General features: G+C 41.0%; 51 protein-coding genes, 1 tRNA gene and 1 pseudogene (1 of these 53 only partly in view). 30 read left to right on the top strand and 23 right to left on the bottom strand.

What is annotated here, in order from left to right; translation table 11 throughout:
- The 6 genes and pseudogenes from ICL16_RS18875 to ICL16_RS18850 form a co-directional block, all read left to right on the top strand.
- A pseudogene (locus ICL16_RS18875) lies at positions 1–855 on the top strand (esterase-like activity of phytase family protein); its annotated part reaches 1,500 nt to the left of the window's first position; the annotation flags it as partial.
- 117 nt (positions 856–972) lie between these two features.
- The gene (locus ICL16_RS18870; RefSeq protein ID WP_190830647.1) at positions 973–1,713 is read left to right on the top strand and encodes a peptidylprolyl isomerase; all 741 of its coding nucleotides are present in this window, start codon (positions 973–975) and stop codon (positions 1,711–1,713) included.
- Positions 1,714–1,789: 76 nt separating this feature from the next.
- Positions 1,790–3,109, top strand: a complete 1,320-nt coding sequence (locus ICL16_RS18865) for an NYN domain-containing protein (RefSeq protein WP_190830645.1) — start codon at positions 1,790–1,792, stop codon at positions 3,107–3,109.
- 26 nt (positions 3,110–3,135) lie between these two features.
- On the top strand, positions 3,136–3,408 hold the full coding sequence (locus ICL16_RS18860; protein WP_190830643.1) for a DUF2442 domain-containing protein: 273 nt from the start codon (positions 3,136–3,138) through the stop codon (positions 3,406–3,408).
- A gap of 234 nt (positions 3,409–3,642) precedes the next feature.
- Positions 3,643–4,806 carry a 4-hydroxyphenylpyruvate dioxygenase gene (hppD, locus tag ICL16_RS18855; RefSeq protein WP_190830641.1) on the top strand — a complete coding sequence of 388 codons (1,164 nt, stop codon included), beginning with the start codon at positions 3,643–3,645 and terminating at the stop codon, positions 4,804–4,806.
- Between the two features lie 81 nt (positions 4,807–4,887).
- Positions 4,888–5,583, top strand: coding sequence for an HAD family hydrolase (locus tag ICL16_RS18850; protein WP_190830639.1), 696 nt, complete (start codon positions 4,888–4,890; stop codon positions 5,581–5,583).
- A gap of 51 nt (positions 5,584–5,634) precedes the next feature.
- Here ICL16_RS18850 and ICL16_RS18845 read toward each other — a convergent pair whose 3' ends face one another.
- Entirely contained in the window at positions 5,635–6,261 is a 627-nt protein-coding gene (locus ICL16_RS18845) for a CPP1-like family protein (RefSeq protein WP_190830637.1), read from the bottom strand.
- A gap of 808 nt (positions 6,262–7,069) precedes the next feature.
- On the opposite strand from ICL16_RS18845, the gene ICL16_RS18840 reads away from it, so the two are divergent.
- Positions 7,070–7,789: a response regulator transcription factor gene (locus tag ICL16_RS18840; RefSeq protein ID WP_190830635.1), complete on the top strand. Its 720-nt coding sequence runs from the start codon at positions 7,070–7,072 to the stop codon at positions 7,787–7,789.
- Positions 7,790–7,881: 92 nt separating this feature from the next.
- Here the strand turns inward: ICL16_RS18840 and ICL16_RS18835 are convergent, their stop codons facing one another.
- Positions 7,882–8,079: a DUF2811 domain-containing protein gene (locus tag ICL16_RS18835; protein ID WP_190830659.1), complete on the bottom strand. Its 198-nt coding sequence runs from the start codon at positions 8,077–8,079 to the stop codon at positions 7,882–7,884.
- Between the two features lie 532 nt (positions 8,080–8,611).
- On the opposite strand from ICL16_RS18835, the gene ICL16_RS18830 reads away from it, so the two are divergent.
- The 3 genes from ICL16_RS18830 (at position 8,612) to ICL16_RS18820 (ending at position 12,121) form a co-directional block, all read left to right on the top strand.
- Positions 8,612–9,871, top strand: a complete 1,260-nt coding sequence (locus tag ICL16_RS18830; RefSeq protein ID WP_190830633.1) for an MDR family MFS transporter — start codon at positions 8,612–8,614, stop codon at positions 9,869–9,871.
- A 166-nt stretch (positions 9,872–10,037) separates the two neighbouring features.
- Complete coding sequence (locus ICL16_RS18825; protein ID WP_190830631.1) at positions 10,038–11,837, top strand: iron uptake porin; 1,800 nt, start codon at positions 10,038–10,040, stop codon at positions 11,835–11,837.
- Between the two features lie 110 nt (positions 11,838–11,947).
- A complete protein-coding gene (locus ICL16_RS18820) occupies positions 11,948–12,121 on the top strand; it encodes a hypothetical protein (protein WP_190830628.1) in 174 nt (57 codons plus the stop codon).
- A gap of 190 nt (positions 12,122–12,311) precedes the next feature.
- On the opposite strand, the gene hisIE is transcribed toward ICL16_RS18820, so the two are convergent.
- Both hisIE and ICL16_RS18810 read right to left on the bottom strand, forming a co-directional pair.
- On the bottom strand, positions 12,312–12,962 hold the full coding sequence (hisIE, locus tag ICL16_RS18815) for a bifunctional phosphoribosyl-AMP cyclohydrolase/phosphoribosyl-ATP diphosphatase HisIE (RefSeq protein WP_190830626.1): 651 nt from the start codon (positions 12,960–12,962) through the stop codon (positions 12,312–12,314).
- A gap of 108 nt (positions 12,963–13,070) precedes the next feature.
- Positions 13,071–13,253, bottom strand: a complete 183-nt coding sequence (locus ICL16_RS18810) for a ChaB family protein (RefSeq protein WP_190830624.1) — start codon at positions 13,251–13,253, stop codon at positions 13,071–13,073.
- Positions 13,254–13,357: 104 nt separating this feature from the next.
- Here ICL16_RS18810 and hemL point away from each other — a divergent pair, with 104 nt between their 5' ends.
- On the top strand, positions 13,358–14,656 hold the full coding sequence (gene hemL / locus ICL16_RS18805; protein ID WP_190830622.1) for a glutamate-1-semialdehyde 2,1-aminomutase: 1,299 nt from the start codon (positions 13,358–13,360) through the stop codon (positions 14,654–14,656).
- Between the two features lie 78 nt (positions 14,657–14,734).
- Here the strand turns inward: hemL and ICL16_RS18800 are convergent, their stop codons facing one another.
- Positions 14,735–14,896: a metallothionein gene (locus ICL16_RS18800; RefSeq protein WP_190830616.1), complete on the bottom strand. Its 162-nt coding sequence runs from the start codon at positions 14,894–14,896 to the stop codon at positions 14,735–14,737.
- Between the two features lie 292 nt (positions 14,897–15,188).
- Here ICL16_RS18800 and ICL16_RS18795 point away from each other — a divergent pair, with 292 nt between their 5' ends.
- The 3 genes from ICL16_RS18795 to ICL16_RS18785 all read left to right on the top strand — a co-directional run bounded on the left by ICL16_RS18795 (position 15,189) and on the right by ICL16_RS18785 (position 18,800).
- A complete protein-coding gene (locus ICL16_RS18795) occupies positions 15,189–16,805 on the top strand; it encodes a serine/threonine-protein kinase (RefSeq protein ID WP_190830612.1) in 1,617 nt (538 codons plus the stop codon).
- Positions 16,806–17,052: 247 nt separating this feature from the next.
- On the top strand, positions 17,053–17,832 hold the full coding sequence (locus tag ICL16_RS18790; RefSeq protein WP_190830602.1) for an FHA domain-containing protein: 780 nt from the start codon (positions 17,053–17,055) through the stop codon (positions 17,830–17,832).
- An 8-nt stretch (positions 17,833–17,840) separates the two neighbouring features.
- Positions 17,841–18,800 (top strand): glycosyltransferase family 8 protein, encoded by a 960-nt coding sequence (locus ICL16_RS18785; protein WP_190830599.1) that lies wholly within the window; start codon positions 17,841–17,843, stop codon positions 18,798–18,800.
- Between the two features lie 109 nt (positions 18,801–18,909).
- Here the strand turns inward: ICL16_RS18785 and recA are convergent, their stop codons facing one another.
- The 8 genes from recA to ICL16_RS18745 form a co-directional block, all read right to left on the bottom strand.
- On the bottom strand, positions 18,910–19,989 hold the full coding sequence (gene recA / locus ICL16_RS18780) for a recombinase RecA (RefSeq protein ID WP_190830596.1): 1,080 nt from the start codon (positions 19,987–19,989) through the stop codon (positions 18,910–18,912).
- A 182-nt stretch (positions 19,990–20,171) separates the two neighbouring features.
- Positions 20,172–22,904, bottom strand: coding sequence for an NHLP bacteriocin export ABC transporter permease/ATPase subunit (locus ICL16_RS18775; protein WP_190830594.1), 2,733 nt, complete (start codon positions 22,902–22,904; stop codon positions 20,172–20,174).
- A 20-nt stretch (positions 22,905–22,924) separates the two neighbouring features.
- On the bottom strand, positions 22,925–25,129 hold the full coding sequence (locus tag ICL16_RS18770; RefSeq protein WP_202895612.1) for an NHLP family bacteriocin export ABC transporter peptidase/permease/ATPase subunit: 2,205 nt from the start codon (positions 25,127–25,129) through the stop codon (positions 22,925–22,927).
- 10 nt (positions 25,130–25,139) lie between these two features.
- Positions 25,140–26,579, bottom strand: a complete 1,440-nt coding sequence (locus ICL16_RS18765) for an NHLP bacteriocin system secretion protein (protein WP_190830657.1) — start codon at positions 26,577–26,579, stop codon at positions 25,140–25,142.
- Positions 26,580–27,183: 604 nt separating this feature from the next.
- A complete protein-coding gene (locus tag ICL16_RS18760) occupies positions 27,184–28,737 on the bottom strand; it encodes a S8 family peptidase (RefSeq protein ID WP_190830590.1) in 1,554 nt (517 codons plus the stop codon).
- A 228-nt stretch (positions 28,738–28,965) separates the two neighbouring features.
- Positions 28,966–29,211: a hypothetical protein gene (locus ICL16_RS18755; RefSeq protein WP_190830588.1), complete on the bottom strand. Its 246-nt coding sequence runs from the start codon at positions 29,209–29,211 to the stop codon at positions 28,966–28,968.
- Between the two features lie 620 nt (positions 29,212–29,831).
- Positions 29,832–30,650 carry a response regulator transcription factor gene (locus ICL16_RS18750; protein ID WP_190830586.1) on the bottom strand — a complete coding sequence of 273 codons (819 nt, stop codon included), beginning with the start codon at positions 30,648–30,650 and terminating at the stop codon, positions 29,832–29,834.
- A 350-nt stretch (positions 30,651–31,000) separates the two neighbouring features.
- Positions 31,001–32,263, bottom strand: coding sequence for a sensor histidine kinase (locus tag ICL16_RS18745; protein ID WP_190830584.1), 1,263 nt, complete (start codon positions 32,261–32,263; stop codon positions 31,001–31,003).
- Between the two features lie 563 nt (positions 32,264–32,826).
- Here ICL16_RS18745 and ICL16_RS18740 point away from each other — a divergent pair.
- From ICL16_RS18740 to ICL16_RS18705, 8 genes are all read left to right on the top strand, one after another.
- Positions 32,827–33,081: a YlcI/YnfO family protein gene (locus tag ICL16_RS18740; protein WP_190830582.1), complete on the top strand. Its 255-nt coding sequence runs from the start codon at positions 32,827–32,829 to the stop codon at positions 33,079–33,081.
- On the top strand, positions 33,074–33,496 hold the full coding sequence (locus tag ICL16_RS18735) for a type II toxin-antitoxin system VapC family toxin (RefSeq protein WP_190830580.1): 423 nt from the start codon (positions 33,074–33,076) through the stop codon (positions 33,494–33,496). The genes ICL16_RS18740 and ICL16_RS18735 overlap by 8 nt, the downstream gene beginning before the upstream one ends.
- Positions 33,497–33,509: 13 nt before the next feature.
- On the top strand, positions 33,510–33,725 hold the full coding sequence (locus tag ICL16_RS18730) for a hypothetical protein (RefSeq protein ID WP_190830578.1): 216 nt from the start codon (positions 33,510–33,512) through the stop codon (positions 33,723–33,725).
- Between the two features lie 6 nt (positions 33,726–33,731).
- Positions 33,732–35,966, top strand: a complete 2,235-nt coding sequence (locus ICL16_RS18725; protein WP_190830576.1) for a helicase-associated domain-containing protein — start codon at positions 33,732–33,734, stop codon at positions 35,964–35,966.
- 33 nt (positions 35,967–35,999) lie between these two features.
- Entirely contained in the window at positions 36,000–37,685 is a 1,686-nt protein-coding gene (locus ICL16_RS18720; protein ID WP_190830574.1) for a DNA repair helicase XPB, read from the top strand.
- 158 nt (positions 37,686–37,843) lie between these two features.
- Positions 37,844–39,016 (top strand): homospermidine biosynthesis protein, encoded by a 1,173-nt coding sequence (locus tag ICL16_RS18715; protein WP_190830572.1) that lies wholly within the window; start codon positions 37,844–37,846, stop codon positions 39,014–39,016.
- A 289-nt stretch (positions 39,017–39,305) separates the two neighbouring features.
- Positions 39,306–40,811, top strand: coding sequence for a multicopper oxidase family protein (locus ICL16_RS18710; protein WP_190830570.1), 1,506 nt, complete (start codon positions 39,306–39,308; stop codon positions 40,809–40,811).
- Positions 40,812–40,908: 97 nt separating this feature from the next.
- On the top strand, positions 40,909–42,135 hold the full coding sequence (locus ICL16_RS18705; protein WP_190830568.1) for an MFS transporter: 1,227 nt from the start codon (positions 40,909–40,911) through the stop codon (positions 42,133–42,135).
- 55 nt (positions 42,136–42,190) lie between these two features.
- Here the strand turns inward: ICL16_RS18705 and ICL16_RS18700 are convergent.
- Positions 42,191–42,264 (bottom strand) — tRNA-Arg (locus ICL16_RS18700).
- A 37-nt stretch (positions 42,265–42,301) separates the two neighbouring features.
- On the opposite strand from ICL16_RS18700, the gene moaC reads away from it, so the two are divergent.
- On the top strand, positions 42,302–42,802 hold the full coding sequence (moaC, locus tag ICL16_RS18695; RefSeq protein WP_190830566.1) for a cyclic pyranopterin monophosphate synthase MoaC: 501 nt from the start codon (positions 42,302–42,304) through the stop codon (positions 42,800–42,802).
- 53 nt (positions 42,803–42,855) lie between these two features.
- On the opposite strand, the gene ICL16_RS18690 is transcribed toward moaC, so the two are convergent.
- Positions 42,856–43,050, bottom strand: a complete 195-nt coding sequence (locus tag ICL16_RS18690; protein WP_190830563.1) for a DUF2795 domain-containing protein — start codon at positions 43,048–43,050, stop codon at positions 42,856–42,858.
- A gap of 256 nt (positions 43,051–43,306) precedes the next feature.
- Between ICL16_RS18690 and ICL16_RS18685 the strand changes: the two genes are divergently transcribed.
- The 3 genes from ICL16_RS18685 to ICL16_RS18675 all read left to right on the top strand — a co-directional run bounded on the left by ICL16_RS18685 (position 43,307) and on the right by ICL16_RS18675 (position 44,252).
- Positions 43,307–43,564, top strand: a complete 258-nt coding sequence (locus ICL16_RS18685) for a 2TM domain-containing protein (RefSeq protein WP_190830560.1) — start codon at positions 43,307–43,309, stop codon at positions 43,562–43,564.
- 115 nt (positions 43,565–43,679) lie between these two features.
- On the top strand, positions 43,680–43,991 hold the full coding sequence (locus tag ICL16_RS18680) for a DUF3181 family protein (protein ID WP_190830558.1): 312 nt from the start codon (positions 43,680–43,682) through the stop codon (positions 43,989–43,991).
- A 42-nt stretch (positions 43,992–44,033) separates the two neighbouring features.
- On the top strand, positions 44,034–44,252 hold the full coding sequence (locus tag ICL16_RS18675; RefSeq protein WP_190830556.1) for an acetyltransferase: 219 nt from the start codon (positions 44,034–44,036) through the stop codon (positions 44,250–44,252).
- 37 nt (positions 44,253–44,289) lie between these two features.
- On the opposite strand, the gene ICL16_RS18670 is transcribed toward ICL16_RS18675, so the two are convergent.
- A complete protein-coding gene (locus ICL16_RS18670; RefSeq protein WP_190830554.1) occupies positions 44,290–44,763 on the bottom strand; it encodes an ABA4-like family protein in 474 nt (157 codons plus the stop codon).
- Positions 44,764–44,897: 134 nt separating this feature from the next.
- Positions 44,898–45,614 carry a biliverdin-producing heme oxygenase gene (locus ICL16_RS18665; protein ID WP_190830552.1) on the bottom strand — a complete coding sequence of 239 codons (717 nt, stop codon included), beginning with the start codon at positions 45,612–45,614 and terminating at the stop codon, positions 44,898–44,900.
- Between the two features lie 383 nt (positions 45,615–45,997).
- On the opposite strand from ICL16_RS18665, the gene glmM reads away from it, so the two are divergent.
- The 4 genes from glmM to hpsO all read left to right on the top strand — a co-directional run bounded on the left by glmM (position 45,998) and on the right by hpsO (position 51,493).
- The gene (glmM, locus tag ICL16_RS18660; protein WP_190830550.1) at positions 45,998–47,473 is read left to right on the top strand and encodes a phosphoglucosamine mutase; all 1,476 of its coding nucleotides are present in this window, start codon (positions 45,998–46,000) and stop codon (positions 47,471–47,473) included.
- On the top strand, positions 47,473–49,134 hold the full coding sequence (hpsL, locus tag ICL16_RS18655; RefSeq protein WP_190830548.1) for a hormogonium polysaccharide biosynthesis protein HpsL: 1,662 nt from the start codon (positions 47,473–47,475) through the stop codon (positions 49,132–49,134). The genes glmM and hpsL overlap by 1 nt, the downstream gene beginning before the upstream one ends.
- 138 nt (positions 49,135–49,272) lie before the next feature.
- Positions 49,273–50,250 carry a hormogonium polysaccharide biosynthesis glycosyltransferase HpsN gene (gene hpsN / locus ICL16_RS18650; protein ID WP_190830546.1) on the top strand — a complete coding sequence of 326 codons (978 nt, stop codon included), beginning with the start codon at positions 49,273–49,275 and terminating at the stop codon, positions 50,248–50,250.
- 73 nt (positions 50,251–50,323) lie between these two features.
- Positions 50,324–51,493, top strand: a complete 1,170-nt coding sequence (hpsO, locus tag ICL16_RS18645; RefSeq protein WP_190830544.1) for a hormogonium polysaccharide biosynthesis glycosyltransferase HpsO — start codon at positions 50,324–50,326, stop codon at positions 51,491–51,493.
- Positions 51,494–51,563: 70 nt separating this feature from the next.
- On the opposite strand, the gene ICL16_RS18640 is transcribed toward hpsO, so the two are convergent.
- The 6 genes from ICL16_RS18640 to ICL16_RS18615 all read right to left on the bottom strand — a co-directional run bounded on the left by ICL16_RS18640 (position 51,564) and on the right by ICL16_RS18615 (position 57,564).
- Positions 51,564–51,899: a XisI protein gene (locus tag ICL16_RS18640; RefSeq protein ID WP_190830542.1), complete on the bottom strand. Its 336-nt coding sequence runs from the start codon at positions 51,897–51,899 to the stop codon at positions 51,564–51,566.
- Positions 51,887–52,306 carry a XisH family protein gene (locus ICL16_RS18635; RefSeq protein ID WP_190830539.1) on the bottom strand — a complete coding sequence of 140 codons (420 nt, stop codon included), beginning with the start codon at positions 52,304–52,306 and terminating at the stop codon, positions 51,887–51,889. The genes ICL16_RS18640 and ICL16_RS18635 overlap by 13 nt, the downstream gene beginning before the upstream one ends.
- A 151-nt stretch (positions 52,307–52,457) precedes the next feature.
- On the bottom strand, positions 52,458–52,616 hold the full coding sequence (locus tag ICL16_RS18630; protein ID WP_190830536.1) for a hypothetical protein: 159 nt from the start codon (positions 52,614–52,616) through the stop codon (positions 52,458–52,460).
- A gap of 79 nt (positions 52,617–52,695) precedes the next feature.
- Complete coding sequence (locus ICL16_RS18625) at positions 52,696–53,022, bottom strand: hypothetical protein (RefSeq protein WP_190830533.1); 327 nt, start codon at positions 53,020–53,022, stop codon at positions 52,696–52,698.
- A gap of 483 nt (positions 53,023–53,505) precedes the next feature.
- Entirely contained in the window at positions 53,506–55,962 is a 2,457-nt protein-coding gene (locus ICL16_RS18620; RefSeq protein WP_190830530.1) for an AAA-like domain-containing protein, read from the bottom strand.
- 3 nt (positions 55,963–55,965) lie between these two features.
- Entirely contained in the window at positions 55,966–57,564 is a 1,599-nt protein-coding gene (locus tag ICL16_RS18615) for an AAA-like domain-containing protein (protein WP_190830527.1), read from the bottom strand.
- Positions 57,565–57,671: the final 107 nt, after the last annotated feature.

Raw genomic sequence — 57,671 nt, 5'->3', positions numbered from 1 at the left:
GCGGCAGATTACAACGGAAATCCACAACTAGAGTACAGACAATTTATTGGTTTGGGAGTAGATGGTTACTTCAGCGACTTCCCTGGTACAGGATTCCAAGTGCGCGAACAAATAGCGGGAAGTTTTGTACGCTCTCCGCAAAACCCAGATGTTCTAGCAGGTAATGCTTTCTCTAACCTTGGTGGTTCTAGAGGTTTTGAAGGACTTGCAATTAGTCCCGACAAAAACACATTGTATCCCTTGTTAGAAGGATCTGTTCTTGGCGATCCCGCTAATGCCCTGCGCATTCATAAATTTGATATCCCAACCCAAGAGTATCAAGGCTTAGTTGGATACTACCGTTTGGAAAACTCCAGCTATGCGATTGGCGATTTTACCGTAGTCAATGACAATGAATACTTAGTAATTGAGCGTGATAACGAACAAGCAGACGCCGCCCAATTCAAGAAAATCTTCAAAGTAGACTTGTCCCAGAAAGATGCTGATGGGTTTGTGGTTAAAGAGGAAGTAGCAAACCTCTTAGATATCAAAGACCCACAAGACCTCAATCAAGATGGTAGCACAGTCTTCAACTTCCCCTTCCAAACCATTGAGAATGTCTTGGTACTTGATGACAGACACATCTTGGTAGCCAATGATAACAACTATCCCTTCTCTGTGGGACGTCCCCCAGAAATCGACAACAACGAAATCATCATCCTAGAACTGGAAAAATCACTTAACGTTGATCCCCGTGTAGGTCTTGCCGGACTCAACTACAATAGAGTTGATTTTGCTAGCGGTGGTCTAAATTTCAACGATAATTTTACATTCAACATCGGTAGTGATGTGCTAGCACAGAATACTCTGGTGTAATTTCGGTTTCATGTAGTATTGCCTAAAAGGCTATGATGGGGTAGCGGAGTGATACGATAAGGCTGTAATTATCTTTAACACTCCCTATGCCCATCTTTTTTTAGTAAATGTGAGGAGATGACTGAAGTTTTACAAGTTGGCGATCGCACAATTACTACTGATAAAATTGTTCCGCTACTGAAGCAGTACGGAATACTACCTCAGTTAGTCAGAGAAATTATCATCGAACAGGCTACGGCGAAAATTCCTTTAGAACAGGAAGAAACAATGAAAGCCTATAAGCAGTTCTACCAAGACAATCAGCTAACTACAGAAGATGACCTAAAAATATGGTTAGACACCCGTGGATTAGAACGAGAACAGCTTGATTATATAGTGACACGTAATGCTAAACTAGAGAACTTTAAGAAAATAACTTGGGGAGACAAACTCGAAAGCTACTTTATTCAACGTAAAGCAAAGTTGGATCGAGTAGTCTATTCTTTAATTAGAGTCGGCGATGTTGGCATAGCCCAAGAACTTTACTTCCGTATACAAGAAGGTGAACAATCCTTTAGCGACTTGGCACGGGAATATTCTCAAGGTCCGGAAGGTCAAACAGGCGGTATACTAGGTCCAATGGAGTTAGGCATTCCTCACCCAGCTTTGGCAAACATCCTTTCATCCAGTCAGCCAGGGCAACTCATACCACCAACTCGTCTAGGAGAATGGATGGTAATTGTGCGCTTAGAAAAGTTTCTTCCCGCTCAATTAGATGATGCCATGCGACAACGACTGTTAAATGAACTATTTGAAAATTGGCTACAAACTCAATTAAAAGAGACTCTACAACAATCTGAGCAAAAGCCGTCTAATTAAGCAGTTTCACGGTTATCAAGTAGTAGATGGCTCAAATATAACCTGAGCTAGTATGCCTTTTTGTGCAAATTGAGCTATGAATAATCTGCTAACTACCTATGATTCTGCCTTGTTAAATCAAATCAGTTCTCATGTTTGCCAAGCAATGATTGTTATACAACAGCAGCAGCGAGAATTATTGCTAGAAAAGTACAGAAATGTAGATTGGCGTAGCGAGCACTATCAATCGAGTTTGACAAATAAGTTAACAGAAGTACTTAGTTCAACTCAAGATTGGGAAGCATTAGTTCAGCAGTTGCAAAGGTTCCTGACAGTGCTAATTCCTGAATCATCTGAGTCTGAAATATTAATAGGACTACTGGAAAAAATTCGTCAACTTAATCCTAGAAAACCTGAAATAAATAGCTCTGTTATTGTAGATAACTTAAAATCGATAGCAATTTTACTATTAGATGCAGAAAACTTACAAATTAACACGGAAACGGAAAAGTTTTTAACAAAAGTTTGTACTTGTCCAATTCAAGTTAAAATTGCCTTTGCCAATTGGCGTAGTCTGGGTAAACTAGATGTAGATTTTCATCGGCGTGGTTATGAGTTAATTCATGTTCCTGCTGGCAAAGATAATGCAGATGGCAAAATGATTGCATTTGGCTCTTCAATTCATGAGTATTATCCAAAAGCCAAGGAGGTTTTAGTGTGTTCATCAGATACAGTAATGACTAACCTGTGTAATCATTTACAAAAAAATGGGTTAATAGTATATCGAGTTAGTAAGCAAGGACAGAATCTAAAGATATTGAATAGTCATAGTGAAATGCCAACTCATTTCCTATTTAATCCACCTTCCATCAAAAAATTTATCTCGGAAATTAAAAGTATAATGAAAGCAGAAGAAACCCGCACGGCAAATCAGTGGATTAAACTATCTCAAATATCAAATATCTATTACAAAAATACTAGTTTTTCCTTAGATGAAGTTGTATCTTTTCACCTGCCAGGTAAGACAATTAAAGATATTTTTATTAATGAACATGAAATTGCCGTACACCATTTACCAGAAGACACAGAAACTTATGTAGCCTTGTTCAAAATGCATCAGGTGAAAGAGACAGAGAATAATAGTTCTGTTCAGAAACAAGAAATCAACACTAAAGCAGACTTGGAACAGGTAATAGTTAAGATTATCAGTGAATTAGCAAGTAAAAATACAAATAGCTATATTCCATTAGAAAATATAAGTTCTAAATTTAACCAAAAATACGGAGAAGGAATTACTAAATTACTAAAAAAATTGGGTTTGAACCGGAACTTACAAACTTTTTTGGCTTCAGAATGTAGTTCTTTCCAACTTCAAAAAACAGGCGCTGGCACTACTGTTGCGCTAAAGACTGCGTAAATTTAAGCCTTCAAGAGTAAAAAAATATGAAATACCCTCGAATTTATCAGGCAAAAGCGATTGAAGATCATACTGTGATGATTGAATTTACTAATCAAGAAGTTAAGAAATATAATATTATTCATCTTTTCGAAGATCCCCGGTTTGCGCCTCTGAATCAACCTGCATTTTTTAAGAAATTCAAAGTGGAAAACGGGGGGTATGAAATTGTGTGGAATGAGGATATTGATCTCAGTGAGTATGAACTTTGGAAAAATGGGATAATGGTGGTAAAAGAAGATCGCAGCGTTGCCTTGTAGGGAGGATTTGATGGTGCGTTACTAATTGCCTGAGATGAATGGCAAAAAGTTTGTCTGTTGGCTCAAGCAGGGATTACAATCCTTATGTCGGTTTTTTGGGATCGACTATTGACTTTAGTCAATAGCCCATTATCTATTTCCTAAAGTAGATTCTTGCTGGGGAATGACCAGAAAATCCAGGAAAAAAGGCAAAATTTACAGATGTAGGGCTGTAATTTGGGATTTTCTAAGCTTATGCAAATTGATCACGTTCACTTCTATGTTGAAGATGCCCAACTGTGGCGCGATTGGTTTGTACGCCATCTAGGTTTTGAAGCGCTATCGTATGAGCGCATCTCCCTTACCTCTCAAAAATCACAAGAATGGGGAAGCCATGCCAGTACAGAGATATTGAAAAATGGTTCTGTATACTTTTTACTATCTTCACCTCTGTCACAGACAAGCCCAGTGGCAAAATTTCTGCGTCAGCACCCGCCTGGTGTAGCAGATGTCGCTTTTGCTGTGGAAGATGTGGAAGCTGCGATCGCACAAGCTTTAGCACATAATACCAGAGTTATTAAACCCATCGAACAACACCAATATGGTAATACGTACATTAAATGGGCAAAAATTGCTGCTTGGGGTTCTTTGACACATACGTTGGTAGAAAAAAGAACAGGAGAGCAGGGGAACAGAGGAGTTGGGGAGCAGGGGAGTTGGGAGGAGGAAGAAAGTGGAAACTCTAATTCTCCTTTGCCTTCCTCTTTTTTTAGTGGCATAGATCACATTGTACTTAATGTAGAAGCAGGTGAATTAGAGTCGGCTGTGGCTTGGTATGAGAAAGTTCTTGGTTTTAGCCGTCAACAAAAGTTTAAAATTAAAACAGATCGCTCAGGCTTGTATAGCCAAGTATTAGTTTCGCCCAATGGCAGCATACAATTGCCCATCAATGAACCAACTTCTGCCAATTCCCAGATTCAAGAGTTTTTAGATGTAAATAATGGATCTGGTATTCAGCATATAGCTTTGCGCACACCGAATCTTGTCAAGACGATCGCTCAACTTCGTCAAAATGGTTTATCATTACTAAGCGTGCCTAAAAGCTACTACACTGATTTGAAAAGGCGAAACAGATTTCCCATCACCTCACAACAACTTCAAGCGATCGCACAAGCCGAGATTTTAGTAGACTGGAACGAAGAAACCCCTGACGACAAAATAAATACCCCTCTACTACTACAAATTTTCACTCAACCAATTTTTGGTAAACCAACATTTTTCTTTGAATTCATTGAACGTATTTCCCAAGCCAAAGGTTTTGGCGAAGGAAACTTTCGCGCTTTATTTGAAGCAATTGAAAGAGAACAAATCAAAAGAGGTAGCCTGAAAGACACAGGAAACGAGATTCATACGTCGTAGAGACGCTCCGCCGGAGCGTCTCCCCAGAAACCAAGAGATTATATGATGTAAGTGAGAAGCATTATAAAGATTCAAAAATAAATGATAAGACTTATTACAGATTTTGACGGTCCGATTGTTGATGTCTCTGAAAGATACTATCGCGTCTATCAAATTTGCCTAGAAAAAACCAGAACCGTAAATCAACAGGTAAAACAACTACCTAAGGATGAATTTTGGCAGATGAAGCGTTTACGTGTTCCGGAAAAACAAATTGCGGTAAATTCTGGTTTAGATGAAGCTCAAGCAAATGAATTTGCCTCTTTACGAAAGAAGACCGTACATACTGATCCATATTTCCAGTATGATTGTCTTGCCCCAAGGGCTGTGGATGCGCTGTCTAAAATTCAACAAGCTGGTATTGACTTAGCAGTAATGACTATGAGGCGAGTGCGAGAGTTAGACTACGCCTTCAAGAAATTCGACTTAGCCAAATTCTTCCCAGAAAATCGCTGCTACTGTTTGAGTAATGACTACGTGAAAACACGTGATACTGATGATAAACCTTTATTAATGGCACGAGCTATGACAGAATTACCACCTGCGATAGATACTTGGATGGTAGGAGACACAGAAGCCGATATTATTTCAGCGCAAAAACAAGATATTAAGATGATTGCTGTGGAGTGTGGTATTCGCGATCGCTCACAATTGGAACTTTATCACCCCAACTTTATTGTTAAGGATTTAAGTACTGCTGTTGACTTAGTTTTAGAGCGCTCAAAGGCAGCCCAATAAATAACCAAGCTGATTGCTAATGGTTTCAACCAATAGCCATTAGCAACTAGCTTAACGCAAAAAGCTATTGATCAGCCATAACAATACAAAAGTTACTACTGTGGCAAACTGATTTGCACTGAGATAAGTAAGCTGTATCGATGGTATAAGCCAACTACCAATTAATCCTCCCGCAATTAACCCCAAGACTAAACCACTTAAAGTAAACAGAACGGCTCTGCCAAATTTACCTTCTTTGCGATTAATAAAGTATATGCTAATTCCCACTCCTACCACTAATACTAGTTGCAAAACTTGTTCGCTACCTGCCTGATAAAATAGACTTATAGCACTCAAGCCCAAATACCAAGCTCCTGCCAGAAGTACTTCTGCTGGCGTTGGCTGATCTAAAATTCGTTGCAGCCATGCTGGAGTTTGCTGGCTAGGAAGAGGATTTTCTTTTGGTGGTGGGTTGACTAAACGCTCTGGGAAGCGAATGCGTTCAGGAACTTTGATTTTTCCTTCTTGGCGCATTCTTAAGCGCTCCATTAGAATTGCATCGTATGCTGCTTCAATCACCTCTAGACGCCTGGGATCGCTGCTGTACTGTTCCATTAGACGATTACGGACATCTTGAATTTCCTCAAAGCTGGCATCTTCTGACACCCCAAGTTTTTCGTAGGGATTTTGATCGCTCATGGGAGTTGATAACTATAGCCTCAACAGGCGGCAATATGTATGTTTACGAAATAAATTTAATTTTTATTTTGCTCGAACCAATATTTCGGTCGATATTTAGATCATAACTGCATATTACCACAGCGAGGCTTAATTTACCGAGTAATTTTGACTATAGTCACTTTAACATATTGCCATAACTCAGTGTATCCCCTCATGTCGTTCATAATTTGGGGCTTTACTCTAGAATTTAAGAGAAAAATACCTAAAAGGCATTGTCTATGAAAAAATTATCTTGTTTGTTTCAGATTTGGCAATTTACAGTGCCTTAAGCTAGATGAGAAAAATTGCTTTGTTATATTCTGTGCCATAAAGCCGCAGATCGATTTAAAATTAAAAAGTTTTAAATTTACAGGCAACTGGGAAAATCAACTTTACTAAGCTGCGTGTGCATTTAACTTGCTTCTTAACAAGGGTTGGGCTATAAAGTCTTGACTATTCAAGGTCAACACTTTACGACCAAAATATACAGTTATGCAACTTAGACGCGCCGACGCTCAGTTTACCCAATTGTAACGGCTAAGGGTACAGCATCTACATTACTAGACATTACTAAGGTTGACAATTAAAGAACACAACTGAGTTTTTGGCACATATTACCAAAATATTGGCTCTCTAATTGACAATAATCCTGATTACACTATATTTGGATATATTCAGGGAAATAGTACCTTAGCCTTGTAGTTTCTTATTGTCTCCAAAGTGGAGATTGCGTAATTCACGCAACACCACCTGTTAATCTTATGAATTTTTGTGCAAAGTGATGGTCATGGCTCCTGCCAAGATTCTTGTAGTTGACGACGACCCTGCGGTCCGGAATTTAATTCAACGCTTTCTAATCAAGCAGAATTATCAAGTGGAGGCTGCCGAAGACGGTAAGACCGCCCTAGCTCTGTTTGAGCAATTCAATCCCGACTTGGTAATTTTAGACGTCAATTTACCAGACGTAATTGGGTTTAACCTCTGCCAAGAGATGCAAAGCCGTAATGGTGTGTTTGTGCTAATGCTGACTAGCCGTGCAGATGAAGCTGACAAGATTCGTGGTTTTTCTAAAGGTGCAGATGACTATCTCACCAAGCCTTTTGGGCTAGGAGAACTAGAAGTCAGAGTCGCAGCTATATTAAGGCGTCAGCGAGTCGTAACTACGGCAGAACAAAAACGCTTGATTTTTGAAAAGCTCATGATCGACCCGGTGCGGCGGGAGGTGACACTTAATAATCAACCGATACTTCTAACTGCCTTGGAATTTGACTTATTGCATTTTTTAGCTAGCCATCCGGGTCGAGTTTGGCGACGCGCTGAACTAATCCAAGAGGTATGGGACTATGAGTATGTTGGAGATCAACGGGTTGTAGACGTACATATTGGTCAAATTCGCAAGAAGATTGAAGCCGATGCTAGTCAGCCAGCTTTAATCCAAACTGTACGTGGCGTAGGGTATAAGTTTGAATGTCCTACTCAAGGTCAGCAGTCGGAAAAATCTCTTTAATTTACTAAATTACTTGCCCGTCACGATTCCTATTCTGTGCGCAGATACGGAAAAATGGCGGGTAAATTATTTAGTGTTATATCTAAATATCTTTAGCTATGCTGAAACAGTGTTTCCAAATAAACACGAGCAGCGCGGCGATCGCTTTCACCATTTTGCAGTAAAAATAGTGACAACGCTGCTGTAAGTACTCGATTTTCATCCCAATCAGGATGGTGATCTAAGTAGTTCTTCAACGATTCGTGAAGTGTTTCGGGAATTTCTGTAAATATACTTACCGTTGCTTTCATGAGGTTTTTCTCCTTTGAGAGCTGTATCAAATAGGAAATCTTACTGATAACGACAGTAAAACAGCAGTGATAGAGTTCTGGCTTTGCACGCCCAAAGGCGATCGCAATTGAAGTAACTTTACACATCTGCTTAGCCGACTATAAAAGCAAGCCGAACCATTGTGCAGCAAAAGGGGGTATGGTTGTCAATGCTGCGAAATGTTAAGCAGCACTTTCTCGAAACTCAACATCTACGTAATAATCAGGGTTTTACCTATATTATTGTAAAATAACTTAACATAAGTTCAGTTATTTTCGCTCTGTACTATCAGTACCCGAAAATCCCCAGTAAAACTGCAATAGCTGATCGCATCGTCAAAGACCTGTGGAAAACTAGGAGAGTACCTGTGGAAACACTGTGAAATCAATGAGGAAAATTTTCCACAATAATAAGAATTACAAAAAGATTAAAATTTGTGAATGTACTCTAACTACCGAATGATTATCAAGTGTGAACTATGGGGTATTGTATAAAGGCATAAACAGGTAAGTAATGAAATTTTCCCACATACCCCGGTTACCTGCGTGGTTATTCCAACTTAGTCCCCAGGTGTGGATTTTAGCTTTAGGCAGGTTTCTTTGTGAGTTTGGCACTGGCTTTACATTGTTTTACGCCCCAATTTTTTTCGTCAATCAAGTAGGGCTGTCTACAACTGCTGTTGGTTTTGCCTTAGGTAGTGCTTCCGTTTCCGGTATTGTGGGACGGATATTAGGCGGCTCTTTTTCCGATTCACCACATATTGGTCGTCGTAACACTTTGTTACTTTCTTTGACAATTGCGGCAATTGGTTCTTTTGTCTTGGCAGGCAGTAATAATTTTGCTACTCTAGTTGTGGGTAATTTAATAACTGGTTTAGGTACAGGTTTGTATTGGCCTGCAACAGAAGCTGTGGTAGCTGACCAAACCAAGAATGAAAATATTCGTGAAGCATTTGCCCTAACTAGATTAGCCGATAACTTTGGTATGGGGTTGGGGATTTTGTTGGCAGGCATTTTAGTGACGACAACAGGAAGTTATCGTACATTGTTTATTATTGATGGCATCTCCTTCCTAGTGTTTTTTGTTGTTGTTTATATAGGAATAAGAGAAAACTATCAATCACAAAAGGTTTCATCAGCTAAGAAACAGCAAAGAAGCGCTTGGATAGAAGCTTTACGAGATCAGCGCTTAATAGTTTTTGTATTAGTAAATATTATATTTACGACTTATAACGCTCAACTACATAGTACTTTACCGATATACTTCAAAAACTTTGTCGTAGTTGAAACAGTCCAAGGATTTGCCGCCAGTACAATCAGCGCATTGTTTGCATGGCATCTGGCGATCGCCATTGTGACACAATTACCAGTAGCAAGTCTGGGAAGACGCTTAAATCATCCCCAAGCACTCAGCGTTTCTGCGCTACTCTGGGCAATTGGTTTTAGCTTGATTTGGTTGACAGGCGTTACATCAATTCCTTTATTTTGGGCAACTACAGCCTTAGGAGTATTTAGCATCGCCGTTGTTTCCTACGCACCTTCTGCCTCCGCCCTCATCACAGAAATTGCGCCACAATCCCAACGTGGTGTATACTTCTCCATGAATTCCTTATGTTGGGCAGTAGGTTATTTTATCGGTCCAACATTAGGTGGTTGGGCATTAGATCAACCAACAATAGTAGTAGACAGCTTTTGGCTAGGTTTGTCCTTGAGCGTCATCGTCACCATTGCTATTTTGCAATATCTCAACGGGATGCTATCTCACAGGCATTAATATTTTATCTTAATTATAAAAATCTTTAATGAAAGTTTATGTTCATTTGTGACCATATTTAAGCTTATTATAATATTTAGACTTTAGAAAAAATTTAGTTTTTAGGTTGAGTATTGGGGTTCAAAATAAACCCACTTGACCGATAAAATTAGTGTGAGGATTTCAAGTGAAAAAACTTCTACTAGCTGCTGTTGGTGGAGTAAGTTTTCTATGCTTACTTGCCGAATTACCTGTACAAGCGCAAGTTTCCACAACTTCAACTCATAGTAATGTTGAAGATTTAATTAATTTAAAACAGCAGCAAAAAGATTCATATATAGCTAATTTAGATATATCTCAAACTAACTCAACCTCTACAAATCAAACAGCATCAGACACAATTGAACAAGTAACATCTGTATCCCAACTATCTGATGTTCAACCTACAGACTGGGCTTTTCAAGCATTGCAATCTCTAGTTGAGCGCTACGGTTGTATTGCTGGATATCCAAATGGTACTTATCGCGGCAATCGTGCTTTAACTCGCTACGAATTTGCCGCTGGTTTAAATGCTTGCCTTGATCGTGTTAACGAACTAATTGCTACAGCAACAGCCGATTTGGTGAGAAAAGAAGATTTAATCACCTTGCAAAATTTACAAGAACAATTTGCTGCTGAACTAGCAACTTTACGAGGAAGAGTAGACGTTGTAGAAGCAAAAGCAGCACAAATCGAAGCAAACCAATTTTCCACCACTACCAAACTCAACGGAGAAGTAATTTTTGCCGCCATTGGTGCAACAGGAGGAGCTCCTGGTAGAGAAGATCCCAATATTATCCTTACCAACAGAGTACGGTTAAATCTCAACACCAGCTTTACAGGCAAAGACTTATTAATTACTGGCTTGCAATCTCATAACTTCTTAGGTGGTGTAGATGGAAGTGGCAGCCTGCAACAGTCATTAGGATTAGCCTCACCACTACTAAGTGCTAGTAGCGCTCGTGTGGGTTTTGAACCTCAATTTCCCGGACTCGATGTGAAAACTTTATCGCCACGCAATGCCAATAGCGTAGAGCTTTACAAACTGCTTTACATTTTTCCTGTTGCCAAACAATTAACTTTGTTTGCTGGCACTGCGGCAGAAGTATCAGACGCTTTTCCCGTCATCACACCTTTTTACGGTGAAGGGCAAGAGGCAATTTCTCGCTTTGCTGGTTTGAACCCTGTAGTGCGCGTCTCTGGTGGTACTTCAGGTGCTGGTTTAGCATCAGCAGCAGGCTTTATTTTCAACATTTCTAAGCAACTAGATCTCAGAGCATTATACGGTAGTGTAAATGCTAACCTTCCTACAAAATCTTCTACAGAAGCAATTCCTGGAGTTTCTACCACACCATTAGGAGGAGGCTTATTTGGTGGTAGTAGCGTCATTGCCGCACAGGTAACCTTTAAACCAAGCAATTCCATTGATATTGGTTTAAACTACGCCAATAGTTATCATGAAATTAACATTCTGGGTACAGGTTTAACTAGTAGTGACATCGGCGCTTTAGCTGGCGTATCAGCAGGAACACCCGTCAGTCTTAACTCTGTCGGAGCTACAGCAACTTGGAGACTCTCCCCAAACGTTGCTTTATCTGGCTACGGTGCGGCAATGTTTGTTAATGCTTCTCCTCGTAGTGTAAACGCTTCCACCACTTTCACTAGTTGGATGGCAGGAATTCACTTCAGAGATTTATTCCAAAGAGGTAACAATGCCGGGATTCTTTTTGGACAGCCACTACATCGCACTGATGCCGATGGTGTAGCTCAGCTTGCGCCAACAGGTGTAGATAGAACTACTCCTTACCATTTAGAAGCATACTATCGCTTCAAAGTCAACGATAATATTAGTATTACTCCAGGAGCATTTGTCCTATTCAACCCCGAAGGCGACACCAGAAATGACACCACAACTGTAGGTGTACTTCGTACCACGTTCACCTTTTAAAAATTATCCAAAACCTTGTAGAGACGTTCCGCCGGAACGTCTCTACATTATCGTCTCATCAGATAAACAAACCCTTTGCCCATTCCTAATTATTTTCTGGAACTTACGCTGTGCAACATCAACTTGTGGGTTTAGGCGAAGCTGTGGATTTAGGTGTAGTTGTCGGTTTGGGACTAGCTCCAGATCTAGGCGTAGTGGTAGGCTTAGGCTTAGTAGTGGGTTTAGACGTAGCTCTAGTTGTGGGGGTAGTTGTAGGTTTAGGTGTAGGCGTAGTTTGTGCGTGAACTGATGAAGTAAAGCCTTCCGTTATACCTAGTATTAAACCAAAGGTTAGGGATAATGCTGCAAATTTAGCAAACTTACTCATCATTAACTCCTCACAGCAAAGATTGTAAGTAACTTTTCTCTAATTTTATCCCTAATGATGTAATAATGAAAATTTTCTTTACCTCAACCACATCAATAGTGTTAATTCTACTTCCTTCTCTCCTGCAACTTGCGAAAAACTGCTTTAACATCAACATTATGGTGAGCCAAAGCTACCAGTGTATGGTAAAATAAATCCGCTACCTCAGATGCGATCGCCTCACTATCATCATCCTTACAAGCCATCACCACCTCAGCAGTTTCCTCACCCAACTTCTTCAAAATCTTATTATCACCACCTGCAAACAACTTGCAAGTGTATGAATCTTCATTTGGGTTGCTTTGGCGATCGCGAATCACCGCATAAACCTGCGATAAAGTATCTCCAGGCGGCGCAACAATTTGCCCATCTACTTGATGAAAACAACTACGCTCACCAGTATGACAAGCTATATCTCCAATCTGCTCCACTCCTATTAGTAAAGCATCATTATCACAGTCATAACGAAGACTACGCACTTTTTGAATATGACCTGATGTTGCACCCTTATGCCAAAACTCTTTACGGGAACGACTCCAGAACCAAGTTTCTCCTGTTTCCAGAGTTTTTTGGAGTGATTCCCGATTCATCCATGCCAACATTAAAACCGCACCATCCAAATAATCTTGGATAATTGCTGGTACAAGACCCTGCTGATCGTAGCGAATCTGCTCAACTGGGATGGCGTCGTGTTGTGAATGCACTTTTGCAGAAAACATATCAACTTCACTGCTGTAACAACAATTGCTCCTTTATTCACAATATCATTGTTATTACAACGGTTGATATGTTTATTTGCCACTCATTTCTTCTACTCAACCCTTCTGTTAGAAAACTCCATGCCTTGCCGACTGCATTTTCAGAGCGCTCAGTGCGACTCGGTGAGCCTTTGGTGCTTCACCGTACCAATGGATTGCCGAGTTAAAAGCTGCTCGGTAAATATCTTGATATGCCTCAGAAAAGCGACTACGTATTTCTAGGGGCAAGTCTTGGTTTGACTTATATAACATATTGTTATTTTTCTGGTTCAGCTAATTTACTAATATAAAATTTCCGACTATATTTTTCCCCTATCCTAAGATAGAGCTTTTATATCACCATACAGGAGAGAACCTTGGTAAATACCACAATTAAAACGACCAAATCACAAGAAATCTTTGCTGCTGCCCAAAACCTAATGCCAGGTGGAGTTAGTTCACCTGTTCGCGCTTTCAAATCCGTAGGTGGACAACCGATTGTGTTTGACCGCGTTAAAGGTGCTTATATTTGGGATGTGGATAATAACCAATATATCGACTATGTTGGCACTTGGGGACCAGCTATCTGTGGTCATGCTCATCCCGAAGTAATTGCTTCTTTACATGAAGCTTTGGAAAAAGGCACCAGTTTCGGAGCGCCTAGCGTATTAGAAAATGTACTGGCAGCAATGGTGATTGATGCCGTTCCCAGCATTGAAATGGTAAGATTTGTTAACTCTGGCACAGAAGCTTGCATGGCAGTTCTGCGGCTCATGAGAGCTTTTACTGGACGGGACAAAATTATCAAATTTGAAGGATGTTATCATGGTCATGCTGACATGTTTCTTGTCAAAGCTGGTTCTGGTGTAGCAACACTCGGCTTACCCGACTCACCAGGTGTGCCTAAATCAGCAACTAATCACACCCTAACTGCTCCCTTCAATGACTTAGAAGCCGTCAAAGCCTTATTTGAAGAGAACCGCGATGAGATTGCTGGCTTAATTTTAGAACCAGTTGTTGGCAATGCGGGATTTATTCCACCTGATGCTGGTTTTTTAGAAGGATTACGCGAACTTACTCATGAACATGGCGCATTATTAGTGTTTGATGAAGTAATGACGGGTTTCCGCATCGCCTATGGTGGCGCTCAAGAGAAATTTGGAATTACTCCTGATTTAACTACCTTGGGCAAAATTATTGGTGGTGGTTTGCCTGTAGGAGCTTATGGCGGTCGTAGGGACATTATGTCAATGGTAGCCCCAGCAGGTCCAATGTATCAAGCAGGTACTCTTTCTGGTAATCCTTTAGCGATGACTGCAGGAATTAAGACACTGGAATTACTGCAAAAGCCTGGTAATTACGAGTACTTGGATAAAATAACCAAAAAGCTCACAGATGGTTTACTGCAAATTGCGCAAGAAACTGGTCATGCAGCTTGTGGAGGTCACATTAGTGGAATGTTTGGTCTATTCTTCACTAATGGTCCAGTTCATAATTACGAAGATGCCAAAAAGTCAGATACAGGTAAATTTGGTAGGTTTCATCGCGGTATGTTAGAACGCGGTGTTTACTTGGCACCATCTCAGTTCGAGGCTGGTTTTTCTTCTTTGGCTCACACTGAGGCAGATATAGACCAGACATTACAAGCTGCACGAGATGTAATGTCTAGTTTGTAATAACTGGATGAGGAGTAGGGGAGTAGGGGAGTAGGGGAGACAATTTCTCCCTCTCTCCCCCACTCCCTCTGTTCCTCTTTAGCAGCCACAACCTTTGTGACCACAACCTTTTTGAGTTTTGTGTCCTTCAGCACATGCTTCTGAGCAGTAATACTGACCGTCCTTGTTGATAGCTTCTTCAAGAGACACTATACATAGGCAGGGAGCGCAAGCACATTTCATTTGGTTTACTGTTGTCATTACTTTTCTCCTGATAATTTGTTACTAAGTACTAAGCAAGTATAACTTTGCTTACTTAGGTTTTTGGAATTGAGATTTTTAACATAACACATGAATGATTGTTCATGCTTTAAATTAGTAAAAATTTAAACTTAGGGTATTTCACTATTGCTTAATTTAAAGTAATTCTATCTTTAGCAACTCTTTAAGAGATTTCCCGCAAAAATTACCTGGTAAAACCGAATTTTAGTCTAAATAATGGGATTAGAGCGTAAAGCTCCTCGTCACTATTCGTGCAGCAAGTTGACATTGCATGAGCTACTGCTTAAATCCGACCTGTCCCAATCCAGAAAATTCGGCATTTAGTGAAAGGTGTCAGTCTTGTGGCTCGCGACTATTATTGCGCGATCGCTATCGGATACTTAAACCATTAGGACAAGGAGGCTTCGGAGCCACCTTTGTTGCCCAAGATGAAGCCTTACCTGGAGAACCTACCTGCGTAATTAAGCAACTACGACCATTAGGAACCGCACCACATATTTTACAGATGGCGCGGGAACTGTTTGAACGAGAAGCCGTAACACTAGGTAGGATCGGTAATCACCCACAAGTACCCCGACTACTGGACTATTTTGAAGAACGCCAGCAATTTTACTTAGTACAAGAATATATTAATGGTGCTACTTTACAACATGAAATTAAAACGAATGGAGTTTTGAGCGAAGCTGGAGTTAAACAATTTTTAAGTGAAATCCTGCCTTTACTGCAATATATCCATGAACGCCAAGTAATTCATCGTGATATCAAACCAGCAAACTTGATCCGTCGCGCACAAGACGCCAGATTAGTTCTGATCGATTTTGGTGCAGTGAAAAACCAAGTTAGCAACCTAGTTACTAGTCAATCTGAACATACCGCACTAACTGCTTACGCTATTGGTACTCCCGGTTTTGCACCTCCAGAACAAATGGCGATGCGACCGGTTTATGCTAGTGATATTTATGCTGTAGCAGTAACGTGTATATACTTACTCACAGGTAAATCTCCTAAAGATTTACAATATAACCCTAATACAGGTGAAATCCTGTGGGAACAGTTAGTGCAAATCAGCGATCACTTAACATTGGTGTTGCGAAAAATGCTAGAGGTATCAGTTCGCAATCGCTACCAATCAGCCCAAGAAGTACTCAAAGCTTTAGAAATGGAGCCATATCTGGAAAGTTTGGCGCAGGGCTTACTAGTACAATCAAATGGCAGTAAAGAGCGTACTCACAATCGTCTAGATGAATCTGCTAGCTTTTGTAGCAAAGACACAACTAACTTCTCAAATCAAGGAGTGGCTCAAGTAGCAGCAGCAATTCGCGCAAGGCGAGCTAAGGTAGCAGAAGCAGTCAATGTTAGCGCGGAGCCGACAAGACAAAGAGTTTTAACAGCAAAACCAACTACTGGGATTAGCAGTAATAATAGTTCTTCTGGTGGTCAAAAGTCTCAAGGAATCCGTAAATTGGATACCCAAAGCTTACTTTCAGCCTATTTGAAAGGAAGACGAGATTTTGCTTTACATAATTTGAGTCTACTTAACTTACAAAGTACTAACCTGTCGGGAACTAATTTTCATTGTTCGCAATTAAACAATACTAATCTTCAAGGAGCTAATCTTCATAATAGTGACTTTGGCAGAGCTAGTCTCAATAGAGCTAACCTGAGAGACGCCAATTTGAGTAAAGCATACCTGAATAATGCTGATTTAGAAGGAGCAGATTTACGTGGTGCAGACCTTAGCTATGCTTACCTCAATAATGCTAACCTTCGCGGAGCTAATTTATGTGGAGCTAACTTGACTGGAGCTAAAGTATCCGAGGAGCAACTAGCGCTAGCTAAGACTAATTGGATGACTGTACGCCCTAATGGTAAACGAGGCTTACTGTAATTTTGGATTTTGGATTGGGATGAGTAAGAACCATTGCTCATAGTATAAAATAATACTTTTCACAATTTAAGAACTTTTTTAGAAAATTTCACAATATTACGTGGTAATGCGGTTACTACAAATGAGAGTGAAACTTTAACCTGAGAGTTAGAAAGCTTAACACTTTGAGTGAAACAATATTCCCAGATTGTGTCACAAGGAGTGAGAAAGCGATTGTCCCTGATTATAGGCAACAGACTAAATATAAATGACCGAAATTAGTAAGCCAAACTTATTGGCAGTAAAAAGCTCACCTATCAAGACTGAGTTTGGAGAACAAGAACTAGAACGACGATTAAGTTTATATCAGGTGTTCCTGAAATTGTATGAACACCATAGCAATCTTCTAGATGAAATTCTTCAGTTGGAAAATGTCAGCCAGTCATCTTTGGTGGGGCTAAAGCCGCGTTATTTACAGGGTATCGTAGATGGTTCTGCTGTTTATGTAATTACTAACTTATGTGAAGGCAAAACACTGAGTTTACGACAACCACAACAAATTTGGACAATTGGGCGTAGCCGTGCCAGTGGAATATATGTATGTGACAAACATCTGTCTCGTCGGCATGCTGCTATTCAATATATAGATCCGCAAGGTTTTTACTTAATAGACTTTAATAGCACTAATGGTTCCTATCTAAATGGCGAACCGATTTATAAAGCGAGAAAACTCAAGGATGGCGATCGCATTCGCTTAGGTAGTGTAACTTTTTCTTTTTTCACTAATTATACAACTTGCGTATTACCGAATGTAGCAGTAGATTTATTGCTACAACTTGCACCAAGAATGGCTGATGAAGTAGAAAAAATTGATCAAGTTTTTGCTGTACAAAAATCTTTAACACAAGACGCAGAAATTTTTACAGAAATTGTGAGAGGGCAAGACACTGTTGAAGATTTAGCTGGAACATCAGCCTATGAGTATAAGCTATGTAACACCCAACAATCAGATATTTTAGATAGCTTTATGCACATTAAACCTAATTAATTATAGAAATGATGCGAAATAATTCCGAAGAGCCAATTGTGGTTGTTTCTGCGTGTGACGATAATTATGCAATGCCAATTACAGTAACTATGTGCTCTGTAATTGCAAATCTTAAAACAAGCCGCTCGGTACAAATATTTATAATCGATGGAGGAATTAAGGAGAATAACAAAAAGAACATATTAAAATCCTTACATTCAAAAAACATAAAGGTAGAATGGTTGCATCCCAAAAAAGCTCAAGTTGCCAATTTATTAGAAAGCGGTCATATCACAATAACTGCTTATTATCGGCTGTTAATTCCTGAACTTATACCACAATTTCATAAAGCAATTTATCTAGACAGTGATTTAATTGTGAAGGGAAATTTAGAAGAATTATGGAATATTAATATTGAAGATAATTATTTATTAGCAGTGCAGGATACGGAGATACGATATGTATCATCTGCTAAAGGAATAAAAAATTATCAGCAATTAGGGCTTTCACCAGATTGTAAGTATTTTAATTCAGGAGTTTTAGTACTCAATCTTGACAAATGGCGCACTAATAATATCAGCTACAAAATCATTGAATATATAGAAAATAACAAAGAGTTTATTCGTTGGCACGATCAAGATGGATTGAATGCAGTTTTGGCAGGTAAATGGGGAGAGCTTGATCTAAAATGGAACCAAATGCCCATCTTATACAGCTATAGTTCTTGGCAAGAAAGTCATTTAGAAGAAGAAGTCTATCATGATTTACTTCATAATCCATACATTGTTCACTTTGCCACCTGTGGTAAACCTTGGTTGCTAGGTTGTAAACATCCTCACAAAGATTTGTTTTTTCAGTATGTTGATATGACAGCTTGGCGTGGCTGGCGGCTAACGTTACCTCGTCGCTTACAGTTGAAACTAAAGGAAGAAATGACAATGATGAAAAAATCTTTATTGAAACCACAAAAAACTGCTGCCTTGAACTGAAGTTCAAGGCTAATAGCTTAAGTCAGAAGACAGCTGACTAAAAGAGTACAACCAATTTTTGTAGAGACGTTTCATGGAACGTCTCTACAATATGTTTCACTGCTATGTGTTACTCTTCTGGTTCAATCTCCAATTCTTCTTCTTCCTCGTCTTCGCTATTCTTACCTACAGAGTTAGCAGAAACAACAGCTCCCATGTCTAGCTTTTCACGTACTTGCTGCTTAATTTGTTCAATCAAATCAGGCTTTTCTTCCAGGTACTTAATTGCATTATCTCGCCCTTGAGAGATATTCTCACCGTTGTAGCTGTACCAAGCACCTTTACGCACAAGAACACTAGTTTCTTCTGCCAAATCCACTATACAACCCAAGGTAGAGATACCTTTACCGAAAATGATGTCAAATTCTGCAATTCTGAAGGGTGGTGCTACTTTATTTTTGGCAACTTTTACTTTGACGCGGTTCCCAAATTCTTCTGTGCCTTTCTTCAAAGTTTGAATCCGACGAATATCCAAACGCACAGAAGAATAATACTTCAATGCATTACCGCCAGTGGTAGTTTCTGGGTTACCGTAAGTAACACCGATTTTTTGCCGCAATTGGTTGAGGAAGATCACTGTACAACCAGATTTACCAATGTTACCCGTAATTTTACGTAAAGCTTGGCTCATCAAACGTGCTTGAAGTCCGACGTGGGCATCACCCATTTCCCCTTCAATTTCAGCGCGAGGAACTAGTGCAGCTACTGAGTCAATTACGACAATATCAACTGCAGCAGAACGAACTAACTGATCGACAATTTCTAAAGCAGCTTCGCCAGTATCTGGTTGAGAAACAAACAAATTGGCGATATCAACACCCAATGCTGCAGCATAGGTGGGATCTAGAGCATGTTCAGCATCAACATAGGCAGCAATACCGCCATTTTTTTGCACTTCAGCGACTGCGTGCAGTGCTAGAGTAGTTTTACCAGAACTTTCCGGACCATAAATCTCTACTACCCGCCCTTTGGGTATACCGCCGCCCAATGCTAAATCCAGAGTAAGCGCTCCACTAGAAATTGTTTCTACCCGCATCCGGGTAGCATCGCCTAAGCGCACGATCGATCCTTTGCCAAAGGTACGCTCAATTTGATTAAGTACCATGTTGAGCGCTTTTTGCTTGCCTGCATTGTCAGTGGTGATAGCCATTCCTAACCTCTATATATAGTTATTTATGCTGGAGTGTTGATTGGGGATTTTGAGTAGAACAGATATACTATTTTGGCATATTTTTGCCACTACCCGCCACAGGGTGAAGCACCATCCCTGCTACTTCCTTCATACGTAGGTCGATTATAGCCTGGAAAATATTGGCGATCGCAAACTTTAATCTATCCCATTTGTCGAGCCATCAACTGAGCAAACAGTCCGTCCTGAGAAGATAATTCCGTAAAACTTCCGAGTTGCACAACTCTACCTGCTTGGAGTACATAAATGCGGTGAGCATTGCGGATGGTACTAAGTCGATGGGCGATTACTATGCGGGTAACTTGCAAATGATCTAAACTTTCACTAACAATTGCTTGGGTTCTGTTATCTAAAGCACTAGTAGCCTCATCAAATAGCAAAATTCGGGGTTTCAATACTAAAGCTTTGGCAATCAGTAGCCGTTGCCGTTGTCCCCCTGAGAGATTGCCACCTCCTTGGCTTACCACTGTGTGCATTCCCATTGGCATGGCAGCAATATCATCAGCTAGCCCAGACATACGAGCTGCTTCCCAAGCTTCATTTAATGTAATCTGAGCACCGCCACCTAAGTTATCAAAAATGGAACCTGAAAAAATGTTTCCATTCTGCAAAACTACGCCTAATTGTCGGCGTACAGCACTAATATCCAATCCAGACAAGTCTTTTCCATCGTAATAGATACTACCGTCTTTGGGAGTTTCAAACCCCAGTAGTAATCGGAATATGGTCGATTTACCACTCCCAGATTCTCCCACCAGCGCAATAAATTCCCCACGTTCAGCATGAATACTCACATTCTCTAGGATCAGAGGTCCATCTTCTCGATAGCGAAACGATACACGATCTAAAGTGATTCTCCCTGTAAGTTTGCCTGGATCTGCTTTAGTCAAGTCCACTTCCGGTGTACTCTTGACAATCGGCTGCGCCCGTTTCCACAGAGGGATAACTTGCATAACATTAGGGACTGTGTTGCTCGCATTTGTAGCACTCTCAACAAAGGTTATGAACGCGGTGTTAAAAGCAAGGAAAGTACCAAGACTCAGTCCACTTTGCTCAGGAGTTTGAACCTCAGTGAGCATTTGAGTTGCAAACCAGAATAGCACTCCAGAAGTTATCGTTGGCATGACTGTATTGAAAAGTGTCACAGCATCTTCAATGAACTGAGTGCTAAGTTCGAGTTTAATTTGCCGACTGTAGTTTTTACTCCAGAAGGCGAAAGCACGCTCCTCTGCTCCCGCCACCCGCAGCTTAGAAATACCATTGAGAAGCTGCACAGTCTGCCCAAAGAGATTTCCCTGGATTTCCAGCAAAGGACGGATCTGACGAACGAGAATAATGCCAGAAATCATAGTGACTGCGATTTCTACTAAAACTACAGCAACAGCGACTAGGGCTAATTTAAAGTTGTAGTAGAACAAAAGTGCTAAATTCAGAAAGGCAAATAGACCGCTAATGATATTCATCAAAGTGTTGCCACTGAGGCGACGACGGATACTATTAACAGATGTCACCCGAGCATGAAGGTCTCCAGTAGTGTATTGGCGGAAAAAGGAGACTGGCAAATTTAGCAGTCGATCCCAGACAGCAGCTTGGGTATGGACGTCTGAAACAGTTTCTACTCGCAACACAGACAATCCCTGAGCTAAGCGAAAGAGCGCAGTTGCTGCCCCAGCAATCAGTAGCCCTAACCCAAATTGTAGCAATAATCCGCGATCGCTATCTGGAATCGCGTGGTCAACTAGAATGGCAGTGGCATGAGGAGTGAGCATCCCCAGTAACGTGACAGCAATGCCAGTTAAGAGAATCACAAGTAGGTCTTTTCCTCGACCAGAGAGAGCGAACCAAAGTAAATCGACAACATTGAGAGCTTTATTGGGCAAAGACCGATAAAAAGTATAAGCAACGGTAGTTAAGGAGGCGGCAATCCTGGCATCTACAAGGGTACGGGTTTGTGCGACTGGATCAAAAAGTTCATAGCGAGTGCCGGAAACGGGTAGTAGCGCCACTGGTCGCTCATCTTGCTGAGTGTAAGCTATCATCGGACCACAGTCTTGTTTCCACCAGTTGTCTTGCAGCAAAACCCGCCGCATTCGCAATCGCGAAGCCCAGGCAATCGCCTCCAAAGGGTCTTTGACACGTTTGGAATCTTCTGACTGAGTTGAGGGATTAATTTTCACACCCAGGGCTTTTCCTACTGCCCCAGCAGCCACGGTGAGAGGCGTACCTTCTAGAAAAAAGTGAGTTTCTTTAGGCATCAGCGGCGACGCTAGCTCTTCTAGAGCCTCCGCTGTTACCTGACGATCAAGATGTTTCCTTACCTGTAATCGCTTTAGTTCTTCTAAGCGCTCCTGCTCTTGCCAAAGCGTGATATAATAAAAAAATTGCTTATGAAGCTGACTTAGTCCTGCCAAGAGTTTATCTGAGTTTCTTGATGCATTCGTCGTCTTAGTAGTAAACTGAAGTGCAGCGTCTGCTTCCAGCCACAGGATGTCCCTAAGGGGCAAAGCATTACTAAGTTTTTGCAGCCAACTCTCTACCAGTGCCACAATTGTGATGTCGGCATCAGCGGTTAAAGCAATCAAGCATTCCCAATCTACCTGTAGCAATTCTGTCTTCTCAGTCGGTACTGCTAACATTTGGCAGTTATAATTATCAGGGTTGGGAGTTGTGCCAAATAGTACCTCTTTGGCATTACTCTGGAACAGATAACGCCGAGTCCCTTCAACAATACCATTCCTAACTGTGACTGCAAACAAGGCTACAGAACCGGATTTGACTACCCAAATTGTCTGCGGGTTATCTAGCAGTATCGGTTCATTGCCTTTAACTTGATATAATTTTCCTGGTAGCTCGCTGATGTCGGTGTAGTTAACCATTTTCTGTTTCCTGTAGTGCCTTAACTTTCACTTCTCAGCAGCTGCGAGTACACTCCCTCTACTTGCCACAATTCATCATGAGTGCCTTGCTGTACTATTCTGCCGCGCTCAAGGACAATAATTTGGTCGCAGTCGCAAATGGTGCTGAACCGATGGGCAATAATTAGGCAGGTACACCCTCGTCGCCGGAGATTCTGGTCAATAATTTTTTCGATTTCTGCATCCAAGGCACTGGTAGCTTCATCCAAAATCAGGATTGAAGGATTGTTCACCAAAGCACGGGCAATTTCTAGCCGCTGACGTTGACCACCACTTAAGTTGGCTGCCCCTTCTAATAACTGAGCATTATACCCTCCAGGCATAGATTGCACTACTTCGTCAATAGCTGCATCAAGACATGCTAGTTTCAGGTTTTGTTCTGAAACCGTAACATCCCATAAGGTAAGATTCTCTCTGATAGTTCCCCCGAAAAGTAGAATATCCTGCTCGACCATAGCAATGGAGTTGGTCAGTACGTGATGGGGAATTTCTTCTTTGCGGAAGCCATCAAAGCGAATTTCTCCTGACCAAGACTCGTAGAGTCCGCTTACCAATTTGCCAATCGTAGACTTGCCCGAACCGCTGCTACCCACTATGGCAATTCGCTGTCCGGGTTTTACCGATAGGTTAAAGTTTTCAATGAGGGGAGGTTCTAGACGGCTATAGCCAAAGGTAAGGTTTCGCAATTCGATGTAACCCTGTAGACGGGAGTGGGGGAATGGGGGAGAAGTAAAGCTACTCTTGTGCTCTATTCGTGGATCGGTTGGGTGGTCTAAAACATCATCTAGACGGATTAAATTGCCTTCCAGTTCTTGGAGAGTACTGCCGAAGTTCACGAGATTGTTAACAGGTTCTTGAAAGCTATGCATCATGCCCCCAAAGGCTACAAACATACCGATGGTGAGATGCCCATCCATCACCCGTAACCCACCTAAAACCAGCAATAGCGTAGATGAAAGAGCAGACAAAAGCACTGTTAATACAGAAAGAGTCTGGTTGGAAACTCCTAGTTCCTGCTGAGAATTCATTGCCTTGGTATAGTAACCTGACCAGCGAGCAAAGAAATCTGCTTCTAACCCAGATACCTTTAATGTTTCAATATTTTGAAGAGCGGCAATGGACGCGCCAGCCGCTTTGCCATAGTCTTGAACCAATTGCTGATTAGCGTCTACGCGCTGACGGGAAATCCACCGCAAGGTGAGAACATTGAATGTCGCAAAGCTGACTAAAATTAAGGTCAGTACTTTGTCATACTGGAGCATCACTAGTGCGTAAAAAATCACCATCACTGCATCGATCGCTGTAGTCGCCAATTGTCCGGAAAGAACGTCAGCGACTTGGTCATTTAAACTGATGCGCTCACTGATTTCGCCAGCAAACCGTTGAGCGTAAAAACTAGGGGGTAGGCGCAGAACATGCCACAGAAAACGGCTAGACATACTTAAAGCCAACTTAATTTTTAGCCGTCGCAGGTATCGTAGCCGCAGTAGCGTCAGTCCGGACTGAAGCAACGCTGCGATCGCCATCCCAAGGAGTAGTGGGCGCAGCCAGTGCTGTTGTCCCTGAATCAGGATTTCGTCCACAAACACCTGACTGAATACAGGGATTACCAATCCGACGAGTGTCAGCAGAAATCCCGCTATTATGCAGTATACTAAAGCACCAGTAGCGCCTTGTAGCCGCGACCACAGGGACAAAATTAGGTTGGGTTTGCGACCGCCTTTGGTAAATTCAGGTCCAGGTCGCATCACTAGCACTAATCCAGTGTACCCCTCATCAAACTCCTTTAAGGATATCCTTCGCCGTCCACTGGCAGGGTCGTTAATGTAAACCCAAGACGAGCAAAATCCCTCTACCACCAGAAAGTGGTTGAAGTTCCAGAACACAATGTATGGTGGGCGCAAACCTTGCAGGTATTCTAGTTCCAATTTAGCACCTTCGGCTTGAAGCCCGTAGCCCCTAGCTGCTTTGAGCAGATTGACAGCTTTACTACCATCGCGGGAAATACCGCATTCTTGCCGCAGTTCTAAAAGCGACACAATTAGACCGTAATAACAGAGAATAATACCTAAGGCTGCAGCACCACATTCAACTGCCTCCATTTGTAAGATGGTAGGAGTATTTACCCGGCTACCACGCCTTGGCAGTAGTTTTTGCAAATAATGCCAAGGATTAATCTTTGCCATTAAGGAAGAATTAATAGATACCACTGATCGACCTCAGAATTGGTAAAACATAAGTAATTGGAGCTCTCTGGTCCACCTTGACTCTAACTACTGTAGTCGTTCCTGGAGAGATTTTCATTGTCGGTCCAGAGGAAGAAGACCACTTGTAACCGCTGAATGTTGTAGAATCAGATTTTAGAGTGGCAAATACTTGTATAACTCCCTCATTCTTGTCAGGCACTAGACCCTCGACTACTTCTGGATTGCCTACTAGCTTAGCGGCAGCTTCTTTGGTAATGGGAAAAGATGAAACTCCAGTGACGGTGCCGACAATGCCACCAAAGCGTTCTCGCTTGACAGTTTGGGGCGTGATTTGAATTGTCATCAACCGTTGAATTTTCTTGCCATCTTTAACCGGAAAATAGGTGATGCCTACTAGTTTATTCGATTGATTTTCTACGTCGATGCTGGCAATACGTGTTCCTGAGTTAATAACTTGCCCAGGATGAACTGTCATTTCGAGAATGCGTCCTGAGTGTTGGCTAAGAATTTGGCTGTTATTTCCCAGTTGCTCTTTAAGTCGGGCAATCTCTCGCTCTACTTCTTGAATTTCTTTTTTCCGAGTGGTTGAAGTTTCTAGATCTTGTTGAGCTAAGGAAGCTTGTTTACTATCTAGTTCCTGTAATTGCGCTTGAATGTTTTGGATTTCATTCTGCTTGGAAAGATAATCTCTTAAAGCTTCGGCTTCCTTAACGGCAAGTTGCTTTAGCTGAGATTCAGCTTCATCAATGCTGGTGGTTTTATCTATATATTCCTGGTGCGCTTGCAGCACTAAATCGCTAGAAACTGCTCCTTGTTGGAAGAGCTTCTGGCGATTATCTAATCTCTCTTTAAAGGTAGGAAGCAATTCTCGAAGCGTTTGTATGCGTTTGTGCAGGTTCTTTTGATCGCGCTTGATTGACTCAAGACCTTTTTCTCTCAAGATTGGTGTCAAAGACTGCAAGTCCTTTAGCTTTTGCTGTAGAGTTTGGCGTTGCTCTTGAAGAGCCTTTTTTTCCTGGTCTTTCCGCTGCATCTGGAGCAAATTGACACCACGATCCTGATCTTGCAATTGAGTTAGTTTGGTTTGGGATAATTGTAGCTGCTTGCGGAGATCAACCTGGTCAACTGTTGCTATGACATCTCCTTTCTTAACAATCTCCCCTTCCTTAACATTTAAAGTCAATAACTGTCCTGAAGTTGTGGTCTGGAGTGGTACAACTTTACTGGGGTAAATCAGCACCCCACGACCCTCAATAGTAATCGGAATTCGTCCAAATATACTCCAAACAAAGGCTGCTACCACTAACGAACCTAACGTAGCTAAAGGTAGCCAACTTTTGGGACTAACTACGCGCAGATTCTGGTCTAACCTCTCTGGAGAGGATAAACGCTCCAAAGACTTTTTGCGGAAAAGTCTGCTTTCTTTGATTTCTGGAGATGGATGAGTAGCAGGTTCCTGTAAGGGTTGAGTTAAGGAATCTGGGTTTGATTGCGGTGCTAGCCTTGATTCTTGGCAGGGCTGAACGTCGGAATGGGAGGGGAGTGTTTTAACTGTATTTTCATTCACTTTAGTGTTAAATGTAACTAGAAAATGTACTTTTAATTTGGTGCTACAGATTGACCACACCTAGAACACTACAAACCAGTAAATCCAGGGGGTAGCTGCAATACTTCTTGTTTAGTAATGATGAACCCGCGAAGATCCCCCCTTGCCCCCCTTAAAAAGGGGGGTTGCTTGCCCCTCTTAAAAAGGGGGGTTGGGGGGATCAAGTCTTAACCGAAAAGTATTGGGGGTAGTTGGAGCTTTAGTAGAAAATTAGTTTGAATAAATGTGATGATTCCTATCTAGAACTACAAGTTGCAATTAACCTATTTAGTATTTAGCAACTTATGTTCAACTACTTTTTATAATCATCAATTTGAGCATATCACTTCAAACTTTAAATCAGCTATCTAAATTCTTTAGAAATGAGTCAGCTAAATTCTTTAGGAGCACTTTTGTAGCATATTTTATGTTTATTGTCAACGCCTTTTTAGTTAATTCGGCAACGGCGTACAAAGGCTATTCCTAAAGCACTACACAAAAATAGAGCCAAAACCGAAGAAGGTTCTGGAACACGCTGTGCGGCAAGGCTTAAAGCTCGATCAGCTTGGATCAAGCCATATCCAGTGCCAAAGTCAAATCCAATGTCAAATTCAGGGGTACTTGGATCGTCCATATCAATGGCAGATCTTTGTAGGATGTCATAAATTTCCGCAGGAGATAGATTTGGGTTGAATTCCAGCAAGAGCGCCGCGACTGCCGCCGCGTGTGGAGCCACCACTGATGTTCCAAAAACGTTGGGAAACTCGTCTCCCTCAACTTCTCGAAAGCCAAAAAAAGTGTTATTAACGCCATCTGGAGCTACAATCCCTGGCTTTTTGCGGATTTCAGGATTTGCCAAACGGTTGCCGTTGGCATCGAATAAAATGGGAGTGCCTCCGGCGGAGGAGAACAACTGTATCACAGGCGGCTCTACACCAAATTCTGGGGTGTCAAGATAGAAAGCTGCTCCAACAGGCAGCGCTCCCCTAGCATTGGCAAATCCGTAAATGGTGCTGCTAGACGTGTTAAATTCGTTAATTTCAAAGTCTAGCCCCTGAGTAACGTATTTTAAGAGATTAGGAGCAGGACCATCTTTTAATGCAATTGCTAGATTAAATTCGGTGCTTTGAGTTTCGTTAATGAAGTCAAAAAATTCTAGAGGGTCATTACCAATGTTAGATTCAGTACTGCTAGCCAATAATTCAGTACCGGAACTGTCATACAAAAAAATATCGAGATCGTTGGGGGAGCCTGCACCCCCACTCACAGAAAAGAAGGGTGAATCCCATTGCAACGAAAATGAAAAAAGAGAGCCAGTCGGCATCGTGATACGCTGAAACGTATCTACGCCCGGTCCTGGATCAAAATCGTGTAGCTCACCTCCAGAGATGAGGTCAATCACACCACTGGAATTAAAAGGACTTTGGTAAGATTGACGAGCTGCGTTTCCGGCTGAGGCGAAAAATGAAACCCCATTACTAGGTCTAGATACTACTCTATCAACAGCCTGGGCTATCAGTCCATCTTGGAACATCGGCTGACGGAGAACATTGACATCACTGATGATAATCCTAGCCCCTGCATCGGCAAGCTTTTCAATAGCTTTGGCATATTCGGCTTGACTCTCAACCAATCCTGTGTGAAAGATAAAGTTAGCACTAGGAGCAATATCATACATGATTTGCATGAGAGCATTACCTTCATCAGTACCTGTACCAGGAGGACCATCAATATCCCTTATGACTCTAATTCCTTCTGGCAAGTCACCACTGTCAACATCCAGTTGTGAGAAGCCTAAATTATTGTAGCTGTCAGAAATTACTCCAATCAAAACACCCTTCCCAGTTACACCAAAACGTTCTCGAGCGATATCAGATCTGATAGCTATATCCCCTTGAGTAGTTGTCAATCCCACCCCAAAAGCTTTTTCATTTGGCAATAGACTAATAGAGGCAGTTGCTGTGATCAGTACTGAGGTGATGATCCTACAAAAATTCTTCATTCCATTAAGTAGTCTTGTTATTTATAAAATTTACATTATCATTTTCATTCCCATAATTATCATTGCTGTAGCACTCTTTCGTTGCTTTTCTCAGAGAAAAATTAGAAACCCCGGATTCATGCCACACGCCTACTTGTGTTTAAGTAGGGGCTGAACCGGGGTTTTTGAGAAACCAGCGGAAATTTATTACGCACTAGTTTCTTAGAGAAAAGAGGTTACAATTGCTAATTATATAGAATCAACGGTAACACCAAGAATTGTTCTGACCTCTCTTGCAATTACTCGACCTGAGGTGTTGCCGATTGAAAGAGGTACGGTACTAACTCCTTGGAATGTGAGTATAACCGTTCTACCTCCAGTGCTATATTGTCTAACACCACCAGCTACGGATTCGAGTTCTGCATCAGATACTTGTGCATCAACTAAGTTAGCAGGAAGAAGTTGTTGTAGTTCTTCTTTGATTGTGTTTTGCATTTTCTTGGCTCCTTAAGTAGGATATTATTTTGAACAAATGTGATGATTTCTAACTGGAATGACAAATTGTATTAACCTATTCGGCATTGAGCAACTTGTCTTCAACTACTTTTGAGAATCAACAATTTCAGAATAGCAGCGTAAATTTTCCTAGAGCTAGCTAAATTCTTTAGGAACAAATCAGCTAAATTCTTTAGATTTTCCTAAATTGAGTAATTGATTGAGTAACTAAAAAAATTAGATGACAAAAATAAAAAAATTGGATTGTGGTTTGTGATTGTGATTCTCTATAATAGGAACGCTTTGCGATTTGGTTTCTAGCTCTGGAGTTTTCGCATTTTAAAGTGTCGCAACAGCTATAACAGTCCTAAATGATTCGCGAACACAGAGAAATCAGAGAAACCCGGTTTCTCAAAGAAACCTGGTTTCTGATGGCTAGCATTTGCAACTTAAATAGGATTGCTATAGCTTCAAATCTCTTAAAGAAACAACATTAAGCAGTAGTTATAATCAACATTAGGGGCGAACGGCTGTTCGCCTCTAACCATACATTTGTATCAATAAAAAAGTGAAATGGTATCACTCCCTTGTGTACTGCTGTGGGAGTAATGTGAGGAGGCTTATGCTACATTCGTACAGGTTTTTGTAATAGAGCCACGATAAGCGCTGCGCCAGTCTCCTGGAGTCATGCCAAAGGTTTTGCGAAACAGGCGAAAGAAGCACCACGTATGGCGATAGCCTACAGCTTCGGCAATGTAATCTATTGATCGGTCGGTTTCTTGGAGTAAGGAACAGGCTGCTACCATCCGGCGCTGGGTAATCCAGCGATGCACGCTCTTTCCTGTTCGACGTCGCACTAAATCGGTTAGGTAAGCGGAGGAGTAATCAAGTGCCTGTGCCACGTCACACAAGCTGATCGACTTGTGATAATTGGCTTCGATGAAGTCGAAGACTTTACTCAATTGGGGACAAGCAGGAAAGATTGACTTTTGGTCTGTTGGTTTGGCAGTGTCAGCAGGTGGTGGCGCTGGGACTTTTTGGGGATCAACAGCGTACCACTGCCTAAGATCTGCCTGTTTTTCCAGTTGGGCAGTAATCGCCTCTAGTAATTCCTCTACCGTAAATGGTTTAGTGAGATAGTCATCTGCTCCCAGATTCATGCCTTGGCAAAGTTCAGTTTTGGCAAACTTAGCAATCAGAAAAATGAACATTATTGCTGCTGTGGCTGGATCTTGGCGCAGCGAGGTGAGGACGCCGTAACCATCAAGTTCCGGCATATTAATGTCGCAAATCACCAAATCAGGCAACTTTTCCCGTATCTGTTGGACAGCAACAAGACCGTTTTCCACAGCGATCGCATCGAACCCTTCAGCCTCTAAGCATTCTAGAAACATCTCTCGGCTTTGCGCCTCATCTTCAATCACTAGAATCTTTTTCATTGTCTGCACCCGATTTTTGGTTTTTATTAGACTTCAGGCAAAAGTCAATTCCTGTCCACAAGCTTCAACTTGGGACTAGATAAACAAATATCGATGTCGCGCTCTCAAAATCTCGCCAATTCTTCGTGGTTAGCTGCTCAAACTTTCGGGCGAAAGACTTCAACCCAACATTTCTGGCGGCATGTCAACCAGAATTTTATTTGCACAGATAAAATATTTTATTTTTTTGGACAATACCGAGTATAATGGAAAAGTGTATTGTTGGGAACAACGAAAAGTCAGACTCACTGAAACTACCCAAGAGCGTTTGGTCAATCGTTAGTAATAATGGTCGCAGTAGACAGTCTTGCTTACAAAGCTTTGCCTAATGGCAACGTAATTATAAACGTAGTACCCACCCCTACTTCACTCATCACAGAGATTTGACCAAAATGTAAGTCCACAAGTTTTCTCACAACTGCTAGCCCTAGTCCGATACCTGGTACATCGCCGACATTATTGCCGCGATAGAATGGTTCAAACAGTCGTTTTTGATCTGCTGGTGGAATGCCAATTCCTTGATCTTTAATCTGGAAAACTAGTTCTTCATTACTATAGCACGAAAGTTTCAAATCAACTGTCCTATCGTTTGGAGAATACTTAATCGCATTGTCGAGCAGATTTGTCAGCATCGGCTGTAGCAATTTTTCATCCACACAAGCTGTTGAGCAGTCACCAAGAATTGCAAAGTTGACAGTGTGGCTGCTACTGTGGCTCAGTGGCAATTGTGTTAGTAAATTACGGCAAAATTGCTCTAAATTAATTGCTTTTGGTTCAAATTTTAGTTTTCCTGCTTCTAATTTACCAATGATGAAAACATTATCCATCAACTCGCCCAGATATTCAGCGGCAGTTTGGATACGATGGAGATACTTGAGTTTTTTCTCAAGATCCCATTGGTGAATGTTACGTTTAAGCAAGCTGGTGGCAAATGAAATAACGTGCAGGGGGTTGCGGAATTCATGAGAAACCATACAGACAAAGCTGGCTCCCAGTTCACTCTCGTCTTTTTCTTGTTCTAGAGCCAGCCGAAGTTGTGCTTCTGCAAGCTTGCGCTCAGCTATCTCGTGGCACAATTGCTCATTAGCTCTTCTTAATTGAACTGTGCGCTCTTTTACTTTGCACTTTAGCGCTTCATTAATTTTGCCTAGTGCTATTTCTGTCGGCTTGCGTTTAGTATTATTGCGGACAAAGATACAGCTATACTCTTTACCTTGGTGTTCCAGATAAATAAAGGTGATCTCCACAGGATTTCTCCCGCCCTCTTTCAGAGGATGTAAACAATCAAAGTAAAGCGAACCCTGCTTCTGGATAGCTTTCCAAAATTCTGACCAAATTTTTGGCGAAAAGTCTGGTTCTACGTCGTGCATCGTCATGGAGAGTAATTCCTCACGGGAATACCCAGCCATGTAGCAAGCCGCCTGATTTACGTACAAAAACCGTGCGTCTTTTGCTACCCAAAAAACAGCATCTGCCGCAGAATCTATCAGGAACTTGGTAAACTGCAACTCCTCTTTTGGCTGTAATGTAATTTTAAGCTTGAGTTGCTCCAAAATATGATAACCAAAAATCATAATCCAACTCCCTGCAATTAATAATTATTAAATTGAAATACTGTTTCATTTTTGTTTTATTTCCGACAATTGCTTAATTACGTAAGTGACAATTTGACAAAAAGTTTACTTATATAGGAATCCGGTTTGATTTTTGAACAAATCTACGTATGTGTAGGGTGGGCTATGCCGTACATCTCGGGATTTTGTGGGCAGTGCCCACCCTACGTGTATTTCAAAAATCAAATAGTAATCCTATATTGTCAACATTCATATTCTGATCAGTATTCTCTTAGTCAGGGGTACTATGTTGTCAATGTCGAAAACTGCAACATTATTTTTTTTATTTGTGGTAATGAAAGCTTTAATGTTAAATTTAGTTTATTGCTTACACACAGAGTATGTGCTTTGCCTTCCCAGATGATCCCTGAGTCCGGCGTATGGTTTTAAGCTAATGAGCATTTAAGTTTCATCATGAAAGGGAAGACAGCCCTTACTACAAACAAGTTACCCATAAATTCTATCTATGTAACCAAAATATAGTTACAATTGTAGATATCACAAGACAAAAGCTGGGAGTTAGTATGGAGCGTGAAGCAGTTACAATCCGGTTTCCCATTCCTCTGCTAAAACAAGCAAAACAGCTTAAAGACGGTGGAGAGTCATTCAATGAGTTAGTAGTTGAAGCAGTCGAACAAGAAGTCAAACGACGACAAGCTATTGCTACCCATCAAAGTATCCTCAAAAGGCGTGCCGAAATTAAAGCTAGAACAGGCGTACACCCAAATGCTAATGCTTTGATTCGTAGTTTAAGAGAAGGGAACACGTCAATTGAATAAAGTCTTATGCTTAGATACAAGCGTTTTCATTCCCTATCTTGTGCCTGATGAAAATGAACCACTAGCAGATAGCCTAATAGTAGAAACAGTGGTGGGTAATGCTCGTTTAGTTGCACCTGCTTTTGCTTGGGCAGAAGTAGGCTCAGTTTTACGCAAAAAAGTCAGGATGGGTTTACTGACAAAAGAGGAAGCTAACGGGTGTTATCAGGATTTTTGCGATCTACCCATAGAATACATCAATGAGGAATTAATTAAAGTCAGAGCTTGGGAAATTGCAGAACAATATCAACTACCAACACTATATGATGCCGCATTTTTAGCTTGTGCCGAGAGGCAAAAAGCTCAGTTTTGGACTTCCGAGCAGGTGCTATTGAGCAAATTATCCCCACTGCCAGCTTATGTAAATCAACTATAGGGAGTACTATACAATGGAGCAAAAAACTGCTACATTACATGAAAATATTGCCATCATTGAAGTGGCAACACCTAACATATTAGATAGTTTACTCGCTGACCGAAAAACAGCCCCCTTAATTTACACCCGCTTGGATGAATGCACAGCTGTAGTCGCACCGGAAAACTTTGATGCGCTTCTCACTCGTTTATTAAAGCTAGGACACTTACCTAAAGTTTTATCCAGGTAATTACATATGTCGGAGAAATTGCGTTTTGATCCTTACCTCAACCAGATAAATACCGAACTCTTACCACCAATGGCAAAAGTTTGGGCGGGTAAAGGAGTACAACGCAAGCAAGATTGTATTAAGGCAATTACTGACGGTTTAAAAAATCCGCAAACTGTTCAAGATGTCATCCAACAGTTAAAACCTTTTGAAAGGTTAGCACTGGAATTGGCTAAAGTTGCACATGGTGAAATGAAAGCCGAAGATTTACTCCAGATGCTGCGACTTCTTGATGCAGAAGAGTTGCCTGAATTTCACAAAGAATCTGAACCAGATCACAAAGCTTTTGCTAAATACTTAGTTAAGCGGGGAATTTTCTTATGTATTATCCCAATCAGTAGCTATAATTATGCTGAGAGCGATCGCTCTCTATCTGTGTTCACAGATGAACGATTACTGACACACATTGGCAGTCCATCCTTTAACAAACTACCTTTAAAAAATCATCCAGAACCAAAATTAACAACCGTTCGTCGTCCCGCCAACGTTGTTTTGAACATTTTGGGTATGTTGCAAGCAATTGAGCAGCAAGATGGATTTAAATTAACTCAAAAAGGTACTTTTCAACTTAATAGTTTAAAAAAATTTACTAAATCCCAAAATTGGAAAGACGAATCTACTGAAGTTGATGGCTTTTTATTTCATGATCCGGCAAATGCTTTTGCTTTTGCTTTGTTAAACTCAGACTTATTAATTCCCACTAAAGAGAATACAATAAATTTAAGAGTATCCATTGAAGAATTTGCCAAATATTCGCAAAAAGAGCAAGTTGAACTACTAATACACGGTTTTGTTAAATCAATTCAATGGCTAGAATTTAGAGAAAATAGATGGTACAATCGCGAACTATTTATTCAAGGAAGAGAAATTTTATTATCAGCACTAAAATTGCTCCCAGAAGCCGGAAGACATTGGGTAGATTTTGACGAATTTGAGCAAATATTATTTAAACGTTTAGGTGAATTCTTTTCCTTAAAAACCAAACCTAGCTATCCCAGACGGTTTGTTAACGATACAAGAGATGAATTGACTATATTAAAAGAGTGGCGTGATAAATTACGTCAAGATTGGTTAGGTTATGAACGAGTTTGGTTAAAATATGCTCTCTCAAGTTGGTTGTACTATTTAGGAATAGTCGAATTAGGATTACTACCTTCCCTGAGTGCGAAAATTCAAAATGACTCAATTTCTAGTTTTCGATTGACAGATTTAGGACGTTTACTTCTCTATCCCCAAGAAACAGATAACAATCTAGTTACTGAATACTCCAGCCAACAAGCATGGATAGTACAGCCAAACTTTGAAGTTATGGTATATCTAGAAGATGTAAATCCGCTCCAGTTAGCATTACTAGAACGCCATGCAGAACGTGTATCAGTACAACAGCATATTGCTCAGTATCGATTAACACGAGATTCAGTATATAACGGTTGGGAAAATGGTTACTCTTTAACAGAATTACTCGCTGCATTACAAGAAGGTTCTAAAGTAGGTTTGCCACAAAATGTCGAAACAGAATTACAACAATGGGGTAATCTTTACGAACAGGTAAAGCTACGCAAGCGAGTAAAGCTGTTAGAATTTGCAGATGAAGCCTCAAGAGAGTCAGCAGTCAACCAAGGACTTAAAGGCAAACCGATTGGTGACAAGTTTCTCTTAGTTGGAGAACGTGCATCTGCTAAATCTTGGTTCGGCGATATAATAGACTATAATCAACCATTGCCTCGTTGTCTATCAATTACAGAAGATGGGATGGTGACAATAACGCAATCAACTCCAGATTTATTAATTCACGAGCAGCTAAACCGTTGGATGGAAGTACAAGCAGATGGTAGCTGGCGATTATCTCGTAAAAGTGTCACTGATGCAGTTAAAGCCGGAGCTAAGCCAGAAGAATTAATCGAGTTTTTGCGATCGCGCTTAACTACACAAATTCCCAACTTATTAAACGTAGCTATTCAAGGATGGGTAGGGATCGGTACAACGGTAGAAGTAGAAAAGGTATTAGTGTTACGCTGTACTAATCCAGCAGTATTTAACGCGATTGCTTCTAGTCCAAAATTAGCACCCTATTTATTGGGAAAACTAGCACCGGATGTTTTATTAGTAGATGAAAAACAATCTAAAAAATTCGCAAGTGAGTTGGAGTGGGCTGGTTTAAAAGTCTTAGAAACACTACAGAACGTTCCCAAAGTAGAATAAGCTAAAGTTTCTTTCCCCAGTCTCATTGTAATTATGTCCTACGTGCCAGAAAATGCGCTGATTATCCAAAGCGATCGCTCTGTTCTTTTGGAAGTACATTCACCCCGCGCCGATGCAGCACGAGAAGCCATCGCACCGTTTACAGAATTGGTAAAAAGCCCAGAGCATATCCACACCTATCAACTATCACCCCTAAGTATCTGGAACGCACGTTCCGCAGGGATGGCGATAGATGATATGTTAGCAGCATTACAGGCACACTCTAAGTATCCCATGCCTGTATCAGTGGCGCAAGAAATTGCAGCTTTAGGAAATCGCTATGGATTGACAGTAATTGAACGAGATGGCGATCGCTTAGTGCTAAAAATAGCAGATTTACCCCTAGTTGAACTATTAAAACGTAATCAACAAGTTGCACCTTTACTAGGAGAACGTTTAAGCGAACTAACTTTTGAAATTAATCCAGCTTATCGCGGTATCCTCAAACAAGCACTTTTAGGCGCGGGCTACCCAGCAGAAGATTTAGCTGGGTATGTGAAAGGAGACAGTTTAAAAATTGAAATTCTACAGCAAACGTCTTCCGGAAACAAATTTCACTTGCGCGATTATCAAAAGTACGCGGCTGAAGCATTTTACCAAGCAGGTAGAGTACAAGGTGGTAACGGGGTAATTGTTCTACCTTGTGGTGCAGGTAAAACAATGGTGGGAATGGCGGCGATGGTAGCGGTACAAGAAAGTACCTTGGTTCTCACCAGTAGTTTGACTTCAGTACGGCAATGGCGACGAGAATTACTTGATAAAACTACTCTATCAGAACAAGAGATCGCCGAGTACAGCGGTCAAGTAAAAAATACTGCCCCTGTAACTTTAGCTACTTACCAAATTCTCGGTTATCGTTCTAGTAAAGATGGTGATTTTCCCCATTTTGAGCTTTTTAAGGCTCGTTCTTGGGGTTTAATTATCTATGATGAAGTGCATTTATTACCAGCACCGATTTTTCGCATCACTGCTGAATTGCAAGCACGTCGCCGTTTGGGACTTACAGCAACGTTGATCCGCGAGGATGGGAAGGAAGGAGACGTGTTTGCCTTAATTGGTCCGAAACGTTATGATGTGCCTTGGCGAGATTTGGAAGGTCAAGGATACATAGCTACTGCAGAATGCACTGAAATTAGGATTCCTCAAGATGAAGATAGGCAAATGGAATATGCGGTAGCTGAAAGACGCCATCAGTTCCGCATTGCGGCAGAAAATCCCCGTAAGTTTCAAGTTGTGGAGGAGTTGTTGGCAAGTCAAAAAGGACACAAGGTTTTAATCATCGGGGAATATATTGACCAGTTAAAAGAAATTGCTAGGGTAACTAGGTTACCATTGGTGACGGGGAAGACTACTCAACGCGATCGCGATAAGCTTTACGAACAGTTTAGAAATGGTGAGATTGGGGGATTGATTCTCTCGCGGGTGGGGAATTTTGCTCTGGATTTACCTGATGCTGATGTTTTGATTCAGGTTTCTGGGAAGTATGGTTCTCGTCAAGAAGAGGCGCAACGATTGGGGCGGGTGCTTCGTCCGAAGGCTGATGGTGGTAATGCTCAGTTTTATACTTTGGTGTCTTTGAGGACTTGTGAGGAGGAGTTTGCTCGTCACCGTCAGTTGTTTTTGGCGGAGCAAGGTTATAGTTATCAAATTCAAATTGTGGAAGATGGTGTGTTGAATTGATGATGGCGATGCGATATGTATGTAGGGGTGAACCAACCATCACCACAGGCATTTACCTAGTTAAAATTAAATATCATGCAAAAAACTCAAGAAGCGCTTGTTAACGAAAGCGCCTATATGCCTTTGCATGAGAATTTTATCTGGGGTAACTACCAAAAATGTCAAAAAAGACAGGAAAAAAAATCGCACCGGCACCAATGCCAATCGATATCAACGTAGTTGATTTAATCGATAACTACTTCACCGCCTACAACTCAGCACGGTTACGGGAGATATGCCATCTGCTTAGTCGGGATGTATTCAATGAAGGCGTGACGGTGGGAGTTAGTCTTTCTGGTGCAATGACACCTGCAGGATTTGGCGTTTCTGTGCTTGCACCCTTAATTCGTAACGGTTTTATCGACTGGATGATTAGCACTGGTGCTAATCTTTACCATGATATGCACTACGGCTTGGGTTTTGAATTGTTTGCTGGTAATCCATTTTTGGATGATGTGAAGCTGCGCGAGGAAGGTACAATCCGTATTTATGACATCATATTTGGTTATGATGTACTACTAGAAACTGATGCTTTTATCCGCAAGGTTTTGCAAGCTGAACCTTTTCAGAAGCGGATGGGAACTGCTGAATTTCATTATCTTTTGGGCAAATACGTCCGGGAAGTGGAAAAACAACTGGGAGTCAAACATTCCTGTTTACTAGCTACGGCTTATGAGTGTGGAGTACCCATTTATACTTCTTCTCCTGGAGATAGTTCGATTGGGATGAATGTTGCCGCTTTATCCCTGGAAGGTTATCAGTTAGTATTAGACCCATCAATTGACGTGAATGAGACGGCGGCGATCGCCTACTTTGCCCGTGAACAGGAAGGCAAGAGTGCGGCTGTAATTATTGGTGGCGGTAGTCCAAAAAACTTTTTGCTCCAAACGCAACCGCAAATTCACGAGGTACTGGGATTAGAAGAACGGGGACACGATTACTTTGTACAGTTCACCGATGCACGTCCAGATACTGGTGGTTTGTCCGGTGCGACACCAAGCGAAGCTGTAAGTTGGGGAAAAATCGACCCTAACGAATTGCCTAGCACGATTGTTTGTTACACAGATAGTACAATTGCACTACCTTTAGTTACAGCCTATGTAATGAATCAGTGCCAACCTCGTAGTTTGAAGCGGTTATATGACAAGCGGGAGCAAATGTTGGCACAACTGCGAACAGAATATTTAGCAGCCAAAACTCAACCTCTGGATAAAATTCCTGCTGCTATGGCCCAAAGTGCTTCTGAGGAAGTAACTACTTATCCTTGTGGGAGGTTGATTCCCAACCCGTAGGGAATAAATATCTCCAAATAACAACGTAGAGACGTTCCATAGAACGTCTCATTTTATTTCAATTGCTGTAAATTAATTTAAATTACTGTAAATATTTTTAGAAAAAAATAACGTAATATTTATATCTACTAAATATATTTACTTAAAATCGTCTTTTTATTAAATCACATTAAAAATTCGTAATTTTATTTAGCAAATCATAATAGTAGTTCAAATTACCACTGCATAAGTATATAACTTGTGAACGTTATATATAAGAAACAAAAAAATATCAAAAACAAATAAAAAAATGTTAAAGATAAATAGACGAGATGTGGTAAAACTCGGATTCATCGCGGGTGGAAGCTTGCTATTGCCGATCGCACTGCAACTGAGAAGTCAAGCTCAAAATGCTGGTAGTCCAAGAGTGACACCCTTTTCAGTTCCCTTCCGTGTTCCACCAGTACTTAACCCCGTGCGCAGTGATAGCACAACTGATTACTACGAAATCACAATTAAAAAAGCTAATTTGGAAATTTTGCCTGGTTTACAAACCCAAATTTGGGGTTATAACGGCATAGCTCCGGGTCCGACAATCAAGCAACATGTGAGCCGTCGTTCAGTAATTCGTTTTATCAATGATGTTGGTACAAATACGGTAGTTCATTTACACGGAATGCCATCACTACCTCAATACGATGGCTACGCTGAGGATTTTATTCCTCATGGCTACTACAAAGACTACATTTATCCGAATAATCGCATTGCTGCTACTCTGTGGTATCACGATCACACAGTCATGGTGACTGCACAGCAAGCTTACATGGGACTAGCTGGAATGTACATCTTACAAGACGATTTAGAACTAGGATTACCCCTACCCAAAGGCGAGTACGATGTACCTTTATTTTTATCAGACAAGATATTTGCCTCTGACGGCAGTTTGGTATTTAATGACCAAAATCGCAACAAGCTCATGGGCGATGTGATTACAGTCAATGGTGTGCCTTGGCCTCGTATGGAAGTAGCTAATTGTAAATACCGCTTCCGAATGTTAAATGGATCTGTTTCCCGCTCTTACAAACCTTCTTTAAACACAGGTGACGACTTAATTATGATTGCCACTGATGGTGGGCTTTTATCTGCGCCAGTCAGAGTCAAAAATTTTCGCCTTGGGATGGGTGAGCGATATGAGTTCATCATTGACTTTTCCCAATACCCTATTGGCACATCTGTGATTTTACAGAATGAATCACTGCCTAATAATGACGACTACGATAATACGGATAAAATTATGCGTTTTGATGTGGTGCGTTCTGTCGTTGACAATAGTTCTATCCCTAATCAAATGCGTAATATTCCTTCTGTTTCTCAGCTTGTTGCTCAAGCAGTGCGCACCAGAGAATGGCACTATGACAAATTTAGTGGTGTGTGGGTAATTAATGGTAAAGAATGGGACAAAGATCGAGTTGATGCTAATCCAAGATTAGGTGAGTATGAAATTTGGAGTCTCAACAACGTCCACCAGGATTGGTTTCACACTATTCATATTCACTTGATAGACTGTTTGATCATCGACCGTAATCGTCAAGCGGCTTTCCCCTATGAACGTGGTTGGAAGGATGTTTTTTATGTTGGTGAAAATGAGAATGTGCGGGTAGTTGGGAAGTTTGATCCCAATAAAGGAAAGTATATGACCCACTGTCATAACTTAGTTCACGAGGACCATGACATGATGACTCAGTTGGAAGTTGATCAAGGTGGCATTAGTCCTTTTGCCGCTCCTGCTCAGCTACTTCCAGCACCACCATTGTAAGTAGTTGGTCAGTCTGTGTAACAATACTAGTTAGTTATTGGTGCAATGTTTAGCTACAAAGCACCAATGACACTTAACTACTTAACTAGTATTTGCCGTGAATGTTTTTCGTGCATCCGATACTCAACTTTGGCGTGGGAACCTGTTCGTTTTATTTATAGCAGGGTTACTCTTTTGGTGTAGTCTGGCTTCATTACTACCTACTCTGCCGCTCTACATTTTAAGTACGGGCGCAAGCCAACAGCAGATAGGATTGGTGATGGGCAGCTTTGCCATTGGACTTTTGCTGTTTCGCCCTGGGTTAGGACAGTTGGCAGATAATAAGGGGCGCAAGATCGTGTTAATTATCGGTACATTGGTAGCAGCGATCGCGCCTCTGGGCTACTTAGTATTTAAATCTATCCCTCTGTTATTGATGTGGCGTGCTTTTCATGGTATTAGTATTGCCGCTTTTGCTACTGGCTACACTACATTGGTAGCAGATTTGGCTCCACGCGAAAAGCGTGGTGAAATTATTGGTTACATGAGTCTAGTAAATCCGATTGGGATGGCGATTGGACCTGCTTTAGGTGGTTATTTACAAGAAGGGGTTGGTAGTCGAGTTTTATTTCTTGTTGCTGCTGAACTAGCTTTTGTTGCACTATTAGGAACAATACAAGTTACTAATCCACCAGTTGAGAGCGAGCAAGGAAATATTGCTAATCCAAAGTTTTGGCAAATTTTGTTGAGTGCAAGAGCAAGAGTTCCAGCGGTAGTATTTTTACTCATTGGGTTGGGTTTTGGTACTTTGTCTACCTTTGTGCCGTTGTTCATGAAATCAATTCAGGTAGATTTAAATCCTGGATTATTTTACTCAACCGCTGCCATTGCTAGTTTTAGTGGAAGGGTATTTGCAGGTAAAGCAAGCGATCGCTTAGGTCGTGGTTTGTTTATTACCCTCAGCTTAATTTCTTACACTTTATCTATGGTGGTACTCTGGCAGGCAAACAGTGCATTCACCTTCTTACTAGCTGGGCTGCTTGAGGGTTTGGGCGGAGGTACTTTAATTGCGATGATTGCTACATTGATTGCCGATCGCTCAGTGAGTAGAGAACGCGGACGTATGTTTGGTTTATGCATCGCTGGATTTGATGTAGGAATTGCGATCGCTGGTCCTGTTCTTGGTTCCATTGCCGATCAAGTTGGCTACCGTGTAATGTTTGCAACATCAGCTATTCTTAGTCTATTAGCACTTCTGATCTTTATTACCCTATGTTGCAAAGACATAGCCAGTTCCTTACGTTTTGCCTTTGGTCGCGGTCAAGATACCTACGCATTAAAATAGTGGAGACGTTCCGCCGGAACGTCTCCACAACCCAGATCATTTCTACTATTTTCAACGGGCGAGGAGGGATTCGAACCCCCGACACCGTGGTCCGTAGCCACGTGCTCTAGTCCACTGAGCTACACGCCCTCAATAGATATATATAGTAGCACACCCTTAAAAGATAATGCAAGAAATTTTTCCAAATAATTCTGATGACTTAACTCATCTAGACTCTCAGGGACAAGCACAGATGGTAGATGTATCCAACAAATTACCTACAGTGCGCCAAGCAGTTGCGACAGCGAGAGTGCGAATGTCCCCAAAAACCTTTGCCGCCATTCAAGCAGGTGATGCACCAAAAGGGGATGTGTTGGGAACTGCAAGACTAGCTGGAATTATGGCAGCAAAACAAACTGCTACCTTAATTCCTCTATGCCATCCCTTACCTTTACAAAAAGTAGAAGTACAGATTACACCCGATGCAGAATTACCTGGTTATCACATTCTTGCCACAGTCAAAACTAAAGCTGAAACAGGAGTAGAAATGGAAGCCTTAACCACAGCTTCTGTTGCGGCTCTCACCCTTTACGACATGGCGAAAGCCCTAGAAAAATCCATTCAAATTGAGTCAATACATTTAATCAGCAAAACTGGCGGTAAATCAGGAGACTATTTTCAATCTTGAAGGCAGAAGTAAAAAAGCAGGTTAGCGTATATTTTAATACTTCTGCCTCCTACCTATCCTATGTCACTAACTGCTTGACTTACATCAGTTGGGCTTTCAAAATCTTGATCTGGCAATTGCTCTAGCACAGAAATAGCATTTTCATCAGCGCCTTGTTCTTTGGCGTGGCTAATCAAGTCTTCTTTACTAGCTGGGTAGTCAACGCCTTTTAAATGTTTCTGTAGTTGGATTGGGTTAATTTTAGTCATTTTTATCCACCTCAAGATTGCAACTCCATCTTGACAAGTGGATATATTTGCTACCTCTATCAAAAAGATTAATCAGTATTGAGCAATACGAAGGAAAAGTTCATCCAAAGGGTTGATGATAAGTAAACAGTCATCAGTAAACGGCGATAGTCATAATGTAGAGACGTTTCACAAAACGTCTCTACATTAATTATTCACAGAACCTGTAAAAATCCTAAAATAAGATTGAATCATTTATTACAAACAGTAAATATTTATGCCTCCTCGTTGGCCTCGTCAACCCGATCGCAAAGATCCTGCTTACCGCAAGTTAGATGACAGAATGAATTTTGCCGTTCATGTGGCATTCTCCGCTGCAGTTAACTCCGGCTTGTGGTTTTTTCACAACTTCCTCAAAGCCAACTGGGAATGGCTACCGCCTTTAACAGCAGGTTGGATAGTGGTACTGTTAGTACATCTAATTTACATTTCGGCGATCGCTAACTACGACTCGACGCCTTCTAAATCCACCTGAAGATGGACTCCATCAGCTAGGACGATTGTAACTTGTGGTGGTTGAGTCATGATAGATATTTGAGCAACAATATTGAATAGCTGAGGAAAGCGCTCATAATTTAGGGTTATTTTTTATGGCTAAGACTAACACCACAGAACTACTAGAAGCCCTAGCAGCTGAAATTGGCGAAAGCGTCTACATTGATATCGCTAAGTGGCATCTTTATTTATCAGATGCCAAACTCCATACTGTAGTTGCTGAAAAAATGTATCCCCTACTTTCTGCCAATAAGCCTGTGGAAGAAGACGAAGTTATCAAAATTTTGGAATCTATTTCGGTAAAAATTGGTGGTGGTAGACGAGAACTGCCTCTCATCGATTTACTTCCACTGCAATGCCAAGTAAATCTTGTAGATATTGTGGAAAAATATCAAAGCGAGATGTAATTTTCATTATTTTAGGAACAAACAATTAAGAGGTTAATTTCAATGCTTTTACAAGTCAAAGATTCTGGCAACTTAGTAGAGATTCAGGATATTCAAGAATTAATTAATCCTAATGTTGATGCTATCAAAGCACAAGATCAAGAAGGACAAGAAGAACAAGATACTGATACTTACAAAAAAGAAAATTTAGTTTTTCCATCTGGCGAAAATTTGCCTAAATGTTGGAAAGACGCCAATTATAAAGGTGCTACAGTCTCCTAACAAATATCCCTGGCTTCTTTAAGAAGTCGGGGATATTTCATTGAGAAGAAGCTGTTGTTTCTCTTACAGTCCCAACTTCACTTTGAGTACGAAAGAAAAAAGCCCTAGCAATCCATTCTGTTAATATATGAGAAAGTAAACCTATTGGACCTGCAAATAAACAAAGTGCTAATGAGTGAATTGTCCAAACACCAGTTTTTCGACCTTGTAAATAAACGTAGCGCCCAACAAATAGATCCATAACTAAAAAATGAATCCAACCAGTAGCCGCAGCTTTTTCTTCACTAAAAAAGTTGGCAATATCAGGTAATTGAGGATTCGATAAAGCTTGGGCATTCTCCGGAGTGATACTGCTAACAAATAAATACAAATATGCTAATGCTAGAGGTACAAAGGGAATATATGATTCCATTACCCGTTGTGTAACCTTCCATTTAGGTAGGAAAATCATTAATGCCCAAAATGGTAAAACGAAAAGATTGGCTACAGTAAAAATTTGAAAAATATTCATATAATTTCACTTTTTCTATACAGTGCAACACAAGCAGCCATCCTAACAAGTTGTTAGGAGCCAAAATCCAAAAGCCAGAATCAACTCCAATAGCCCTTCTCCTGACTCCTGAATTCTGACTCCTAACTACTAGTTTATTCAGCAGTTGCCAATTCAGTGCTGCCGCGTGTACGACGGCGTGTAAGGCTATTATAAAGCATTTGACCGATCGCTTTAATCAAGTTGCCTTCTAATTCTTGGAACATTTTCATGTTCATACCAAAGGCAGCGTTAGCTTCATCGACAATGCGATCTGCTGTAGCATCATCTATCGGCAGTTCATCTAAGGTAGAGCGATATTTAGCTTTAAATGCTTTCTCTTCGGGGATGTCCTGAAATTCATAAAATGCCAAACCCTGTCCATCAGAAAGGTTCATTGCTGTTTGGGCAATACCTTTAAGAATTTGTCCACCAGACAAATCGCCCAAGTAACGGGTGTACGAGTGAGCAATTAACAGTTCTGGTTCTTTTTGAGAGATTTCCCGAATCCGTTGCACATAAGCTTCACCCGCACTGGACAGTTGGATTTGTTCCCGCCAGGAAGCACCATAGTAGTAGCTCAAGTCTTGTTCTAAGGTGTGCTTACGGTGGAGTTCACGGAAGTTAATTTTGGAAACAATCGGGTGGTTGTGATGTTTTTCCATCTCCTCTTCCATTGCCGAGTAGACGAAGTAGAAGTTAGCGACTAGTTTTCTGTAAGAGTTTTTTTCTACGACTCCTTTTAAAAAGCACTTGACAAAACCTACATTTTCTGCCATCGTGTGGGCTTTTTTTGTACCTACACGTAATTTTGTTGCTAAATTGCTGCTCATGCTAAATTTCCAACTTTAAAAAGGTCAAATGCCGCAGTTATATTTTACATACGGCTACAAAAGCCACTAAAACGTTACATTAGAGCTGTTTGATGAGAATTTGTATTACAATTTTTTAAGTAATAGGTTATTTGTTATTTTTTATACAACATATACATATACATCGGTGAACCTGTAGAGACGCCCCGGTGGGGCGTCTCTACGTCTTAACATAATCTTTACAAGATTTAAAAGTACTTTGGCAAAAAAAACCACTAAATTAAAAATAAGTTTGTAAAAACCAAAACTAGTAAATTATCCTGATTAAAACATATTTACAGGGAATTGTTCAAAAAAGTTTAAAGTGTTATTCTCCAGTGTGGCTGTGTGGAGCATTTAATCATATGGTTTCATCTATAACTCGGAGTCAAGACGGCATTCATGCGGGTTGTGCATCAGAGACTGATAGATCACCTTTATGTAATCAAGGCAGTTTTGTACAAAATTTAATCGCACTGCCAACAACTCCGTTGTTTGGAACAGATGGTATTCGTGGGCGAGTGGGTGAATTGTTAAGTGCGCCCTTAGCATTGCACGTTGGTTTTTGGACGGGAATTGTTTTGCGTGCCAATGCTTCGTCAGTAGGACCAATTATTCTTGGACAAGACTCAAGAAACTCAAGTGATATGTTGGCAATGTCCTTGAGTGCAGGATTAACCGCAGCAGGGCTAGAGGTGTGGTACTTGGGATTATGCCCAACACCATGTGTAGCCTATCTGACAAGTGTAACAGATGCTGTCGGCGGAGTCATGATTTCTGCCAGCCACAATCCACCGCAAGATAACGGGATTAAAGTATTCGGTGCAGATGGTGCTAAGTTACCCCAAGCTTTACAAGCAGAAATTGAAGCGGGACTACGTGGTGAGTCCTCGAATTATACTGGTAGTAGTAATTGCGGACGGCATTACTCGCGGAGTGAGTTAGTAGGAGATTATGCGGAGTCGGTAAAAAAACCGTTATGCAGTACCCTGAATCTTCAGGGAATGAAGATAGTGTTAGATTTAGCTTGGGGTGCGGCAGTAGGTTTAGCACCGAAAATATTTACATCCATGGGGGCAGAAGTAATCTGCTTGCACGAGGAACCAGATGGCGATCGCATTAACGTCAACTGTGGCTCCACCCATTTAGAAATTTTGCAAGCAGCAGTCAAGCAGCACAATGCTAGCATCGGCTTTGCCTTTGATGGCGACGCTGATCGCGTTTTAGCCGTAGATAATAATGGACGACAAGTTAACGGTGATTATATCCTCTACCTCTGGGGGCGCTGTTTACAACAAAAACAAGAACTGCCAGACAACCTTATAGTTTCCACCGTAATGGCAAACTTAGGGTTTGAGAGAGCGTGGAAACAACTAGGCGGTAAACTGATTCGTACAGCAGTAGGCGATCAACATGTTCAAGCAGAAATGCTACGTACAGGAGGAATGCTGGGAGGAGAACAATCCGGTCATATTCTGTGCCGTCATTATGGCATAACAGGTGACGGATTGTTAACAGCCTTACACTTAGCAGCTTTGGTACATTCTGCTCAAGTCTCATTATCAGAAATGATCGACCAAAGCTTTCAAACTTATCCCCAATTATTACGCAACGTGCGAGTAGAAGACAGAACAAAACGCATAAGTTGGAAAGATTGCCAACCCCTGCAACAAGCAATTACTTGCGCCGAAGCAGCAATGGGTGATTCTGGGAGAATTTTAGTCCGAGCTTCAGGCACAGAACCAGTTATCCGAGTTATGGTAGAAGCCGAAGTAGCAGAACTTGCTAATCACTGGACTAATGAATTAGTCCGGCAAGTCCAGCAACACTTAGTGGCATAATGGTCAAACTTAAGCAAAAACCCAACCGCAAAAAAAAACAATCAAAACAGGAAACTCCAACCCTAAGCGTTAAAGAACGTTTGGCACAGAAGCGTACTGCAGCAAAGGCACGTAAAGAATTTACAAGCCTTCTTGGGGCAGCCTTTGCTGGCGGTTTATTCTTGGGTATTCCTCTAGCTTTCGTCGGCGGAATTAAAGCAGCAGTTCCTGGTATTTTATCTATCATCTGCATTTCTCTATGTTATAAATACCCCCGCGAAGCCCTGTTTGCCTTCCTCATTTACGTGCCAATGGGAGGTACGATCACTTATTACATAGGTAATAGTCCCATACTTCAATTAGCAAAAGATGCCTTTTACATTCCGGCGCTGATTGCACTTTGGCAAACTTGTCGCAAACAGCGATTACCTCTAATAATTCCCCAAGCCATTAAACCCCCACTGTTCATTTTATTAGGCTTGTGTGTACTTACGCTGCTGTTTGTAAACGGTTCGCAGCAGCTAAACCCTCCTCCTGCTGGACTATTGGCAGCCCCAAGCAAGGAAGTACCCATCGGTATGGGAATTTTGGGTTTAAAAGTATTTTTAGGCTATGTGCCACTGATTAGTTGTGCTTACTATCTAATTCGGAATAAAAAAGATTTTTTATTTTTGTCCCGCCTACAAATTGTACTCATACTTACCTGTTGTGTACTGGGATTTATTCAGTACATTTTACTAGCAAGGGGGATATGTCAGGGAACCAGAGGTTTAACAGGAGCCGCACAGTTTAAAGCATCACTGGAAGCACGATGTTATATTGGTGGTGCTTTAGTTTATAGTCCTGATGAAGGGGTGATTCGTCTACCAGGAACTTTTGTTGCTCCTTGGCAATGGGCATGGTTTCTCATTTCTAGCACCTTTTTTACCTTTGGTTCAGGTTTTAGCGATCCCTCAATAATTTGGCGGATTGTCAGTTTAGTTTCTACAGCATTAGTTTTTGTCAACGCAGTTGTCTCTGGACAAAGAATTGCCTTAGCTTTAGTACCTGCGTGCTTCGTGATTTTGCTATTTCTCACTGGGCAAATTGCCAATCTCAAACGGTTTATTCCTATAGGAGTAGGACTTGCTCTGATTTTGGGAATTGCGATCGTCACTAACCCTGCTGTGGTAGAAGAGAGAACAGCAAGTTTTAGCGAACGTTGGGGAGCTTCACCACCCGAAGAATTTATTGTTCAACAATTTGAGGAAGTGTGGAAAAATCTTGAAGGACCGTTAGGAAGTGGTTTAGGACGTGCTACTAATTCTGCGCGTGCGTTAGGTGAAACTAAACTGGTAGAAACCTACTACCCCAAAGTACTCCATGAAGTAGGACCACTAGGGCTTTTGGGATTTTTAGCCTTAGTAACCACTCTAACAATAGTTTGCTTCCAAACGTACCGTTCCATAAAAAACCGTAATTACCGCAGTTACGCAGCAGCATTGTGGGTGTTTATACTTTTTATTAGCTACAACACTTATTACTACCCCCTAGATGTCGATCCAGTAGCTGTTTATTACTGGTTTTTCGCCGGAGTTCTGTTGAAATTGCCAGAAATAGATAAACAAGAAAGGCTTCTAGAAGCCCAAGCTGAAAAGAAACAGGGGCGCAAGGGTGCAGGGGAGGGCTTGAGTACGCCTTAATGGTGTACACCCCCCCTCCCTAACCCTCCCCTTTGCAAGGGGAGGGTGCCCGATAGGGCGGGTGGGGTAATGTACCTCAATCTAAAATCCAAAATTCTCCTGACTTCTGACTCCTGACTCCTGTCTCCCAAAATTCCTATGGATTTACCTTTAATTTCTGTAATTATTCCTACCTATGCCCGCGAGGAACCACTACGCGATAGTTTGGTGGATCTCCTCAAACAAGATTATCCTAATTATGAAGTTTTAGTTGTAGACCAAACCCCAAAACATCAGCCAGAAATTGAAGCTTATTTAGAGGAATTAGCCTTCTCAAATAAAATCAAGTGGTTTCGCTTGGCATGGGCGAGTCTACCTGGGGCGCGGAATTATGCTGTGCGACGAGCTGCAGGTGAGATCATTCTGTTTATAGACGATGATGTTCAGCTACAGCCTGGATTTTTATCAGCTCATGCAAAAAACTATATAGAAAACCCAGAAGTGGGAGCAGTTGCTGGGCGAGTATTTGACAGAATGAAATTAGGTGACTCTGGGGGAGAGTTGCAAATTGAGTATCTTCCTCCTCAAGCAATGGACCCAGGTATTGCCTGGTATCATGTTGATTTGGTACATACTGTCAAACCGCAGCAAGTCATAACAGCTAGGGGTTGCAATATGTCTTATCGCCGCGAGATTTTTACCAAGTACAATCTGAGATTTGATGAAAGATTTCGCGGTAGTGCGGTGCGAGAAGAATCTGATTTTTGTTTACGCTTAAGACAAACTGGATATAAAATTTGGTATGACCCAGAGGCTTATTTGGTTCATTTAGGTGAAGAGACAGGTGGTTGTCATGATATTAGTATGCGCAGTCTCCAGTATCAACTCACCTTTTACCACAACCATTTCTTAATGGGGCTAAAAAACCTCACCGCCACTCAAGCTTTACGCCTCTACTCCCGTCTATTTGACTGTCACGTTTTGGGACGTCCCCCTTGTCATAAAAGTGGCAGCCCCATCAAAATACTCACTAGAGGTATTTTCTATAGTTTAGGCTTTTTCAAAGCATTGAGTACTGTCATTCAATCAGTTTGGAATGATGGTCAAATTTACACGCGCTTGGACGAACAAGTTTGAATTTGAAAATGGCTAATGGCTAATAGTTAATAGTAACCATTAGCCATTAACAATTAACAATTAACAATTAACAATGAAAATTTTAGTAGCTAGTCATACATATATAGTAGACCTTAATTGTGATAAATTGCGTGCTTTAGCTCAACTAGAACCTGAAATTGAGGTAACAGTTGTCGTGCCAAAACGCTGGAAACCCGGTGGAGTACAAAACAAAATTATTGAAACTCAATATCGCGAGGAAGGCAAATTTCGCATAGTACCAGTTTCTAATTTCAGTCAAAATCACCAAGGTTTGCTTACCTTTGGCACTGATTTAATATCTTTATTGAAACAGTTTCATCCCCAAATTATTCAAGTAGAACAAGGATCGAGGGGATTAGCTTTTGCTGAAATGATATTTTTAAATCAGCTTCTAGGACTAAAGGCTAAAAATGTATTTTTTACATGGTGGAATCTTCCTTATAATTTAAAATTTCCCATTAATTTAATTGAGAAATACAACCTCAATCACAGTCACGGGATAATTTCCGGTAATCAAGATGGAGCAGAAGTTTTAAGGCAGCGTGGTTATAAAGGTCCTATTAAAGTCATGCCTCAACTGGGAGTGGATGAGAGTTTATTCACACCCACACCCCAACCAGAATTAGCCAGTCAGTTGGGTATTCAACCAGGCGAGTTTGTGGTGGGATTTGTTGGACGTTTTGTGCAGGAAAAGGGACTATTTACCCTTATCAATGCTTTAGCTACATTAAAAGATAAATCCTGGAAGTTATTGCTGCTAGGACGCGGACCTTTGCAGGTAGAATTAATGAGTCTAGCTACAGAAAATAACATTCAAGACCGAATCATTTTAGTGGAAAGTGTTCCTCATCACGAGGTCTGTAATTACATCAATTTAATGAGTACTTTGGTACTGCCATCAGAAACAACTTACCAGTTTAAAACTTTAACTGCTGTCGGGTGGAAAGAACAATTCGGTCATGTATTAATTGAGGCGATGGCTTGCAGAGTGCCTGTGATTGGTTCTAATTCTGGTGAAATTCCTCACGTCATCAAGAATACTGGATTAGTATTTCCTGAAGGTGATGCTTCTTCACTTGCTAATTGCCTAGTTCAATTAATGGAAAATCCTCAATTAGCTGATAATTTAGGTGAAATGGGTTATCACAAAGCAATGGCTCAATATACAAATAAAGCTTTAGCAAAGCAGCAATTAGAGTTTTACAAACAACTTGTTAATTAAACCACAGATCCCCGACAACTTTTACGAAGTCGGGGAGCTAGGAAATGCGCGATCGCTTTATAACATAACCCTAACCCACCGCATATTCCGTAAACTTTCGCATAAACGGCGACTGAAATCCCAGCACAATATCCTCCTTAGGAACCCCGGCTGCAACTAAATCCGCTGCAATATCATCCTCTGTGCCATTCCACTGAAGCCAAATCTTTCCACCTTTGATATCAATGTGGATGACACAGCTATGTACCCAATCCTGCCGATCCCAGCCCACATGCATGATTTGATAATGATCGCGCTCCGGATCAAAAATCGTCTCAACCTCAATATCCCCATAAGCTAGCTTCTGCTTGCCATACTCCAGAAGCATCTGTTGCACAATTTTCCGATACTGGGCTAATTTCTCCATTCGACAATCACCTCACGCTCTGCATCATAAATAATCATTTTGACCTGATTTTCCTCCACCATTGCTTTGGGAAAATCAAGTTGAAAAAATGTTTTGTCAGTTGTCAGAGGCACTGCTAAGTACAAAACACGCTCTGGCTCTCGCCGCCTCAATGCCGCTCTATAGTTGATAAATTGCCCTAATGCCGTGTGGAATTCCGAGATAGCAGACGACTTCTCTAGAAAGCTTTTGACTTCAACAGCAATTTTTTTACCTTCTCGTTCTGCCGCAATCAACTTTTCTGCTGCCAAATCAATTGACATCTTTACACCACCCACACTGATAGAGAGCGGATCGTCAGTAATCTGCCAACCGTCCTTCTGTAAAGCTCTCTTGACAACTTCATGAAAGACATCTTTAGCAGACATACTTATCAATACTAATGTTTTCTGCTTCCATGCTACCTCAAAACATTCTCCTAGCACCAAAGCCTTGACGAAGGTAAGGGCTTAAAGCTTAAGTCCGTTAAAACGGACTAAACTCTAGAAAGTTCTAGTCGGCTTCAGCCGAGTTCAGCTATTAGCCTAAGAATTTATTCTTAGGTGGATTGCGTCTGTCTTTGCCTAATATTCGCAACCACAAAGTTTCTTCAGTCACTAGTAATTGATGGATTGCTAGCACCGCCCCCCCACCATGTTTTCCCAAAAAAATGAATACCAGGTAACCAGTTATCTTCATTCATTTTAGTTCCAAACCCGTCTAAAGAAAATTCGGAAGCAGTAGGGGAGAGAATCCAAAGACGGGGTAAAGAATCTTCTCAGGGTGTGCGATCACTTTTAGCTTGCCGTTCCATTTGAGCATAAACATCAAATAGTTTGCTCATGTAACTAAGAACTTCAGTTGTTTTTACCGCATTGCGAAAGGGTTCAAATAGTGCTGATGTAGCTGCGAATCGCCACAGTAATCCCAACGCTTGCCCTGGGATAGTCGGTGGAAGTGATAGTGGGTAGTAAACATCAATTTCTCGGATTTCTTCTGCTAGCTTGCGACTAGGTTCTACTGTACCCAATGGCGATAGTAATTCCTTCAGATAATCTTTGGCAAACTGGTAGTGTGGAACCTCGTCGTCGTTACCTGAGTACAATCAGAACGGAAAATCATTTGGACAAAAGATAACATTGTACCCACTAACATCTTGCACCTGTCCGATATCCCGCCAGAGAATAAATTTTCTGGATCATAGTTGAAGACCACTCAAATGGACTAAACATGATTCTACAGTCCACTTGAGTGGACTTGGGCTACTCGCGGTGCGATTTAAATTGTCGGTGGTGACAGCATATTGCAAAATGTGAGCTTCCCAAAGTGATTAAAGCTAAGAGCACAAAAGCATTGCCAGGGCAAATGCGATTACCTTGGGCAGAATGGGAACCTTTAACCACCTAAGTCCAAGCAGTCGCTGATAAGTTTGTTATGGCGAACTGCTATGACCCCAAAATAGCAATGCAGTTGTTTGATAATATTTGATCAGGTTTTGATGACAATAGCAGGTATCGAAATTGCCCAAATGCCTGTGAATGCGTAGAAAGTGCTTTTGTAAAAATATTGTTACAACTAACTGGAACGCCTATATCTTACAGTTTACAGACAAGTGTGCGAGAAAAGATTGCTGTAATGGGTTGAAACGGTTCCTACTGCTGTGAGTTGGTAAGGTTCCCCGTAGCTGGTAGTTACTGTTTTGGATTTTATCGATCACTTCCTCATAGCTCAGAAAAATATCCCTCTCCCTATCATACCATCCTGTCCTTGAGAGAAAATTGGTGTAATTTTCCTTATTGTATTCCTGTGGTCGGTTTCCTGTGTCCAGCCAAATTTGCTTTTGCACTCCAAAACCAAAACGTCCCTTTGAGCTATTTTTCCAATCTTGGTCGATTGTTTGCAGGTCTTTGCAGGAAAATTTATTTAGATCTTCAATATCCAAGTAAACTTTTTCTTCTTTCTTCCTAATATGAAGCATGAGCTTTGATGTTAGCGTATCAGCCGCCTCCCACTTCTTATTTGCCAGTAGATGATGTAGTTCAATGTAATAATACTCTTTTAAAGATTCTCTAACCTTACTCAACAAGTCATTGCCTTGAGTCGGTATGGTAGAAAGCAACTGAATTAATCCCCGATGGACTGATTCCACAGTGTTTGTGTTGATAATTTGCGTATTCCGATTTAAAGGGTTAAGTTGGGAGCTATTTGATTTAAGTAAGTGGAAGGCTTTTGTGTAAGCTTCTATTGCCTCAGTATTGTTATCTTGTTCTTTTAGTAATGTGCCTTGTATGTTTAAGACATGGATGGTAACTTCATCTTTTTGAGGAGAATTTTTTATGTCTTCTTCCTGTAATAGTTTCATGCTGTCTTGAATTTTTTGTTTGGCATCTTCAGATCGTTCCAGCTTCTGATATGCAAAGGCGATCCCACTTAACAGTAGCGCTTGTTGAAGTTTATAGTTTTCTTTAATTGCATAAGATAGACCTATTTGTCTCCTGACTTCATCTGCTTCAAATTGCCTATTCTTGCTGTGGAGTTCTCCACTTAGGTTAGATAACGCTGAGAGATTGTGAGCCTGTTCTTCGATACGTTTAAGAGTAGCTAATGCCAGTATTCCTGAGATGGCTGCTCCCAACAAAGTCACAATTAAAACAACACTTCCAATGCGAATCCGCTTTTGAGCTTTCTGATTAGCCTCAGTCAGTACCTGATTCCTTTTTTGTGCTGCTTCCTTATCTTTTATCTCTCTCTCTAATACTGCTTCTTTTTCTTTAGCAGCTATGTCCTCTTCTCTTTCCTTTGTTTGACTAGCTGCAAGAAACTGCCTATCTTGGTAACTTAAACTTTTATCTTTCGCCCATTCCAGTGCATCCTGTAACGCCTTTCCCCGCAAATATCTCGATTCATCTTTACCGCCAGAAGCAACCCAAAATCTGAAATTCTCAGAGTAGGGGCGCAAATTCCTTAATTGAGTTTCAATCCAATTTTGATCAAAAACCTCTTGATAGATGGGGTTGTAAACTCTTAACTTATTCTGTTGCTTAACAACTAACCCTGCAAGCTGTAAATCGCTTTGTTCTGGAGTATCATCTCCTGTAATCTCAGATTGCCCCTCTGTAAGCCGAATTTGTTGATATAATTCCAGCAGATATCCAGCACGTTGCTCATCTCTAAGAATTCTGTCGCGAATAGTTCGCAAATGCTCTGGTTCATCTTGAGATTCCCAATTCTCAATGATACGAGATCGCACCACCTGTTCAACAGTGCAAAAATTTTCCTTCTCAGATTCCTCAATCATGAACTGACACAGCTTTTGCGTCAGAAATGGTTGTCCACCCGTCCAATCCAAGATTTCCTTCATTATCGCTTGGGGATTACCAAATTTTCCCCGTAAACTCTTTTCTAACGGCTCGGCTTCGTGTAATTGAAAGCCCTTAAGAGTGATGGCTCTACCAATATTAAATGGAGTGCGATTTTTATCTTTGATCAAATTGCTTGGCGATGCTACTCCTAACAAACAAAAAGTTAGGCGATTGTATTCGGGATTATCGACACGCTGATTGTGGCAGGCACGAACAAAGGCAAAAAAGTCATCAGTGGGGAAGTTGAGACTGAGAACACTATCAATCTCATCAATGAAAATAACAATATTTTCCCTAATTTCAACAAGCAGTTTCTTTTCTATAAAATTGTGAAATCGCAGCAACGATGAGTTTAACTGGTTCTTTTCCCACCATTCTTTGAAATCAACATCCAGAGCAAAGCTATCAATTAGCTTAACAATCAAATCTGCATACCAATTTTCTTGTGTAGCACTCTGAATACTGACAGATGACAAATCAATAGATGCACATTCTACGCCAGCCTCACTCAAGCGGCTCATTATTCTCACGCGCAAGCTTGATTTTCCACTTTGTCTTGAATTCAAAACATAACAAAACTTTCCTGCTGTAAGCGCTTCATACAATTCGTCATCAGCTACCCGCTTAACATAGGTGCTGGCATTTTCAGGTAGACTTCCAGAAAAGATATATTCGTCAACCATGATTCACCCCAGATGCACTGAAAAATACTGACGATATAAATCGCAGCTAGGAACACAATCATTACGAACAATTTTCACCAAACCTATACTGTGCAGTTTGAACGTAATTTCCGGATTAAGTCGCACAGTTTCATTCGTCATTACCACTTTTTTATAAGCTGATTCTAGCTGAGAATCATCCTGTAAACATCCTAATTGTTGTCGCAGATGGTGGCTAAAGATTCCCTGTTCTGTCGGTGCAAGTTTCAATAGTTCCTCTAAAGTCATTTGCTGAGTTTTGAGGTTAGCGATCGCCTCTTGTACCAAGTAAGGATGTCCTCCAACCAACCCCATCAGCTGACTCAATCCATCTTCTTTCAATTCTCCATCTAATTCATACAGATGAGTCATTTCTTCCACTTGCTGCTGGTTAAATTCAGGTAACTCAATTGCCAACCCAACATTAAACGGTGAGCGATTGGTATCTAGGGTAGGATATACTTCAGTGGAATTAACCACCACTAACCTAAGTTTTTTCCAAATTTTCCCCATTCTGTCTCCTTGCTTAGCAGTTTCATACCAACTTCGCAGGAGTAAGCAAAATTCGGAGAAAATATTTTCACATTTAAAGAGTCGCTCAAAATTATCTATGGCAAAGACCAAAGGACTATCAATATTTGCTAATAAATATTTTTCAAAATAACGAGTACAGCTTGTATTTATTCCGATACTCTCTAGCCAATAGTCATTCACCTTTACATCTAGTTCTAAACGGTCAGAAACATCGACGCATAACCATTGCAAAAAACTTTTCAAGCTAGTCAGGGTATTACGGTCAGCTTGGTTCAAATCTAATTTAGCTGTCTGATAACCCTGCTCTCTAGCATAGTCGAGCAATTTCTCTAACAGCAATGTTTTTCCCATCCTCTGAGGAGCTTTAATCCGAATGAGCGCACCAGGTTGCAAAATTGCTTTGTAACATTTCTCTTCAATAGGAGGTCGTTCAATATATATGTTTGTTGTTGGTTCCTTATATAATATGGGTAAATTACTTTTGACGATAAGTTGAGGTATTAACTCCTGTGGTATTCCTGCCATTGGAATCGCATTACAACCCAGTTTATAGGCAAACTCATAATTTCTACCTGCTCCCAGTGCATCATAGAAACCCACAGCAAATTCAATTGCTGCTTGATCTTGAATTGCTTGACTCATGCCTACCACATAGTTAATATGTCTAGCTATCTCTTCTGCCTGATACTTTGAGTAACAAGCATTGAGGACAATACACTCAACTTGGTCAGCGAATAGTTGAAATAATCCGGCTATTGCATCTGCATCAACTAACTTTACTTTACCCATCTCATCTTCAAATGCCAAGCCTTCTTCTCCAGCCCCATGCCCACAAAAGTGAATAATATGTGGTTCATAGTCCAGAATAGCTCTGTGTATGTCCCTGTAGCGTACTGCTTCTGCTGTATTTATTAAATACAGGTCACGCTTTTTTGACCGTCTTAACCCCTCTTTAATTTCGCGCATCTCCTCATCCAGACGAAGCTTACTTGTACCTCTAGGATTTGCTGACAACAGCAAGATTTTTCGGGTTTGAGTATTATCGCTCATTTGACCTAATGAGAAATCACAGGGCTGACATTTTCATTCAAGCTTTGATACACCTTGAGTATGCAGCTTTCCAGCTTTTTCGGCAATATCGCTCTTTGTAAAAATTT

Source organism: Iningainema tapete BLCC-T55 (assembly GCF_014698965.1).
In the GTDB taxonomy this organism is placed as follows: domain Bacteria; phylum Cyanobacteriota; class Cyanobacteriia; order Cyanobacteriales; family Nostocaceae; genus Iningainema; species Iningainema tapete.
Note: the sequence above shows the minus strand (reverse complement) of the source record. Positions and strands in the feature narration are given on the sequence as shown.

Excerpts from the sequence above, each read along its gene's own strand:
- ICL16_RS18830 (WP_190830633.1), top strand. The coding sequence starts at position 8,612 with ATGAAATTTTCCCACATACCCCGGTTACCTGCGTGGTTATTCCAACTT.
- hpsL (WP_190830548.1), top strand. The coding sequence starts at position 47,473 with ATGGTCAAACTTAAGCAAAAACCCAACCGCAAAAAAAAACAATCAAAA.
- glmM (WP_190830550.1), top strand. The coding sequence starts at position 45,998 with ATGGTTTCATCTATAACTCGGAGTCAAGACGGCATTCATGCGGGTTGT.
- ICL16_RS18760 (WP_190830590.1), bottom strand. The coding sequence starts at position 28,737 with ATGAAGAATTTTTGTAGGATCATCACCTCAGTACTGATCACAGCAACT.
- ICL16_RS18800 (WP_190830616.1), bottom strand. The coding sequence starts at position 14,896 with ATGACAACAGTAAACCAAATGAAATGTGCTTGCGCTCCCTGCCTATGT.
- hppD (WP_190830641.1), top strand. The coding sequence starts at position 3,643 with ATGCAAATTGATCACGTTCACTTCTATGTTGAAGATGCCCAACTGTGG.
- recA (WP_190830596.1), bottom strand. The coding sequence starts at position 19,989 with ATGGCTATCACCACTGACAATGCAGGCAAGCAAAAAGCGCTCAACATG.
- ICL16_RS18785 (WP_190830599.1), top strand. The coding sequence starts at position 17,841 with ATGATGCGAAATAATTCCGAAGAGCCAATTGTGGTTGTTTCTGCGTGT.
- ICL16_RS18665 (WP_190830552.1), bottom strand. The coding sequence starts at position 45,614 with ATGAGCAGCAATTTAGCAACAAAATTACGTGTAGGTACAAAAAAAGCC.
- ICL16_RS18845 (WP_190830637.1), bottom strand. The coding sequence starts at position 6,261 with ATGAGCGATCAAAATCCCTACGAAAAACTTGGGGTGTCAGAAGATGCC.
- ICL16_RS18690 (WP_190830563.1), bottom strand. The coding sequence starts at position 43,050 with ATGACTAAAATTAACCCAATCCAACTACAGAAACATTTAAAAGGCGTT.
- ICL16_RS18710 (WP_190830570.1), top strand. The coding sequence starts at position 39,306 with ATGTTAAAGATAAATAGACGAGATGTGGTAAAACTCGGATTCATCGCG.
- ICL16_RS18720 (WP_190830574.1), top strand. The coding sequence starts at position 36,000 with ATGTCCTACGTGCCAGAAAATGCGCTGATTATCCAAAGCGATCGCTCT.
- ICL16_RS18795 (WP_190830612.1), top strand. The coding sequence starts at position 15,189 with ATGAGCTACTGCTTAAATCCGACCTGTCCCAATCCAGAAAATTCGGCA.
- ICL16_RS18850 (WP_190830639.1), top strand. The coding sequence starts at position 4,888 with ATGATAAGACTTATTACAGATTTTGACGGTCCGATTGTTGATGTCTCT.
- ICL16_RS18810 (WP_190830624.1), bottom strand. The coding sequence starts at position 13,253 with ATGTTATATAAGTCAAACCAAGACTTGCCCCTAGAAATACGTAGTCGC.
- hpsO (WP_190830544.1), top strand. The coding sequence starts at position 50,324 with ATGAAAATTTTAGTAGCTAGTCATACATATATAGTAGACCTTAATTGT.
- moaC (WP_190830566.1), top strand. The coding sequence starts at position 42,302 with ATGCAAGAAATTTTTCCAAATAATTCTGATGACTTAACTCATCTAGAC.
- ICL16_RS18835 (WP_190830659.1), bottom strand. The coding sequence starts at position 8,079 with ATGAAAGCAACGGTAAGTATATTTACAGAAATTCCCGAAACACTTCAC.
- ICL16_RS18770 (WP_202895612.1), bottom strand. The coding sequence starts at position 25,129 with ATGGCAAAGATTAATCCTTGGCATTATTTGCAAAAACTACTGCCAAGG.
- hpsN (WP_190830546.1), top strand. The coding sequence starts at position 49,273 with ATGGATTTACCTTTAATTTCTGTAATTATTCCTACCTATGCCCGCGAG.
- ICL16_RS18620 (WP_190830530.1), bottom strand. The coding sequence starts at position 55,962 with ATGGTTGACGAATATATCTTTTCTGGAAGTCTACCTGAAAATGCCAGC.
- hisIE (WP_190830626.1), bottom strand. The coding sequence starts at position 12,962 with ATGTTTTCTGCAAAAGTGCATTCACAACACGACGCCATCCCAGTTGAG.
- ICL16_RS18635 (WP_190830539.1), bottom strand. The coding sequence starts at position 52,306 with ATGTCTGCTAAAGATGTCTTTCATGAAGTTGTCAAGAGAGCTTTACAG.
- ICL16_RS18865 (WP_190830645.1), top strand. The coding sequence starts at position 1,790 with ATGAATAATCTGCTAACTACCTATGATTCTGCCTTGTTAAATCAAATC.
- ICL16_RS18725 (WP_190830576.1), top strand. The coding sequence starts at position 33,732 with ATGTCGGAGAAATTGCGTTTTGATCCTTACCTCAACCAGATAAATACC.
- ICL16_RS18630 (WP_190830536.1), bottom strand. The coding sequence starts at position 52,616 with ATGAAGATAACTGGTTACCTGGTATTCATTTTTTTGGGAAAACATGGT.
- ICL16_RS18755 (WP_190830588.1), bottom strand. The coding sequence starts at position 29,211 with ATGCAAAACACAATCAAAGAAGAACTACAACAACTTCTTCCTGCTAAC.
- ICL16_RS18775 (WP_190830594.1), bottom strand. The coding sequence starts at position 22,904 with ATGGTTAACTACACCGACATCAGCGAGCTACCAGGAAAATTATATCAA.
- ICL16_RS18750 (WP_190830586.1), bottom strand. The coding sequence starts at position 30,650 with ATGAAAAAGATTCTAGTGATTGAAGATGAGGCGCAAAGCCGAGAGATG.
- ICL16_RS18730 (WP_190830578.1), top strand. The coding sequence starts at position 33,510 with ATGGAGCAAAAAACTGCTACATTACATGAAAATATTGCCATCATTGAA.
- ICL16_RS18740 (WP_190830582.1), top strand. The coding sequence starts at position 32,827 with ATGGAGCGTGAAGCAGTTACAATCCGGTTTCCCATTCCTCTGCTAAAA.
- ICL16_RS18745 (WP_190830584.1), bottom strand. The coding sequence starts at position 32,263 with ATGATTTTTGGTTATCATATTTTGGAGCAACTCAAGCTTAAAATTACA.
- ICL16_RS18675 (WP_190830556.1), top strand. The coding sequence starts at position 44,034 with ATGCTTTTACAAGTCAAAGATTCTGGCAACTTAGTAGAGATTCAGGAT.
- ICL16_RS18615 (WP_190830527.1), bottom strand. The coding sequence starts at position 57,564 with ATGAGCGATAATACTCAAACCCGAAAAATCTTGCTGTTGTCAGCAAAT.
- ICL16_RS18860 (WP_190830643.1), top strand. The coding sequence starts at position 3,136 with ATGAAATACCCTCGAATTTATCAGGCAAAAGCGATTGAAGATCATACT.
- ICL16_RS18640 (WP_190830542.1), bottom strand. The coding sequence starts at position 51,899 with ATGGAGAAATTAGCCCAGTATCGGAAAATTGTGCAACAGATGCTTCTG.
- ICL16_RS18685 (WP_190830560.1), top strand. The coding sequence starts at position 43,307 with ATGCCTCCTCGTTGGCCTCGTCAACCCGATCGCAAAGATCCTGCTTAC.
- ICL16_RS18715 (WP_190830572.1), top strand. The coding sequence starts at position 37,844 with ATGTCAAAAAAGACAGGAAAAAAAATCGCACCGGCACCAATGCCAATC.
- ICL16_RS18870 (WP_190830647.1), top strand. The coding sequence starts at position 973 with ATGACTGAAGTTTTACAAGTTGGCGATCGCACAATTACTACTGATAAA.
- ICL16_RS18840 (WP_190830635.1), top strand. The coding sequence starts at position 7,070 with ATGGCTCCTGCCAAGATTCTTGTAGTTGACGACGACCCTGCGGTCCGG.
- ICL16_RS18680 (WP_190830558.1), top strand. The coding sequence starts at position 43,680 with ATGGCTAAGACTAACACCACAGAACTACTAGAAGCCCTAGCAGCTGAA.
- ICL16_RS18790 (WP_190830602.1), top strand. The coding sequence starts at position 17,053 with ATGACCGAAATTAGTAAGCCAAACTTATTGGCAGTAAAAAGCTCACCT.
- ICL16_RS18670 (WP_190830554.1), bottom strand. The coding sequence starts at position 44,763 with ATGAATATTTTTCAAATTTTTACTGTAGCCAATCTTTTCGTTTTACCA.